This is a genomic window from Enterococcus sp. E5-37 (genome assembly GCF_035726925.1).
GTDB lineage: Bacteria > Bacillota > Bacilli > Lactobacillales > Enterococcaceae > Enterococcus_B > Enterococcus_B faecium.
Map to the genome: position 1 here is coordinate 115,343 of NZ_JAPMLG010000005.1, position 57,671 is coordinate 173,013.

56 protein-coding genes, 1 pseudogene and 1 riboswitch (2 of these 58 running past the window's edge) are annotated in these 57,671 nt (G+C 38.3%); of the genes and pseudogenes, 6 read left to right on the forward strand and 51 right to left on the reverse strand.

All coding sequences use genetic code 11. The features are described from left to right. Positions 1-1,054: the 5' portion of a DNA topoisomerase IV subunit B gene (gene parE, locus OS138_RS05790; protein WP_002306915.1), read on the reverse strand. The gene continues 992 nt to the left of window position 1, outside the view; the window shows 1,054 of its 2,046 coding nt (coding positions 1-1,054); the start codon lies at positions 1,052-1,054; the stop codon falls past the left edge of the window. A 165-nt stretch (positions 1,055-1,219) separates the two neighbouring features. Beyond that, positions 1,220-1,654 carry a CoA-binding protein gene (locus OS138_RS05795; RefSeq protein WP_002298106.1) on the reverse strand — a complete coding sequence of 145 codons (435 nt, stop codon included), beginning with the start codon at positions 1,652-1,654 and terminating at the stop codon, positions 1,220-1,222. A gap of 125 nt (positions 1,655-1,779) precedes the next feature. On the opposite strand from OS138_RS05795, the gene plsY reads away from it, so the two are divergent. Continuing rightward, the gene (gene plsY / locus OS138_RS05800) at positions 1,780-2,418 is read left to right on the forward strand and encodes a glycerol-3-phosphate 1-O-acyltransferase PlsY (RefSeq protein ID WP_325069821.1); all 639 of its coding nucleotides are present in this window, start codon (positions 1,780-1,782) and stop codon (positions 2,416-2,418) included. Positions 2,419-2,549: 131 nt separating this feature from the next. Here the strand turns inward: plsY and OS138_RS05805 are convergent, their stop codons facing one another. The 10 genes from OS138_RS05805 to ylqF all read right to left on the reverse strand — a co-directional run bounded on the left by OS138_RS05805 (position 2,550) and on the right by ylqF (position 13,496). Continuing rightward, complete coding sequence (locus tag OS138_RS05805; RefSeq protein WP_002296994.1) at positions 2,550-3,425, reverse strand: aldose 1-epimerase family protein; 876 nt, start codon at positions 3,423-3,425, stop codon at positions 2,550-2,552. 81 nt (positions 3,426-3,506) lie between these two features. Beyond that, a complete protein-coding gene (gene codY, locus OS138_RS05810; protein ID WP_002290223.1) occupies positions 3,507-4,298 on the reverse strand; it encodes a GTP-sensing pleiotropic transcriptional regulator CodY in 792 nt (263 codons plus the stop codon). 17 nt (positions 4,299-4,315) lie between these two features. After that, positions 4,316-5,716: an ATP-dependent protease ATPase subunit HslU gene (gene hslU / locus OS138_RS05815; RefSeq protein ID WP_002298110.1), complete on the reverse strand. Its 1,401-nt coding sequence runs from the start codon at positions 5,714-5,716 to the stop codon at positions 4,316-4,318. 13 nt (positions 5,717-5,729) lie between these two features. Continuing rightward, entirely contained in the window at positions 5,730-6,278 is a 549-nt protein-coding gene (hslV, locus tag OS138_RS05820) for an HslVU peptidase proteolytic subunit (protein WP_002288419.1), read from the reverse strand. 36 nt (positions 6,279-6,314) lie between these two features. Beyond that, a complete protein-coding gene (gene xerC, locus OS138_RS05825; RefSeq protein WP_325069822.1) occupies positions 6,315-7,220 on the reverse strand; it encodes a tyrosine recombinase XerC in 906 nt (301 codons plus the stop codon). A 197-nt stretch (positions 7,221-7,417) separates the two neighbouring features. Then, positions 7,418-8,794 (reverse strand): FADH(2)-oxidizing methylenetetrahydrofolate--tRNA-(uracil(54)-C(5))-methyltransferase TrmFO, encoded by a 1,377-nt coding sequence (gene trmFO / locus OS138_RS05830; RefSeq protein ID WP_016627889.1) that lies wholly within the window; start codon positions 8,792-8,794, stop codon positions 7,418-7,420. Beyond that, positions 8,763-10,841 (reverse strand): type I DNA topoisomerase, encoded by a 2,079-nt coding sequence (gene topA / locus OS138_RS05835; protein WP_002288411.1) that lies wholly within the window; start codon positions 10,839-10,841, stop codon positions 8,763-8,765. The genes trmFO and topA overlap by 32 nt, the downstream gene beginning before the upstream one ends. Positions 10,842-10,962: 121 nt before the next feature. After that, the gene (dprA, locus tag OS138_RS05840; protein ID WP_104857729.1) at positions 10,963-11,820 is read right to left on the reverse strand and encodes a DNA-processing protein DprA; all 858 of its coding nucleotides are present in this window, start codon (positions 11,818-11,820) and stop codon (positions 10,963-10,965) included. Between the two features lie 55 nt (positions 11,821-11,875). Next, a complete protein-coding gene (locus OS138_RS05845) occupies positions 11,876-12,643 on the reverse strand; it encodes a ribonuclease HII (RefSeq protein ID WP_002296990.1) in 768 nt (255 codons plus the stop codon). Continuing rightward, positions 12,636-13,496, reverse strand: coding sequence for a ribosome biogenesis GTPase YlqF (gene ylqF, locus OS138_RS05850; RefSeq protein WP_002296988.1), 861 nt, complete (start codon positions 13,494-13,496; stop codon positions 12,636-12,638). Before ylqF ends, OS138_RS05845 begins: the two co-directional genes overlap by 8 nt. Positions 13,497-13,755: 259 nt before the next feature. On the opposite strand from ylqF, the gene OS138_RS05855 reads away from it, so the two are divergent. Both OS138_RS05855 and OS138_RS05860 read left to right on the forward strand, forming a co-directional pair. Further along, on the forward strand, positions 13,756-14,154 hold the full coding sequence (locus OS138_RS05855) for a VOC family protein (RefSeq protein WP_325069824.1): 399 nt from the start codon (positions 13,756-13,758) through the stop codon (positions 14,152-14,154). 236 nt (positions 14,155-14,390) lie between these two features. Next, positions 14,391-14,932 (forward strand): annotated as a pseudogene (locus OS138_RS05860) (folate family ECF transporter S component). Positions 14,933-15,014: 82 nt separating this feature from the next. Here the strand turns inward: OS138_RS05860 and lepB are convergent. From lepB to OS138_RS05890, 6 genes are all read right to left on the reverse strand, one after another. Further along, on the reverse strand, positions 15,015-15,566 hold the full coding sequence (gene lepB / locus OS138_RS05865) for a signal peptidase I (RefSeq protein ID WP_002294418.1): 552 nt from the start codon (positions 15,564-15,566) through the stop codon (positions 15,015-15,017). Positions 15,567-15,717: 151 nt separating this feature from the next. Continuing rightward, positions 15,718-15,945, reverse strand: a complete 228-nt coding sequence (locus OS138_RS05870) for a YozE family protein (protein ID WP_325069825.1) — start codon at positions 15,943-15,945, stop codon at positions 15,718-15,720. Beyond that, positions 15,942-16,460: a peptide-methionine (S)-S-oxide reductase MsrA gene (gene msrA / locus OS138_RS05875; RefSeq protein ID WP_325069827.1), complete on the reverse strand. Its 519-nt coding sequence runs from the start codon at positions 16,458-16,460 to the stop codon at positions 15,942-15,944. The genes OS138_RS05870 and msrA overlap by 4 nt, the downstream gene beginning before the upstream one ends. A 19-nt stretch (positions 16,461-16,479) precedes the next feature. Next, positions 16,480-17,193, reverse strand: a complete 714-nt coding sequence (locus tag OS138_RS05880; protein WP_325069828.1) for a YpmS family protein — start codon at positions 17,191-17,193, stop codon at positions 16,480-16,482. A gap of 2 nt (positions 17,194-17,195) precedes the next feature. Continuing rightward, the gene (locus OS138_RS05885; RefSeq protein ID WP_002288395.1) at positions 17,196-18,092 is read right to left on the reverse strand and encodes an SGNH/GDSL hydrolase family protein; all 897 of its coding nucleotides are present in this window, start codon (positions 18,090-18,092) and stop codon (positions 17,196-17,198) included. 156 nt (positions 18,093-18,248) lie between these two features. Further along, positions 18,249-19,091: a DegV family protein gene (locus tag OS138_RS05890; protein WP_002298122.1), complete on the reverse strand. Its 843-nt coding sequence runs from the start codon at positions 19,089-19,091 to the stop codon at positions 18,249-18,251. Between the two features lie 131 nt (positions 19,092-19,222). On the opposite strand from OS138_RS05890, the gene trhA reads away from it, so the two are divergent. After that, positions 19,223-19,876 carry a PAQR family membrane homeostasis protein TrhA gene (trhA, locus tag OS138_RS05895; RefSeq protein ID WP_002288393.1) on the forward strand — a complete coding sequence of 218 codons (654 nt, stop codon included), beginning with the start codon at positions 19,223-19,225 and terminating at the stop codon, positions 19,874-19,876. A gap of 62 nt (positions 19,877-19,938) precedes the next feature. Here trhA and OS138_RS05900 read toward each other — a convergent pair whose 3' ends face one another. The 8 genes from OS138_RS05900 to OS138_RS05935 all read right to left on the reverse strand — a co-directional run bounded on the left by OS138_RS05900 (position 19,939) and on the right by OS138_RS05935 (position 28,478). Beyond that, positions 19,939-20,466, reverse strand: a complete 528-nt coding sequence (locus OS138_RS05900) for a dihydrofolate reductase (RefSeq protein ID WP_325069830.1) — start codon at positions 20,464-20,466, stop codon at positions 19,939-19,941. A gap of 19 nt (positions 20,467-20,485) precedes the next feature. Further along, a complete protein-coding gene (locus tag OS138_RS05905) occupies positions 20,486-21,433 on the reverse strand; it encodes a thymidylate synthase (RefSeq protein ID WP_002298126.1) in 948 nt (315 codons plus the stop codon). A gap of 11 nt (positions 21,434-21,444) precedes the next feature. Next, the gene (locus OS138_RS05910; RefSeq protein WP_325069854.1) at positions 21,445-23,328 is read right to left on the reverse strand and encodes an ABC-F family ATP-binding cassette domain-containing protein; all 1,884 of its coding nucleotides are present in this window, start codon (positions 23,326-23,328) and stop codon (positions 21,445-21,447) included. A gap of 167 nt (positions 23,329-23,495) precedes the next feature. Beyond that, positions 23,496-25,568: a cation:proton antiporter gene (locus tag OS138_RS05915; RefSeq protein ID WP_002319403.1), complete on the reverse strand. Its 2,073-nt coding sequence runs from the start codon at positions 25,566-25,568 to the stop codon at positions 23,496-23,498. 12 nt (positions 25,569-25,580) lie between these two features. Further along, positions 25,581-25,856: a hypothetical protein gene (locus OS138_RS05920; protein WP_002290188.1), complete on the reverse strand. Its 276-nt coding sequence runs from the start codon at positions 25,854-25,856 to the stop codon at positions 25,581-25,583. A gap of 360 nt (positions 25,857-26,216) precedes the next feature. Further along, positions 26,217-26,672 carry a hypothetical protein gene (locus OS138_RS05925; RefSeq protein ID WP_002290187.1) on the reverse strand — a complete coding sequence of 152 codons (456 nt, stop codon included), beginning with the start codon at positions 26,670-26,672 and terminating at the stop codon, positions 26,217-26,219. A 153-nt stretch (positions 26,673-26,825) separates the two neighbouring features. Next, the gene (locus tag OS138_RS05930; RefSeq protein ID WP_325069831.1) at positions 26,826-28,034 is read right to left on the reverse strand and encodes a CCA tRNA nucleotidyltransferase; all 1,209 of its coding nucleotides are present in this window, start codon (positions 28,032-28,034) and stop codon (positions 26,826-26,828) included. 111 nt (positions 28,035-28,145) lie between these two features. Then, a complete protein-coding gene (locus OS138_RS05935) occupies positions 28,146-28,478 on the reverse strand; it encodes a nucleotide pyrophosphohydrolase (protein ID WP_002290045.1) in 333 nt (110 codons plus the stop codon). A gap of 147 nt (positions 28,479-28,625) precedes the next feature. Here OS138_RS05935 and OS138_RS05940 point away from each other — a divergent pair, with 147 nt between their 5' ends. Next, positions 28,626-29,501: a YitT family protein gene (locus tag OS138_RS05940; RefSeq protein ID WP_002294412.1), complete on the forward strand. Its 876-nt coding sequence runs from the start codon at positions 28,626-28,628 to the stop codon at positions 29,499-29,501. Between the two features lie 81 nt (positions 29,502-29,582). Here the strand turns inward: OS138_RS05940 and OS138_RS05945 are convergent, their stop codons facing one another. The 10 genes from OS138_RS05945 to OS138_RS05990 form a co-directional block, all read right to left on the reverse strand. Then, the gene (locus OS138_RS05945) at positions 29,583-30,164 is read right to left on the reverse strand and encodes a ReoY family proteolytic degradation factor (RefSeq protein WP_002289878.1); all 582 of its coding nucleotides are present in this window, start codon (positions 30,162-30,164) and stop codon (positions 29,583-29,585) included. A gap of 5 nt (positions 30,165-30,169) precedes the next feature. Beyond that, on the reverse strand, positions 30,170-31,429 hold the full coding sequence (locus OS138_RS05950; protein ID WP_002298134.1) for a tetratricopeptide repeat protein: 1,260 nt from the start codon (positions 31,427-31,429) through the stop codon (positions 30,170-30,172). Between the two features lies 1 nt (position 31,430). Continuing rightward, a complete protein-coding gene (locus OS138_RS05955) occupies positions 31,431-32,477 on the reverse strand; it encodes a hypothetical protein (protein ID WP_325069832.1) in 1,047 nt (348 codons plus the stop codon). Between the two features lie 234 nt (positions 32,478-32,711). After that, positions 32,712-32,987 carry an HU family DNA-binding protein gene (locus OS138_RS05960; protein WP_002290178.1) on the reverse strand — a complete coding sequence of 92 codons (276 nt, stop codon included), beginning with the start codon at positions 32,985-32,987 and terminating at the stop codon, positions 32,712-32,714. A 242-nt stretch (positions 32,988-33,229) separates the two neighbouring features. Continuing rightward, positions 33,230-34,540, reverse strand: coding sequence for a ribosome biogenesis GTPase Der (gene der, locus OS138_RS05965; protein ID WP_325069833.1), 1,311 nt, complete (start codon positions 34,538-34,540; stop codon positions 33,230-33,232). A gap of 181 nt (positions 34,541-34,721) precedes the next feature. Further along, positions 34,722-35,951 (reverse strand): 30S ribosomal protein S1, encoded by a 1,230-nt coding sequence (gene rpsA / locus OS138_RS05970; RefSeq protein ID WP_002294406.1) that lies wholly within the window; start codon positions 35,949-35,951, stop codon positions 34,722-34,724. Positions 35,952-36,084: 133 nt separating this feature from the next. Next, positions 36,085-36,765, reverse strand: a complete 681-nt coding sequence (gene cmk / locus OS138_RS05975; RefSeq protein ID WP_002294405.1) for a (d)CMP kinase — start codon at positions 36,763-36,765, stop codon at positions 36,085-36,087. A gap of 48 nt (positions 36,766-36,813) precedes the next feature. Continuing rightward, the gene (locus tag OS138_RS05980) at positions 36,814-37,449 is read right to left on the reverse strand and encodes an SAG1386/EF1546 family surface-associated protein (RefSeq protein WP_002294404.1); all 636 of its coding nucleotides are present in this window, start codon (positions 37,447-37,449) and stop codon (positions 36,814-36,816) included. 65 nt (positions 37,450-37,514) lie between these two features. Further along, positions 37,515-38,918, reverse strand: a complete 1,404-nt coding sequence (locus OS138_RS05985) for a RecQ family ATP-dependent DNA helicase (protein WP_002311164.1) — start codon at positions 38,916-38,918, stop codon at positions 37,515-37,517. Then, the gene (locus OS138_RS05990; RefSeq protein ID WP_087626131.1) at positions 38,905-39,936 is read right to left on the reverse strand and encodes a helix-turn-helix domain-containing protein; all 1,032 of its coding nucleotides are present in this window, start codon (positions 39,934-39,936) and stop codon (positions 38,905-38,907) included. The genes OS138_RS05985 and OS138_RS05990 overlap by 14 nt, the downstream gene beginning before the upstream one ends. Positions 39,937-39,966: 30 nt before the next feature. On the opposite strand from OS138_RS05990, the gene OS138_RS05995 reads away from it, so the two are divergent. Further along, complete coding sequence (locus OS138_RS05995) at positions 39,967-40,188, forward strand: ferredoxin (protein ID WP_002309599.1); 222 nt, start codon at positions 39,967-39,969, stop codon at positions 40,186-40,188. Positions 40,189-40,351: 163 nt separating this feature from the next. Here the strand turns inward: OS138_RS05995 and OS138_RS06000 are convergent, their stop codons facing one another. The 15 genes from OS138_RS06000 to OS138_RS06070 all read right to left on the reverse strand — a co-directional run. After that, positions 40,352-41,089 carry a thioesterase gene (locus tag OS138_RS06000; protein ID WP_002294400.1) on the reverse strand — a complete coding sequence of 246 codons (738 nt, stop codon included), beginning with the start codon at positions 41,087-41,089 and terminating at the stop codon, positions 40,352-40,354. A gap of 153 nt (positions 41,090-41,242) precedes the next feature. Further along, complete coding sequence (locus OS138_RS06005; protein ID WP_325069835.1) at positions 41,243-42,583, reverse strand: M20 family metallopeptidase; 1,341 nt, start codon at positions 42,581-42,583, stop codon at positions 41,243-41,245. A gap of 236 nt (positions 42,584-42,819) precedes the next feature. Then, positions 42,820-44,343, reverse strand: coding sequence for a YfcC family protein (locus OS138_RS06010; RefSeq protein ID WP_002290168.1), 1,524 nt, complete (start codon positions 44,341-44,343; stop codon positions 42,820-42,822). Between the two features lie 377 nt (positions 44,344-44,720). Next, complete coding sequence (locus OS138_RS06015) at positions 44,721-45,332, reverse strand: ECF transporter S component (protein ID WP_002294393.1); 612 nt, start codon at positions 45,330-45,332, stop codon at positions 44,721-44,723. A 122-nt stretch (positions 45,333-45,454) separates the two neighbouring features. After that, positions 45,455-45,579, reverse strand: a riboswitch (FMN riboswitch). An 81-nt stretch (positions 45,580-45,660) separates the two neighbouring features. Then, entirely contained in the window at positions 45,661-46,377 is a 717-nt protein-coding gene (locus OS138_RS06020; RefSeq protein ID WP_325069836.1) for a pseudouridine synthase, read from the reverse strand. Between the two features lie 5 nt (positions 46,378-46,382). Then, positions 46,383-46,952, reverse strand: coding sequence for an SMC-Scp complex subunit ScpB (scpB, locus tag OS138_RS06025; RefSeq protein WP_002296975.1), 570 nt, complete (start codon positions 46,950-46,952; stop codon positions 46,383-46,385). Beyond that, positions 46,936-47,706, reverse strand: a complete 771-nt coding sequence (locus tag OS138_RS06030; protein ID WP_281666565.1) for a segregation/condensation protein A — start codon at positions 47,704-47,706, stop codon at positions 46,936-46,938. The genes scpB and OS138_RS06030 overlap by 17 nt, the downstream gene beginning before the upstream one ends. Further along, on the reverse strand, positions 47,703-48,074 hold the full coding sequence (locus OS138_RS06035) for a GNAT family N-acetyltransferase (protein ID WP_002298147.1): 372 nt from the start codon (positions 48,072-48,074) through the stop codon (positions 47,703-47,705). Before OS138_RS06035 ends, OS138_RS06030 begins: the two co-directional genes overlap by 4 nt. A gap of 18 nt (positions 48,075-48,092) precedes the next feature. Continuing rightward, complete coding sequence (xerD, locus tag OS138_RS06040) at positions 48,093-48,980, reverse strand: site-specific tyrosine recombinase XerD (protein ID WP_002294386.1); 888 nt, start codon at positions 48,978-48,980, stop codon at positions 48,093-48,095. 95 nt (positions 48,981-49,075) lie between these two features. Beyond that, on the reverse strand, positions 49,076-49,549 hold the full coding sequence (gene fur / locus OS138_RS06045) for a ferric iron uptake transcriptional regulator (protein WP_002294385.1): 474 nt from the start codon (positions 49,547-49,549) through the stop codon (positions 49,076-49,078). Between the two features lie 104 nt (positions 49,550-49,653). After that, complete coding sequence (locus OS138_RS06050) at positions 49,654-50,517, reverse strand: virulence factor B family protein (RefSeq protein WP_002290060.1); 864 nt, start codon at positions 50,515-50,517, stop codon at positions 49,654-49,656. Positions 50,518-50,924: 407 nt separating this feature from the next. Further along, the gene (locus OS138_RS06055; RefSeq protein WP_325069855.1) at positions 50,925-53,024 is read right to left on the reverse strand and encodes a cell division site-positioning protein MapZ family protein; all 2,100 of its coding nucleotides are present in this window, start codon (positions 53,022-53,024) and stop codon (positions 50,925-50,927) included. 218 nt (positions 53,025-53,242) lie between these two features. Next, positions 53,243-54,352 carry an RNA polymerase sigma factor RpoD gene (rpoD, locus tag OS138_RS06060; protein ID WP_002289498.1) on the reverse strand — a complete coding sequence of 370 codons (1,110 nt, stop codon included), beginning with the start codon at positions 54,350-54,352 and terminating at the stop codon, positions 53,243-53,245. Positions 54,353-54,375: 23 nt separating this feature from the next. Then, entirely contained in the window at positions 54,376-56,217 is a 1,842-nt protein-coding gene (gene dnaG / locus OS138_RS06065) for a DNA primase (RefSeq protein ID WP_325069837.1), read from the reverse strand. A gap of 181 nt (positions 56,218-56,398) precedes the next feature. After that, positions 56,399-57,671 carry the 3' portion of a cation-translocating P-type ATPase gene (locus tag OS138_RS06070; protein ID WP_325069838.1) on the reverse strand. The gene runs 1,043 nt beyond the window's last position, so only the last 1,273 of its 2,316 coding nucleotides appear in the window; the start codon falls outside the window, past its right edge — the gene reads right to left on this strand; the stop codon is at positions 56,399-56,401.

Consider the following 57,671-nt stretch of genomic DNA (forward strand, 5'->3'; position numbering starts at 1 on the left):
GAGCAACTGGCGTACCAAGTTTTTCTTTTGTTTGCCCTTCAAATTGCAGAAGATTTTCAGGTACACGGATAGAAAGTACAGCAGCTAACCCTTCTCTGAAATCACTACCTTCCAGATTCTTGTCCCGTTCTTTCAGCAAACCAACTTTTCTCGCATATTCATTATAAGATTTCGTCATCGCCGCTTTCATACCAGCTTCATGGGTTCCCCCATCTTTTGTCCGAACGTTATTGACAAAAGATAAAACATTTTCTGAATACCCGTCATTGTATTGATAAGCGACCTCTACTTCGATACCTTCTTTTTCTCCTGAAAAATAAACAACTGGTGTCAATGTATCTTTTTCTTCATTCAGATAATCAACAAATTCTTTGATTCCTTCTTCGTAATGAAAAATTTCCTTGACTGGTTCTTCTCCACGAAGATCAGAAAGAGAGATTTTAACGCCTTTTAGAAGAAAGGCAGATTCTCTTAACCGTTCGGCTAAAATTTCATATGAAAATTTTGTTGTACTGAATATTGTATCGTCTGGTAAAAAATGGACAGTCGTCCCGTTTGCTTTTTTTGTTTTTCCTATCTTTTTCAACGTACCGTCAGGTTTACCGCCGTTTTTAAATTTCTGCTGATACTCTACGCCATCTCTAACGATCGTTACAGTTAGCCATTTCGATAAGGCATTTACCACACTGGCTCCTACACCGTGCAGTCCACCAGAAGTTTTGTACCCTCCTTGACCAAACTTTCCGCCAGCATGTAGCACAGTAAAAATCACTTCAACTGTTGGTATTCCGGAAGCATGCATTCCTACAGGCATCCCACGTCCGCTATCTGCAACAGTTATACTATTGTCTTCATGGATGGTCACATCAATCTCACTGCCATAACCTGATAATGCTTCGTCAACTGCATTATCGACGATTTCATAGACTAAATGATGCAAGCCTCGGCTGTCAGTGGATCCAATGTACATCCCTGGTCTTTTTCTAACTGCCTCTAATCCTTCCAATACTTGGATGGACGAGTCATTGTATTCGTTGTTTACTTTTTTTGCCAAGGCAAACGCTCCTTCAATAATACTTTGCGGCAAAACCGCACCACGATTATCATACTAGAAAAGGTCGTGAAAAAAAAGAGGGTAGACGAGAAATCAATTTTAATTATCTCCTAACCGCTTTTTCGACATTCCCCTCTATCGATCATCTCTTCTTTGTGGTCATTTTTATTTTTGGTTTTCTTTCAACTTACCTAGTTCAATCTTAATACAACGATCCATCACGATATCTGTACGTCCTGCTTTTCTTAGCATCTCAGCTGCTTCTTTGTTTTCAATCCCTAGTTGTGCCCAGAACACTTTAGCATCAGTTTTCAAAAAATCATCTGCTACTTCAGGTAAAAATTCACTCCGTCTAAATACATCTACGATATCGATTGGATCATCGATTTCTGTCAAATTCGCATAGACTTTCTCGCCTAGAATTTCTTCACCAGCCAATAATGGATTCACTGGTATGATTTTATATCCATTGTCTTGCAATACCTGTGCAACCATGTAACTTGTTCGTTCTGGTTTATTGCTCAAGCCTACGACGGCAATATTTTTTGCTTCTTCCAAATAGTTGAAAATCGTTTCTTGTGTTGGGTTTTTTACAGACATTTCTGCCACCCCTTGCTTTTCTTTTATTCCATCTATTATACTTGTATCTTTCATTTTTTCAATTGTTCCTGTTACCTATTCATGCTAAAATAAAGGATAGTTTTCAACTTGAAAGAGGGTAAAAAATGAAATTGATCTTATTACTTATTTTAGCATATCTTTTAGGTTCTATTCCTTCCGGTGTCTGGATTGGCAAATTGTTTTTCAAAAAAGATATCCGACAACACGGGAGCGGTAATACTGGAACGACCAATACATTTCGTGTATTAGGCAAAAAAGCCGGGATTGTTGTCCTGCTTATGGATATTTTAAAAGGTACATTGGCTACTTGTTTGCCGATGATCTTCCACCTTTCTGGGATTAACCCTCTTTGGTTTGGGGTATGCGCCATTCTTGGCCATACATTTCCGATTTTTGCTGGGTTCAAAGGAGGAAAAGCTGTTGCGACAAGTGCAGGAATGCTTTTAGGATTTAATCCTGTATTTTTTGTTTATTCTTGTATCATCTTTATCGTTAGTTTATTTTGTACAAGTATGGTGAGTTTGAGCAGTATGATCAGTGCAGTATTGATCACTTTATCTACGATCGTCCTTCCTTATGTAGCTCCTGTGATTTTGGCTAAGCCCAATTGGTTACTGACGATCATTGCCTTTTTAGTTTCTTCCTTTATCTTTTATCGGCATAAAGACAATATCAAGCGTATCAGAAACCATACTGAAAGTCGAATCCCGTTTGGTTTGAATAGCAGCAAGAAAAAATCCTGATACTTTTTCATTCCAAAGAGATAAAACGGGAGTGTGACAAATCGATGTCACACTCCCTTATTACTTACAGGATAGCTTTTTTACACACCTTGGTAAATGGTGTTCCCTGCTAACTTCTCGGTCACAACCTCTTACTTCACTGTGATGGAATATTTTGTCTTGAAGATTTCATGGGCACCTAGTTGATTGATCCCTACTTTTTCCATCAAGTTTCCACTACTGTTCACCGTGTCAGCGATTCCGCACCACGGTTCGATACAAACGAAAGGCGCTTCTTTTGGATAAGGAGACCAGATCCCTACATAAGGCATATCTTTATAGCTTAAAGTTACGCTATGGGAAGATTTTTCACTTCGAATGGCGTACGCATTTAGACCCCTTGTTTCAAAAACCAAGGCATCTTGCTCAAAAAGTTCACGATTCAAAGCCAGATTCGTATTTGTCTGACCTAACGTCTTTTGATCCATATCGATGAATGGGCCTTTCAATGGTAGGCGTAATCTTGATTTCAATGGAGAAAATGCCAGATAGAAATCTTCAAATGACAATCCTTCTTCAAGAGGTACATTGAAAGCAGGATGTCCACCGATAGAAAAGAACATTTCTTTTTCACCGGTATTTGCCACTTGATAATGAACCGTGATGCCGTCTCCTCCTAATTCATAGCTGATCACTAATTCAAAATCAAATGGATACTTTTCTAATGTCTCCGGCGTACTCCTTAAGATGAAACTAGCCATTTCTTGTCCATGTTCAATGACTTCAAAATCCATATCCCGAGCAAATCCGTGTTGCCCCATTTGATATGTTTTCCCTTGATAAACATACTGATCATCTTTTAAACGTCCAACAAAAGGGAATAAAACCGGTGCATGTCTGCCCCAATACGCTGGATCACCTTGCCAGATATACTCTAAACCATGTTCTTTTGATTTCAGACTGATCAATTCCGCACCGTGTTCAGCGATTTCGGCGATCAGCTGGTCATTTTGAATAATAACAGTCATTGCCATTCCTCCAACTTCGACTTACTTTTTAAAATGGGAAGGCTGGAACAAACATTTCTATCTGCCCCAGTCCCCTTACTTCTAATAACTGTGTTTTGCTAACTCGTCTTTAAAACGGGAATTCAATACTTTTAAATAAGTTCCCTTCATGCCTAACGAACGAGATTCAATGATTCCAGCTGATTCCAATTTTCGTAAAGCATTGACGATCACAGAACGAGTGATGCCGATACTATCGGCAATATTAGAAGCAGTCAGACGACCTTCATCTCCATCCAATGCTTCAAAGATAGCTTGTACAGCCTTCAATTCGCTATAAGATAATGTGTTGATTGCCATTTGGACAGCCGTTGCACTCCGTACATCTGCTTCGATGCTTCGAGACTTCTGATAAAGGATCTGCATACCGACAACCGTAGCTCCATATTCTGCTAAGACTAGATCGTCATCTGCAAACGATTGTTCCATACGAGATAAGATAATCGTACCCAAACGTTCGCCAGCTCCAAAGATCGGAACGACAGTCGTCAGACCAAATGGATATTTCTCTCTTGACTCTACCGGAAATGCAGTAATATCACTAGTAATTGGGATATTAGCTTCAGTTTTCATCAACTGTGCCACTGTATCAGTATAAGATTCAGGAAATTGTTTCTCAACAAACATTGTTTTGATTCGTTCATTGTTCACATCGTGACGTTCATTATAACCTAGTAATACCCCGTCACTTCCTATGATATAGGTGTTGCTGTCAAGAATACCACCTAGTGTGACAGCCATTTTATCGTAAGGCAAATCTGCTTGCATGTCAAAAGTATTCTTTTGCTGCAAAAGTGTGTTTATCTTGCGGGTTTTCGTTAGCAAGTCTGTCATTGTCGTCCTCCGATTTTTTATAAAATATAGCGACTTAAATCTTCATTTGCCGCAATTGAGCCAAGTTTGTCATCCACATATGCTTCTGTGATCGTTATTTCTCCCATTTGCATATCTGGTGCTTCAAATAATAGATCTTCTAGTAGTTTTTCCAAAATGGTATGCAGTCTGCGTGCGCCGATATTATCTGTGTCACGGTTGACATCGAAAGCGATTTGAGCGATCCGTTCAATTGCTTCTTTTGTAAACGTAACTGACACATTTTCTGTACCAATCAATGCTACATATTGTTTTATTAAAGCATTATTCGGTTCAGTCAGAATTTTCACAAAATCTTCAGCTGTCAAATCATCTAATTCTACCCGTATTGGGAAACGCCCTTGGAGTTCTGGAATCAAATCACTCGGTTTAGATAAATGGAACGCTCCTGAAGCAATGAATAAGACATGATCTGTTTGGATGATCCCGTATTTTGTATTTACTTGTGAACCTTCGACAATTGGCAATATGTCTCTTTGAACGCCTTCTCTGGATACTTCTCCAGATTGCTGTGATTTAGAAGTGATCTTATCGATTTCATCGATAAAAATAATTCCACTTTCTTCCGCTAATTTGATTGCCTCACTATGGATATCAGCATCCTTGACTAATTTTGCTGATTCTTCCTTGATCAATAACTCTAAAGCTTCTTTGACTGTTACCGTCCGTTCCACTTTTTTCTTCGGTGTCAAAGCACCTAGAGTTTCATTTAGGTCGATCCCCATTTGCTCCAATCCATTGTTCATCATTGGTGCAGGTTTCTTTTGGTCTTCAACTTCAATGGTTACTTCACGACTATCCAGTAAACCCTTTTGTAGTTGTTCCAAGACTGTACGGCGATTGATTCGAATATCTTCTGTCACTTCTTCTTGCGGTTCAGCGGTATTTTGCTGACTAGCATTAAAAAGATTCATCATTTGTTCAAATTGATTAGTGGATTGTTTCTGTTCTTTTTTTATACCAGGTACCAAGATTTTTACCAAACGTTTTTCTGCATTTTTTTTAGCACTTGTGTATACACGGCTGTACTGCTCTTTTTCTACGATTTGGATCGCATTTTCTACTAAATCCCGAACCATTGATTCTACATCTCTTCCGACATAACCGACTTCAGTAAATTTTGTTGCTTCGACTTTGACAAATGGTGCATTGACGATTTTTGCCAAACGTCGTGCGATTTCTGTTTTACCGACCCCTGTAGGTCCGATCATCAGCATATTTTTTGGTGTAATATCTTGTTGCATTTTTTCATCTAACTGCAAACGGCGATAGCGGTTACGCAAAGCAACGGCAACAGATTTTTTTGCTGCGTGCTGTCCTACGATATATTCATCTAATTCACTTACGATTTGTCTTGGTGTTTGTTTTAATTCATACATATCTACTCACCTCTTACAGTTCTTCTACGATAATATTATGATTAGTAAAGATACAGATATCTGCGGCAATATTTAACGCATTTTCTGCAATTTCTTTCGCACTCATGTCGTTTTGAGCATAGTTTTTCATTGCTCGGGCTGCAGCCAACGCAAAATTCCCTCCTGATCCGATAGCTAAGATACCATCATCTGGTGTGATAACTTCTCCTGTACCTGAAACAAGAAGCATTTCTTTATCATTCATTACGATCAGCATCGCTTCAAGTTTTTGCATAGATTGCTGTGTCCGCCATTCTTGAGCTAATTCGACAGCTGCGCGTTGTAGATTCCCGTTATATTCGTTTAGTTTGCCTTCAAATTTTTCTTCTAAAGTAAACGCATCTGCAACACTTCCGGCGAAACCTACAACAACTTCTCCATTGTAGATACGTCGTACTTTCTTTGCAGTGCCTTTCATGACAACAGATTCACCCATTGTTACTTGGCCATCTCCAGCCATAGCAAATTTCCCGTCTTTTTCGACGGCACAGATAGTGGTTGAATGAAATGGTGATTCGACCATGTTTGTTTCCTCCTAAATTTGTTCTTTTCCTTATTTTTACGCTCTTGGATGGAAAGAACGATAGTTTTTTTGTAAACTTTCTTTTGTTACATGGGCATAGATCTGGGTAGTCGATAAATTGGCATGTCCTAGCAATTCTTGGACTGTCCGCAAATCTGCCCCATTATTTAATAAATGAGTAGCAAATGTATGGCGCAGCATGTGAGGATGGATATCACTATCCAAACTGCTTTTTTTGATCATTTGATTCAAGACATATTCAATTCCAGTAGGCGTGATTGGTTTTCCATGATGATTCACAAAAACGATATCATGCTCTTCGTGATATTTTGTCATCAATACCTGGCGGCCTTCCCTGAAATATTCTTGCAGAGCATCTTGAGCAAAAGAACCTAGAGGAGCATATCTCTCTTTGTTCCCTTTACCATGGATCAACATGACCTCTGAATCAAAATCAATGTCTGATACCGACAAACTGCTACACTCACTTAAACGGATGCCTGACCCGTAAAGGACTTCCAGCAAAGCGCGGTTCCTCAAATCCAAAGGACTATCTCCTGCTACGCTGTCAAAAAGTGCTTGCATTTCATTTTCATAAAAAAAACGTGGCAGTCTCAAATTTTTCTTTTTGAGATGAACGTAAGAAAATGGATTTTCTTTTATCACTTCTTCTTTGAGAAGATACTGATAAAACGAACGTAGGCTGGCTATCTTGCGACTGATAGAATTTCTGCTATAGCTAGGACGATGATCAGCTAATGCACTCAAATAGACACGAACCGTAAAATATTCCGCCTTCAGCAGATCAGCGTCTCCATATTCCTCCAAAAAATGTTTGAAATGGAGAATGTCTTCTTCATATGCTTCTTTCGTTTTTTCTGAATATCCTCTTTCGACAATCAAATAACGCAAAAATTTTTGTTCCCACGTGGCTTCTGTCATTTTCTCACCTTCCTTTTGTCCCAGAGAATAATTTAGCACAGCGTTTATAAAAAAACAAATAAATTGTCAGAATTTAACCAATATTTCTAAGTTTGTTCACAATTGGTGCAATTCCTCACATTTTGTTTGAGAAATTCTTAAGAAAAACGCAAGAAAAAGAGCGAGACTATCCGTCTCACCCTCTTCATGGAGTTTCCTTACTCATTTGGGACTGCAGTTTTTTCTAATTCTGTTTTTATTGCCTCATTAGCTTTTAAAGCTCGTTGTGCAATTGCTTCATATCTTGCTTTTTTGTCTCGAATGCGCTCTGGCAGTTCAGGAAACAGACCATAGTTGGCATTCATCGGTTGGAAATGTTTTCCTTCCGCATGAGTAATGTAGTAAGCCATGCTCCCAATAGCTGTTTCTTGTGGAAACTCGACTGGTTCCATTTCTTTTGCTAAGCGTGCGGCATTGATTCCAGCAAGTAGTCCGCTCGCTGCACTTTCAACATAGCCTTCTACACCAGTCATCTGACCTGCAAAGAACAGATCTTCGCGTTTCGTTGATTGGTAAGTCGGTTTCAGCAATTCTGGCGAATTCATAAAGCTGTTTCGGTGCATCACACCATAGCGAACGAATTCAGCATTTTCCAACCCAGGAATCATCCGGAAAACACGTTTTTGCTCGCCCCATTTCAAGTGAGTCTGAAAGCCCACGATGTTGTATAAAGAAGCTGCAGCATTGTCTTGACGCAGCTGGATAACAGCATAAGGACGTTTGCCAGTTTTAGGATCTTCCAATCCAACTGGTTTCATAGGTCCGAAAAGCATCGTTTTGAATCCTCGCTGTGCCATTACTTCAATTGGCATACATCCTTCAAAATATTTTTCTTTCTCAAAAGATTTAAGTTCTGCCACTTCGGCATTGATTAGTGCCTCATGGAAAGCTTTGAATTCCTCTTCTGTCATCGGACAGTTCAAGTAAGCAGCTTCTCCTTTGTCATAGCGGGACTTCAAATATACTTTATCCATATCGATCGTAGCTTTGTCTACGATTGGTGCAGCTGCATCATAGAAATAAAAACCATCTGAACCATTGAATGCTTTGATGCTTTCTGCTAATGGATGAGAAGTCAAAGGTCCTGTTGCTACTACGGTGATTCCTTCCGGTATTTCAGTAATTTCTTCGTTTATCACTGTTACTAATGGATGCTCTTTGACTTTTCGGGTAATTGTTTCAGAAAAAGAATCGCGGTCAACAGCTAAGGCACCACCAGCTGGCACTGCTGTTTCATCTGCCGAAGTGATTACTACTGAATTCAATCGGCGCATTTCTTCTTTCAATAACCCTACTGCATTAGCCAAACTGTTTCCTCTTAATGAATTAGAACATACTAGTTCAGCAAAATTACTTGTGTGATGCGCCTCAGTCGATTTGACTGGACGCATTTCATATAAACGGACAGGGACTCCTGCTTGTGCGATTTGCCAAGCAGCTTCACTTCCGGCAAGCCCTGCTCCAACAACATTTACCATTTTCAATGAAAGAACCTCTTTTCTATTATTTTTGGATGTCTTCTTCGTAATCTCCATTTACACAGACTACTTGTTTACCGCCTTTGACTTTCTTCTCGACCAGATATCCGTCACATTTTGGACAATTTCTGCCCACTGGTTTATCCCAAGAAGTGAATTCACATTCTGGGAAACGGGAACAACCATAGAATAGTCTGTTTTTCTTAGATTTTCGTTCAATGACTTGTCCTTCATGACATACTGGGCAAGTCACACCGATTTCTTTTACGATTGGTTTCGTATTCCGACAATCAGGAAAATTACTGCAAGCATAAAACTTCCCATATTTCCCTAATTTTATCACCATCGGATGTCCACAGACATCACAATCGAATCCTGCTGGTTCATCTTTGATTTGAATTTTTTCGATTTTTTCTTCCGCATTCGTCAGTTCTTTTTCAAACGGTTTATAGAAACGATCAACCACTTTGACCCACGCTTCCGTGCCTTCTTCAATTTTATCCAAATCTCCTTCCATTTCTGCTGTGAAATGGATATCGACGATTTGAGGGAAGAATTCACAAATCAGTGAATTGACAATTTCTCCTAGTTCAGTCGGCTCAAATCTTTTTTGTGTCAATTTTACATAGTAGCGTCTTTGGATCGTATCAAGTGTTGGTGCATAAGTGGAAGGTCGCCCTACCCCGTTTTCTTCTAATGCACGAATCAACGTAGCCTCACTAAAACGTGCTGGTGGTTGAGTAAAATGTTGTTTTGGTTCAATATCAACAGATTGGACTACATCGCCTTCTTCAAGTTCTGGAAGAATATTTTCTTTCTCTTCTTTGCCGTCATCTCTACCTTCCACATACACTTGCATGAATCCTTTGAATTTGATTTTTGAACCGTTCGCAATGAAGATGACACCATTTTGTTCTAATGTCACTTTCATTGTATCTAAAATAGCTGGTGTCATCTGACTAGCCACAAAACGTGACCAGATCAATGTATAAAGTTTCAATTGATCTTTATCTAAATATTGTTTGAGTTCATCTGGTGTACGAAGCACACTCGTTGGACGCACAGCTTCATGGGCATCTTGTGCGCCTTGAGCATTTTTGATCTTTCGGTGATCATGTCTAGAAAATTCTTTTCCATACGTATCTTCAATAAATGCTGCGGCCTCTGCTTTTGCTGTATCGGCAATCCGGGTAGAATCAGTACGCATGTATGTAATCAAGCCGACTGTTCCTTGTTTACCCAAAGTGATTCCTTCATATAATTGCTGTGCTACCATCATGGTTTTTCTTGTTCGAAAGTTTAACTTACGGGCAGCTTCTTGTTGCAGGCTACTTGTAGTGAAAGGATTCGCAGGGTTTCTTTTGCGCTCTTTCTTTTCTACTTTTTTAACTTCGAAGTCTGTTCCATCAATTCTAGCAGTGACTTCTTTTACACTTTGTGCATCTGGTAATTTCTTTTTCTTACCGTCGATTCCCCAGAAATTTGCTTTGAATTTCTTGCGAGCTTTTTTAAAATTACCGTCGATGCTCCAATATTCTTCTGGAACAAATTCTCGGATCTCTTTTTCACGGTCAATAATAATTTTTAAAGCGACAGATTGGACACGTCCTGCACTTAACCCTTTCTTGACCTTACGCCAGAGAATAGGACTGATCGAATAACCAACGATTCTGTCTAAGGTACGACGAGCTTGCTGTGCATCTACTAAATCTACATCGATCGTTCTTGGTTCCTTAAAGGCTGCTTTGACTGCGTCTTTTGTGATTTCATTGAAGACCACCCGATTTTTTTCTTTCAGATCCAACCCAAGTAGGTACGCTAAATGCCAAGCAATCGCTTCTCCCTCTCTATCCGGGTCACTTGCCAAGTAAACTTTTTGAGCTTTTTTTGCTGCGGCTTTCAGGCTTTTGATGACATCGCCTTTTCCGCGTATAGAAATATAATGGGGTTCATAATTGTTTTCAAAATCGATACCCATTTTACTTTTCGGTAAATCTCTTATATGGCCAACACTGGCCATTACTTTATAGTTTCGTCCAAGATATTTCTCAATTGTCTTGGCTTTTGCAGGTGATTCTACAATCACTAAATATTTATACGCCATTACTGAATGGACTCCTTTCCATTGTCGTGTTCCTACTATTAAAAGAGGATTCATACAAATCGTAGCTAATCATATCCATTCAGAAAACGTTTGTCAAGAAAAGCAAATGAAAAGTATGGTGTTATTCTTTAAATTCTGCCAAGATATCTTCACCCGAAACCGTGCAAACTGCACCGTCTTGGATCAAATGATGACATCCGGTAGAATGTTCTGTTAAAATATTTCCTGGAACAGAAAAAACTGTTCTTCCAAGATCCAATGCTTGCTGTGCTGTTATCAGAGAGCCGCTTTTTTTCTTGGCTTCAAAGACACATGTTCCTTTAGACAAAGCTGCGATAATCCGATTTCTCATTGGAAAACGATGCTTTTTCGGGCCGGATTGAGGAGGATATTCACTCAAAAGAAGATGATCATTTGCAATCACCTCTTGCAAGTCACGATTTTCAGCAGGATAGACTTGCTCTATCCCTGTTCCAATGACTGCGATTGTCCGTCCACCATGAGAGATTGCTGCTTGGTGACCGTATGTATCTATCCCTTTCGCGCAGCCACTGACGATCACATATCCAGCTTCTATCACTGGTTTTAGTAAATAATAAACTGTTTTTTTGGCTAAAGCAGAAGTGTGTCTTCCACCAACAACGCTTAACATGTTACAAGAAAGTAAAGATAGATCACCATTATAAAACAGTACAATTGGCGGATAGGTCAAGTGAAGCAGCTGAGGGGGATATTTGGGATCAAAGCAAGTGATAAACGACTGTTTCGATTGGATTTTGCCCCAGTTAGCGTGAATTTCCTGCCAACTTTTGCGAAACAGCTCCCGATGTGTGGTTATTTTACCTATCTTAATGATGTCTTCAAATCCGATTTCTTTATAAGGATACTGCATCATCCAGTTAGCAAGTGCCCATTTTCCTTGACTACTGATTCCTTTTGTATAAGCAAGTTTCAATAAATTTTCTTCTATTTGATACATCATAAAACCGCCTTTCGTCTCTCTTTCTAATAAGATACGTAAAAGCGGCTGTTTTTTATTGTAAATATTTTTTTACAGGTGCAAAACTTTTACGATGGATTGGCGTAATTCCTTGTCGTTCAAGTCCTTCTAAGTGTTCCTTTGTTCCATAACCTGCATTATGCGAGAAACCATATCCAGGATAAAGCACGTCATATTCTTTCATCAATTGGTCTCGATATACTTTAGCAATGATACTTGCAGCAGCAATCGACACAGATCGTGCATCCCCTTTGATTATTTTTTCCTGCTGAATAGGCAAATCCAAGGTCATCGCATCGATTAACAAATAGCTTGGTACAATGGACAATTTTTCTACTGCTTGGATCATCGCTAATTTACTTGCTTCATAAATATTCACATCATCGATTGTCTGCTGATCAACGATCCCGATCCCGATTGCCAGGGCTTTTTCTTGAACTTGTTGATAAAGAAGTTCTCGCTTTTTCTCTGATAATTGTTTGGAGTCATTCAGCCCTAATATGATCTCATTTTTCGGCAAGATAACTGCAGCTGCCACGACAGGTCCAGCTAATGGTCCTCTTCCTACTTCATCAATGCCGGCAATCCATTGGTGACCTTGTGCGTACCCTTGCTTTTCAAAGCAAAACATTTCTTCATATTTTTCCTTAATTAATGCTTCCTTTTTCAATCGTCGTTCAAAAGAAGCCAGTGCTTGCTGCACGCCTTTGCGTGGATCATTTCTTAATGATTCTAGTGTAGGATCATCTATTCTCTGTATGCTTTTCAATCGTTCTTTGATACTTTGGATGGATTCAGTCATCACTTTTTTGCTCCATTTCTTCGCAACGATCCAGTGTGTATCGCCCAAGTTTTCCTTGGCGAATATCATGCACGACTAATTCGCTGCCGCGATCATAGTCTTCTTTATACCCACGTTTTGCTGTAATATCCATCAGTAATTCCGGTGCCAATTTTTCTTCTTGCTCGATTGATAAACCATAACGATCGCTGATTCTTCCTGAATAATATCGGGCAAAAAAGTCTAATCCGTAAATCGCTAAATCATCTAAATGGACAAGCTGGTCTTTGATCGCGCCTGTCAGCGCTAGTTTTTTGCCGATTTCTTCATCTTCAAATTTGGGCCATAAAATCCCTGGTGTGTCTAACAATTCCAACTCATTACCTAAACGAAGCCACTGCTGACCTTTTGTTACGCCAGGCTTATTTCCTGTCTGTGCAATTTTCTTGCCTACTAGTCGATTCATCAACGTAGATTTCCCAACATTTGGAATACCTAAGACCATTGCCCGAATAGCGCGAGGCTTGATCCCCCGAGCAGCATCTCTTGCCCGTTTTTCTTTCAATGCTTCTTTAGCCGCAGGTACTAGACCTTTAATTCCTTTACTTTCTTGTGCCGTGATAGCTAATGCAAGATGGCCTTGTTTACGAAAATATTCTTGCCACAGCTTTGTCTGTTGTGGATCTGCCAGATCCGCTTTATTCAATAAAACAAGGCGAGGTTTTTGCTGAATGATCTGGTCTAGCATTGGATTACGAGAAGATAAAGGTAATCGTGCGTCTACCAATTCAAATACGATGTCCACATATTTCATTTTTTCAGAAACTTCTCGTCGGGCTTTTGCCATATGTCCCGGAAACCATTGGATGGTCATTGTTCTCTCCATTCCTTTCATACCGGAATATTCCCCGGCTTTACTTGTTTTTTTCTTTTTCAATATAAATTCACTTTTTTATTATAAAGAAATTCCATCTATTAGTTAAGTGAAAATGAACCAGTCCTCATTCTACCACATCTTCACTTTTTTGATGATGTAAATTTTTATTTTGGTTTCTATATATGAATCTAAATTTTTGACAGCGTTTCCTAAATAAGAGATGATAGACGAACAAAACAGAAAGGAGACGAAACAAATGAATAGTATGGTTTTTGTTAATTTTCCTGTTGCTGATGTCAATCGTTCCGTTGCTTTTTATGAAAAGCTGGGTTTTAAAAAAAATGAAGAATTTTCTACTGAAGAAGCTAGTTCAATGGTATGGGATGACACTTTTTGGGTAATGCTTCTCTCTCATGATTTTTATAAAAAATTTATAAAAGATAAAGAAATAGCTGATAATAAAAAAACAAGTGGTGCTTTGATTTCGTTTAGTGTTGAAAACGCGGATGAAGTAAAAAAATTTGCTCAAATTGCAAAAGAAAATGGTGGTACTTTCCACGAAGTAGATATGGGAATGCCTGAAGAAGAAATGTTTTCATTAGAAGTCCAAGATCTAGACGGAAATACATTAGAACCCGTATGGATGAAGATGTAAGCAGATAACTAATCTGACGTTTTTTATAACAAAAAAACAAAGGCGGATGATACGATAAGTATTCTCCGCCTCTATTTTTTTCATTCGTACAATCTCTTTTTTACAGTTTATAAAAGCAGTCTTCTCACCCTTTTTTTAATTGTTAAATGCCAGTGTATGTAAATCACCAATGTGTCATGACACATTGGTGATTTTATGGTATCCTTTTATTATTAACTGACAAAGGAGAGAATATTTTGAACACTTTGATTGCAAAAGACGTTTTTAGATTGCCCGAAATGAATGCAAGATTGTTGTCGACCTCTGCTCTTTTATTAGCCCTTGATGTCATCTTATACAAGATAGCGATTGGTCCTGCTTATTTTCAAATCACATTCGGATTTTTAAGTATGGCGCTTATGGGTTATCTATATGGACCGATCTGGGCTGGTTTGCTTGAAATGTTGTCGAACACTTTAAATTTCACGATATTTGGTTCAGGAACGTTTCAAGCTGCTTTTCTTATCACGGCTTTCCTTGGGGATTTATTAATGGCTTATTTTTATATCATAAAAAGATAAACCTGCCTTCCGTCATCGCTGCCCAATTATTGATTATGATCCCAGTCAGCCTTTTTATCAATTCTTGGCTGATGTCTGTTTTGTTTGGTGCAGATTTCAAAGTGATTTTTCTAGGTAGAGTCATCAGGAATATGATCCAAATCCCTATTCAAATAATGGTTGTTTATTCATTTATCAAAACTTTAGAGGCTAGAAAAGTGTTTAAACGAGCTGTTTGATTTTACGTACTAAGGTAGTAAACTGATTTTGGATTAAACAATAAAGCGTGCAGTCTGTTGAGACTGCACGCTTTATTGTTTCTCACTGGATCCATTTTATTTCATCAAGTGGATAATAGACAAATCTTGCTTTACCTAGAATATCAGTTTTATTGATCGTGCCAAACGAACGACTATCTTTTGAAACTCTTCGATTATCTCCAAGTACAAAATAATTATCTTCCGGAAGCTTGGATTGTCCCGTTAGCTCTTGTAGTGTAAAGTCCGTCGTATAGGATGCATTTGCATGATCTGATTTCAGGTTTTTAGTTAGATAAGGTTCCTTAACTACTTTCCCATTGATCTTCAATTGATCATTTTGGTAGCTGACATTTTCTCCTGGAAGACCGATTACTCGTTTGATATAAATCGTGCCATCTGCTAATTGAAAAACAACAATATCAAATCGTCTGATCTCCGAAAATTTTTCCATCACAACCATATCACCTTGCTTCAACACGTTTTCCATTGAATTGCCTTCCACTGGTACCGGGATGAATAAAAATCCCCGCAACATGAACGCAAGGAATACAGAAACAAGTAAGTATTTGAATACAAGCCAGAAGCGATTAATATAGCGTTGTTTTTTTGTCAATCTCTATCAATCCATCCCTCGTTTTTTCATTCTTTCTTTATTATAAGAAAAATATCAAAAAAATGCGACTAGATAGCTGAAATAAAAATAATTCTTTCAATTAGGCTATTGGACAAAAAACTTTTTTGATCATAAAGTACAAAACTATCTCTTATATGTCATGATTATTTTCTAAATATTTTTCCCATGCTTCGTCAAAGATATCCATGGATGGCAAATAGTCGACATTCAGTTCCAGATAATTAGAAATTTCTTCGTAGCTAGAGCTGTGCTTAGGAAATTGGATGTCTTTACCGGCTTCTGTAGCGAAAACAGATAAAGCATCATGTATGCCAGCGCCTCGCAGTGTCATTAAATAATGAAAAAAGCTTCGATTCACCCTTCGTTCCTCCAATTTTCTTCGATAAAGGCAGCCCGGCGTGCATGGTTTCTTTTAAAATTTTCAGGATGCTTTTTATAATACTCTTGATGGTCTTCTTCTGCTAGATAAAATGGTTGGGCTGGTTCGATTTTTGTAACGATTGGCTGTTCGAAACGTCCACTTTCAGCTAACTGTTTCTTACTTTTTTCAGCAATGATCCGCTGTTCTTCTGTCAAATAAAAGATCACCGGGCGATAATTGTCACCGCGATCCTCAAATTGTCCGAAAGCGTCAGTTGGATCAGTTTGCTGCCAGTAAAGTTCTACTAATTGTTCATATGAAATCAATGTTGGATCATAGATAATCTCCACTGCTTCTGTATGTCCAGTCGTTTGGCTTTTTACTTGTTCATAAGTCGGATCTGGTACATGCCCTCCAGTATATCCTGACATCACTGTATGGATAGCAGGAAGCGTGTCGAAAGGCTGGATCATACACCAGAAGCAGCCTCCTGCAAATATTGCTCGTTCCATTATGTTTCCCCCTCTAATACTACTCCTCCGATGATTTTTTATTTTCTTTTGTCTTGCTTTCAGTACTGCTGGTGCTAGTTTTGTTGGTATTTGAGTTGTTTGAAGCATCAGAGGTATCTTTTGGCAAATATAGACTAAACCGAATGTCATCATTTACTAAGTCGATTTTATCTGCTTTAATATACATCCCGTTTTGCATTCGGAATTGATCCAACCTAAGCATGATAGTCAGATCATCTGTATTGACTTCGATCCAATCTGGTAATTTATAGTTTCTCTTGATCATATTCATCACATCTTTGATTGGCAAACTCAATGTTCCGATAGAAAGACTTCTAGCTTTTAGTTGGACATTTCCGTTTTCCATCACATACGGATCAAAATATAAATAGAAATCGATAGGAAAACCTAGTACTTCGAAAGTACCATTGAGTAGTGCTTCATTTTCCAAATAAAATTTATATTCAATATCACTATCTTTTTGATACTCACTAAGGAAAAAGCTGATGATTTGATTGACTTTTTCTTTATTTGAATTGATCGTTAAGACAGGATCTCCTTGTCTTTCCGTAAGAGCTGGTATTTCTGGGAGTTCTGGTTCCCGATTAGCAAAAATACGGCTGCCTAAAAATACGGTCGAACCAAGTACTACCCCAAGAAGGATAAGGAAGGCGAATTTCCAGTAATTTGTTTTCTTTGTTTTGTTTGAAGATACGTCAGATCTTGTTTTCATGTTTATTGATCATCCTCCTTCTCTAGCCATTGGTTTTGTGTCTCGATCAGCTGATCTCTCACTGCATTTGCCATCAATTGATAACCTAAATTATTTGGATGGAAATGATCTTCTTCATAGAGCACATTATTTTTGATGCCATTTAGATTTTCTGTCGTGCTAGTTGTTTGATCTGTTCCTTCTTCTGTGACACCTACTTCCTGATTCAATCCTTGATAAAGCAAATCATTGATTGGGATAAAGTAGCAGTTCGGCATTTTTTTCGTCACCGTCTCTGTTCCTTTGTTCCAATTATTTACAATTGTCTGCATGTCAGTGATCTCAGGAAAGTTCAAATAAAATGGATTGTAGATACCTAAAATATAAATAGGTGCGGTTTTATTGAGGGAACGAAATTCTTCCAATAGTTCTGTGACATTTTCCTGATAGTTTTTCAGTGGTTTTTTAAAGGAATTGACCGTTAACCCGAATAAATTATTTTGGATAACTTTCATCAAATCATTACCGCCAACAGTCAGTGTGATAAAATCAGCTGTTTTGATATTGTTTCGAATTTCTTCTTTTGTTTTTACTCGCTTTAAGATCTGGTCACTTCGTTCACCATTTACACCATAGTTTTCTGTTTCAACCGCAGTCAAATTATAACGGTCTTTTAGATCATTTGCGACAAGGGGAACGAAGCCTCCTTGTTTGGTTTGATCTCCTACTCCTTCAGTCAGCGAATCCCCGATAGCTATGTAGTGAAGTTTTTCTTTTTTATTTGGATCTTCTCTCACAGTAGTTACTGGTTTCATTAGAGGGCCAGCTTTCGGTATGGAAGCAGCTAGACCAGCATAGATGATGATCGCAATTAATAATGGGAACAAAACGAGGATCAAATGTCGTTTCGTTAATTTCATCTTTTCACCTCTTGTATTCGATTGGTCTAATGTTATCAAAAATTTTATCAAAAAGGTAGTCTTTATGAAAAAAGAAAATAATTATTTTCCTATTTTTACAAAGAAAAAGAGAATAAGCTAAAAGCCTTGCAGGCTGAGGGCTTATCCTCTTTTCGACTAATCTACATAATACATGATTGCAAACGCGTCTTTACCAGTATGCGTAGCGATAACCGGATTCGTATGCAGTACAGGGATATGCATGTCCGGGAATAATTCTTGCAAACCCTCTTTGAATTCTTGCGCCAATTCTTTTGCATCCGCATGTGAAATACCGATTTGTCGCACATTTGGCAATTCTTTCAGTTCATTTTTCAAATTATTAAACCATTTATCGAACGTTTTCTTTCCTCGCCCCTTAGTTACAGGGATTAATTCAGAATGGGCGAAATTCATCACCACGCGTATGTTCAAAACACTAGACAGCAAACCAGTTGTTCGGCTGATTCTTCCACCTTTTACCAAGTTATCTAGTGTGGATATTCCGATGTATAATTTTGTATTGTCTTGTACTTTTTTGACTTCTTCAAGGATTTCCTCTACTGTTTTACCTTCTTTTGCTAATTCAGCTGCTCGAATTACCTGAAAAGATAATCCTTGGTCAGTGGTATCACTGTCGATAACCGTTACTTTCGTTTTTGTTAGATTACTGGCTTGTCTTGCTGCTTCTACTGTTCCACTCAAGCCTTTTGTCATATGGATCGAAATCACTTCACTGCCGTCTTCTCCTAGCTCATCATACATCGAGATGAATTCTCCAATCGGTGGTTGGCTTGTTTTGGGCAGATTTTTTGCTTTCGCCATCATTTCCATAAATCTTTCGCCGTCTAGTTGGTCATCATCGGGATATACTGTTCCGTCGATCATGATGGATAGCGGCATGACACGAATGCCTAAAGCATCGCGTACATTTTTTTCCATCGTACATGAAGAATCTGTTACGATTTTTACATTTGTCATTATTTTCTCTCTCTCTTTCTTTAACAAGATGCCTTATTCATGTTAAACTACATGTAAGACAATTTCTATTTTTAGTATAACAGACAAATAATGATTTTTCATTAATTACACCTAGTAAAGGAGCCGTTTTCATGGAAAAAACGAAATTTAATCGAACGTATGAAATATTAAATGAAGTGTTTAATGCAGTCACCCATGGAATTGGGACTGGATTGAGTATCGCGGGACTAGTGGTTCTTTTAGTAAAAGGTGCCCACTTGCATTCCTCCCTCCATATTGTCTCTTATGCTATCTATGGATCGATGATGATTCTTTTATTTTTAACGTCTACTTTGTTTCATTCATTGATTTTTACAAAAGCAAAAAAGGTGTTCCAAGTATTCGATCATAGTTCGATTTTTCTTTTGATTGCAGGAAGTTATACTCCTTTTTGTTTGCTGAGTATCCGAGGATGGCTAGGTTGGACTTTATTTGTATTAATCTGGTTGTTTGCGATTCTTGGCATTATATATAAAGCGTTGACGTTGCATAAACGGGAGAGAGTATCAAAAGTATCTACGATCATCTATATTTTTATGGGGTGGCTCTGTGTCGTGGCTGCTGTTCCTCTTTATCACTCTCTTGGAATGACTGGTGTTATTTTGATGGTAGCAGGCGGGCTTTCTTACACGATAGGCGCATTCTTTTATAGCTTGAATTCTATCCGCTATATGCATGTTGTTTGGCATTTGTTTGTTATGTTAGGTGCAGGTTTTATGTACTTCTCTGTTTTATTCTTTACTTAATAAAAAAAATAAAGCTATGGATGGGACAGCTCTAAATAACAGCTAGTCTATCCATAGCTTTTTTATATCGTCAATTCGCCTGTCCCGTTTTTTAAAGGATTCTCATTACGCTGATACGTTTCAAATTGATGCGGATAACGATTTTTTTCATCTATTTCTCCTTGACTAGTATTGATCAGTGACCAATCAGACCAGTCAACAGGTGGAAAATAAGCATCTCCATCGAATACATGATGGATGACTGTACGGTATAATATCGTACAAAATGGCAGAAATTCTTGATAAACAGCTGACCCTCCAGCGATGAAAAAGATACCATCTGTTTCTTTTTCCAGAGCAAGCACGTCTTCCACACTATGCATGACATGCACGCCTTCTGCTTTATAGGAAGAATCTCTCGTCAAAACAATCGTCTGACGATTCGGCAACGGACGGCTACCCATCCCTTCGAAAGTTTTTCGTCCCATCACTAGTGTATTTGCTTCTGTCATTTGTTTGAAGAATTTCAGATCATTTGGCAAACGCCAAGGAAGACGGTCTTCTTTTCCAATCAATCCGTTTTCATCCTGTGCCCAAATTGCAGCTAACATTTTCTCATCCTTTCTGATTCTAAACAGCGATAGGAGCTTTGATCGCCGGATGTGGGTCATATCCTTCTAATTGGATATCTTCCATCTCAAAATCAAATACTGACTGCTTTTCCTGATTCAAAACTAAAGTCGGAAATGCGCGTATTTCTCGGCTCAATTGTTCTTTCATTTGTTCGATATGATTGATATAAAGATGAGCGTCTCCTAATGTGTGAACAAATTCGCCAACCGCTAAACCTGTTTCATGTGCAATTAGGTGAGTCAGCAACGCATAACTTGCAATGTTGAACGGAACGCCTAGAAACACATCCCCACTGCGTTGATACAATTGGCAGCTTAGCCGTCCCTCTTGAACATAAAATTGAAACATCGTATGACAAGGAGGCAAAGCCATGCTAGGAACATCTTCCGGATTCCATGCAGAAACGATCAATCTTCTAGAATCAGGCGTCTTTTTGATTGCTTCGATCACTTCTTTGATTTGATCGATAAAGCCACCGTCTTTTGTTTCCCAGTGACGCCATTGATAGCCGTAGATGTGTCCAAGATCGCCGTATGTTTCAGCAAAGGAATCATCGGTTAGGATCTTCTCGCAAAAAAGCTTGCTCTGCTTTTTATATTCTTCATTGAATTCAGGATCTGTCAAACATCTATGGCCAAAATCAGTCATATCTGGTCCATTATAGTCTGGACTTTTGATGTAGCGTTCAAATGCCCATTCATCCCAAATATGGTTTTTATTTTGTAATAGATAGCGGATATTCGTATCTCCTTTTAAAAACCAAAGCAATTCGCTTTTGATCAATCCAAAAGGTACTCGTTTCGTTGTTAACAAAGGAAACCCTTTTTGCAGATCAAACCGCATTTGGTATCCGAATAAGCTTAATGTGCCTGTGCCTGTTCTGTCTTCTTTACGATGCCCTTCTTCCAACAATTTTCTTCCTAAGTCAAGATACGCTTGTTCCATCCTTTTTCCTCCTAATCTTCTACCCATTCACTCAAGTATTCCCACCGTGCCATTTTTTCTTCAAGTTGTGCTTCTGTTTCAGATACGTCGTTTTGCAATTCTTGTAATCGAGTGAAATTATCTCCTTGATGATTCATCTCTTCTTGGAGCAATGAGATTTTTTCTTCAAGTTCTGCAATCTCATCTTCAATCGTTTCCCATTCTTTTTGTTCCATGTAAGATAATTTCTTCTTTTCAGCAGGTTCCTTGCTCTGTATTTTTGGTTTCGCTTTTTCAGCAGGCTGCTGGGTCTCTTTTTGCTTCAGTAAATAACCGGACATGTTTCCGTAATAAAGTTCTTGTTTTCCGTTTCCTTGGAATACTAATAACTTATCTGCTACCTTGTCCAAGAAATAACGGTCATGGGAAACAGTGATCACAGCACCTGGAAAACTTCTAAAATAATCTTCCAAAATCGTCAATGTTGCTATGTCCAAATCATTGGTCGGTTCATCCAATAATAAAACATTAGGTTGCTGGATCAGCAGTTTCAACAAAAATAACCGGCGTTTTTCTCCGCCTGAAAGTTTGCCTATCAGTGTCCCATGCATAAATCTTGGAAATAAAAATCGTTCAAGTAATTCTGCTACTCCGATTTGACTGCCATCCGCTGTTTTTGCTTCTTCAGCAGCTTCTTGTAAGTAAGCAATCATCCGTTTATCTGGTGCCATTTCTTCATTTTCTTGTGTATAATACGCAAGATGAACCGTTTCACCGATAGACATTGTACCGCTATCCAGGGGAATTCTGCCAGCTAGAATATTAAGCAATGTCGATTTTCCCGCACCATTTTTACCAGTAATACCTAGTCTTTCCCGAGATTGAATCAGTAAATCTAAATGTTCTAGCAGTGTTTGGTCATTTATACGGTAACTGCCATCTTTGATTTCCAGTACTTTTTTCCCTAAACGTTGTGTCGCTAGGTTCATCTCTAAATCATCTTCTTGATTTACTTGGTACAAGTTCTCCTTTAGATCTTCGAAACGGTTGATCCGTGCTTGCTGCTTGGTGCCACGTGCCTGTACGCCAGCCCTCATCCAAGCTAATTCCTGTTTATAAAGCCGCTTGCGCTTTTCTTCTTGTTCTACTTCTACACGATCACGTTCTGCTTTTTCTAAGACGTAAGCTTCATAATTTCCTTTGTACTCGTATAATTTTCCAAATGAAAGTTCGAAGATTCGGTTTGCTACTCTATCTAGAAAATAACGATCGTGGGTAACCATCAATAGGGCGCCACGGTATTGTTTCAAATAGTTTTCCAACCACTCGATCGCTTCATAATCTAAATGGTTTGTTGGTTCGTCTAGTAATAGTAAATCGGGTTCATCAATCAACACTTGCGCCAGACTAACTCGTTTTTTCTGACCACCTGATAAAGTACTGATTTTTTTATCTAATTCACTGATTCCTAATTTTTGCAAAATAATCTTTGCGTTGGTATCTGTAGTCCAAGCATCTTCTTTATTCATTTGTTCTTCTGCTTTAGCATAACGTTTTTGCACATCAGGGTCTTCTCCGTTTTCCCCTAGTTCGATCAATGCTTCCTCATATGCTCGAACAGTTTGGATCAAGGGGCTGTTTCCTTGAAAGACTGCTTGGAGAACAGTTAATTCATCGGAAAATTCAGCTGCTTGAGAAAGATAACCAATACGGTAATCAGTTGGATAAAACACTGTTTGCCGATCACCGTCGCCGCTATCGATACCGGCAATAATATTTAAGAGACTTGTTTTACCCGTCCCGTTCGTCCCAATCAACCCGATACGGTCTTTTTCGTGGACCAAAAAAGAAATCTGGTCAAACAAATCTTTTTCACCATAAGTTTTTTTGAGGTCAGTTACTTTTAATTCTTTCAACATGTTCCCTCCTTATCTTGGATATTGTATCATAAAAATAGTGAACTTCAGGAAAATTTTTTTGGTATTTGTTCTTTTTGTGTTCTCAAAAAAAGAACAGGACCGATTCGATCCTGTTCTGATATGTTTTGTTTTTTATAAAACTTGAAAATTTTTACCTTTTTATTTTAATGGACTCGTTTTTTTGACTTTGCTCGAAAAGCAAATCGGAAAGAAAAGTTATCAGATGGTTTGTTCATCGTATAAGATTCTAACAAATTGATATTCCTGCGATAGCTGTTCGCAGAAAACGTCGTGATTTTCTCAGCAACTTCATATTCATCAATGATTTTTCTTTCAAGATAATAACCTCTTAGCATTTTTTTCGTAAACAGACTATCTTGCTGGATCATCCACGAAGAAATCAAATTCCCCGAGTTCATTTTTATTCCTTCAAGTTTGCGTTGCTGGATAAAAAATTGAACCATCGTTTCATCATAAATATCAGTCAAGTTATCTAAACTTTCAATAATCAACTGAGTATTTTTTTGATATGTCTCTCTGATTTCTTGGATATCTTCATCACTAATAAATGTCTGACGATCAGCATATCTTCTTTGCCAAAACATTTTCGGATGGAGAACGATTCGCATTAACCTACGGACAACAATGAACCAAAAGCCGATAAAAGACAAAATCTGGCTTGTGATAGAATGTTCGAATCGAGAAAGAAAACGGGAGTAAAAACGATAACCATTAGAAGAAAGCTTGCCCGAACGATAACTTTCATCCAATCCATCCCGTTCGATCGACAAAATCAGTGCTTGTATTTCTTGTACTTCTTGCTTTTCATCATCGGTTAAATCTTCCAAGTACAGATCACGTATCCGTTCTTGATAATTTTCTATCACTGCTTCAGTGGCTAAAAATTCTTTTGTATTACGATCAATTTCCTTTATTTCTTTTCGCAAAACTTCAACGACCTCTTCTAAAATCATCAAAGCATTCAAATCCGTGCTTTTCGCTTCCTCTGTTTCCGTCAGCATAGGCAAGACAATGATCCCTATGACCAAAGTCACTAAGATAACACCCGCCGTCAGGAACAAAAGCAAAGACCGCTGGTAAAACATCATATTATTGATTGAAAATGGCAAAATAAAAATCGTAGCCAAACTGACTGTTCCCTTTACACCGCCAAATGTTAAGATCAAGATCTCGTTCAACTGTTTTTTGAACTTTTTGCTGCCATCTTTGAATACATAAAAAAGACTGATAGAAATGAATCTGATCACAAAAAGCATGACAGAGATCAATACGATAATCGCTAATAAAAGACCGTTTGGATATAAACCGTCTCCCCATACTGGCGAGAACACTTGCGTCAATTCGATTCCTAAAAATATAAATACTAATGCATTCAGTGTAAAAGCAATAGTTGTCCATGTACTGTGGGACAAGCTCGACAATTCTGCATCAAACACAGAGATTTTCCTAAAACCAGAAGCTTGGAGAATACCTGCTGCCACTGCAGCAATGATTCCAGATACATCAAATGCCTCTGCCAATACATAGGCTAGAAAAGGAAGCAAAAGTTCGATCAGCAGATACCCTGTGACATCTTGTGCTGATGCTTTTTCGATCAAATGAATTATTTTTTGTTTGAACCAGACAAGCAAAAAGCCGATCAAAGCTCCCCCAATACTAGAAACTACTAGACTCATCCCCGCGTTTACTGCTGAAAAAGATCCGGTGATCAGCGCACCAAGAGCAAACTGGAAGGCAGTAACACCTGATGCATCATTCAAAAGACCTTCTCCTTCCAAAATATGCATCGCCTTTTTAGGGATATTCACTCGTCCAGAAAGAGAACTGACTGCTACCGCATCTGTCGGACCTAACGCTGCTCCAAAAGCAAAGCAGGCAGCAAGTGGGACACTTGGCAATAGGAATGATAATGTCGCACCTACCCCGACAAGGGTCAAAATGACTCCTCCAAATGCCAAAAACAAAATTGTCCCGAAATTTTTGAGAATCGAAGAAATATCTGCTTTTTCTCCTTCTCTAAATAACAATGGTGCAATAATCATAACTAAGAACAATTCAGGTTCAAAATCGATTGATTGTCCCCACTCTGTCAGACCTAATACCACTCCAAGGAAAATTTGGATCAGTGGAGCTGGAATCATTGGCAAAATGCGGCTAGCTATGTTCGATAAGGTGATCGTTACTGCAAATACAATAACTAACTCAGCAAATTCCATCGTCCATCCCCTTTATTTTTTATTTTGTGTAAGCATTTTTAAAAATTGTTCTTTTTTCTTTAAAATTTTGGTTTCGACTACTTCAACCTGTGTTTGGTTTCCCTCTAATTCACACTGTACACGTTTTGACTCCAAACGAAGCAGATCATGTTTCAGACGTTCCAACTGACGATACATCAATATATTTCTTTTACGCAACTTACAAAGTATTTGACGGCGGTCATCCATCGAAAGGGCGCCATAGCGATCATGCAACAGTTTTTTTTGTTGTTCAAAACTCTCTCTCATTTTCCAGATCTCCTATACACAAACTTCCATCATTATAGCAAAGTTCTTTTTGGATGAAAAATATTTCATTGTTTCATCGTTTATTGCTAGTTAGAAATTTCCATAAATTTTTCAACGCTCATTCTATTCCAAATAGTATCAGATATCAAGTAAAACTTAAGAAAGATAAAAGTTTCTGACAAAAGGATGTTTACTTTTCCATTCCTGCCTTTCTTGTTCTTTTATCACAACAAAAAAATGGGGCTGCGACAAAAATCTTGTCACAGTCCCTTATTCTGAATAAACGGTGTGCAAGAGACAGCCTATCAGTAGTAATAAGACACATCTCTTTCACAGCCTCATTTTTGCGTAAAAATCGATTTATTCGAAAAATTCCCCGTATACATCTTCTACACGTTGATCTGGATTGATCACGATATACAAGTTACCTGTTTTTTCGCTGATTTTTGTTGATTGATATTGATTGTCTAATCCTTCTGTTCCTTTATCTAGATATGGGAAGTACACAAGATCAGGTGTGCCATTTCGGTAAAGGATTTCCATTCGCTCGATATCTTCGTATTTCAATGCGCGATTAAACATGCCCATTTCCAGTCCGCCTAGGTTGATATCATGTGTCGCAACTGCGTCCCCTTCATGGAAGATTTCGATTTTAAATCCAGCACACGGATGGATTTCAACAAATTCACTGCCATTGATTCGTCCAAAACTTGTTGTGATTTGTTTAATCCAAAGATCACCGATATGACGGCGGTTGATCGTCCAGGTTTCTCCATTTCTAAAATAAAATTTTAGCGCTGTCATTTCTTTACTCATTAAAAAGACTCCTTTATGATGTAATTTATTCTTGTACTACCTCAGTTTAGCACAAATTTATGTAAGTGGTCACATCTTATGTTTTTTCTTCTAATGACGTATCTGCCCACTTTAAGTAGCCAACAAAGCTGAGCAGATACAGTCTAGTGTTTTTTAAATCAATTTTTCTTTCGATAAAAAATCCAAAACCTGTTTTTTATCATTTTTTATTCTTTGTTCTACGACGGCTTTTTCAGCTAATTGCAAAGCTTCACTAACCCACTTACCAGGTTTTTTTCCAGTTTCTTCTAGCAAGATTTTACCATCTACTGCTAATTCGCTTAATGACTTGATAGGTAAACGATCATAGGATTCTCCTACGGCATCCATCTGAGGTGTTTCGTCAAAATAGATCATCAATTCTTCTACTTGCAGTGCATGTTTTTTGCCTAAGAAGTACAATTCGAATGGTTCCAAAGCTCCAGTCTCTCGTTGTCGTAGTCCTTGGACAAGTGCTTGAACGTCTTTAATCATTTGGTTAGAACACTTCCACGATTTCAAAAAGGAACGAATCTCATTTTCTTTTAGATCCAGTTGGCTGATCAATAATGTCCATGCTTGGCTCTCTTCTTTCAATGTGACGGATGGTAATTCAGCAAAACGTAAAAGTGCTTCGCCTTGTTCTTTCAAACCGGGACAGCAAATGTAGCACTCTGTTTCAATAAATGCATGGATTCCCGCGGCTCGTTCATTTCCCAAGAGCATCTTGATGAATTCCACATTTATACGTTCTACAGATATTTTACCTAATAGCTCGTGGTTTTCTTTGATGGCGTAGAAGGTTTCTTCCTCTAATTTGAACCCTAGTTGACTGACAAAACGCAACCCGCGCATCATTCGTAAGGCATCTTCATGGAACCGCTCATGAGGATTGCCTACAGCTCGCAAGATCTGTTCTTCTAGATCTTGCAGACCATCGAACAAATCGATGATTTCTCCATCTTCTTTCAAAGCAAACGCATTGATCGTAAAATCTCTTCTTTTCAAATCTTCTGCCAACGAACGAACGAATTCGACATGATCTGGTCTGCGGTAGTCCTGATAAGTTGATTCCGTCCGAAATGTGGTGATCTCATATTGTTCATCATTTTCTAATACCAACACAGTTCCATGTTCGATCCCAATATCTATCGTTTTTGGAAAAAGCTGTTTGATTTCTTCTGGAAATGCGCTTGTTGCGATATCCACATCATGGATTGGCTGGTTCAGCAAGATATCACGAACACTTCCACCTACAAAATAAGCTTCATATCCTGCATTCTCTAATTTTTTCAGAACTGGAATTGCCTTTTGGTATTCCAGAGGTAATTGTTTTAATTTCATTTTTCCAACCTTTCCTGCGTGTTTCTTGTCCTGAGATAAAGACTCAGTTGCATGGTGACTGTTTGACAAGTCCGTTTCAGAGTCTTCAAGGCCAGGACCACTTCATCTTGTTTACTCGTCCTTACGCTCAAAGCGATTATGGTCTCTTTGATTGAATTTTTCCATGTTTTTTTCAAAAACTTCAGTTAAGTCGATATTCAATGAATTAGCCATGATCATCGTAACGAATAAAACATCACCAAGTTCTTCTGCTACCGAGTTAACTGGTTCAGAAGCCTTTTTGCTTTTTTCTCCATAAGTGTGGTTGACTTCTCTTGCCAATTCACCTACTTCTTCAGTTAATCGAGCCATCTGAGCTAATGGAGAGAAATACCCCACCTTGAATTGCTGGATATATTCATCCACTTCCTGCTGCATACTGTATAAAGAACGCTTTTTATCCATCTTTTTCCCTCCAAAACTATCTTACCAAAACTTTAACGCAAATCCTAGATAAGAGCAATTGAGAAAATCGAATTTCCATGCTACATTTAGGAAGGAATTTCTAAATGGAAATTCTGTGAAAATACATAATTGAAAGCTGGAATTCATATGGTCAAACGAAAAACAGTAAAAGAAGTTCTTTTTATCATTATAGGAACAAGTATTTATGCATTTGGTCTTGTTTACTTGAACATCGCTAATCATTTAGCAGAAGGGGGAGTCTCAGGGATCACCTTGATCTTAAGAGCTTTATTTGGTATTGATCCAGCTTATACGACTTTATTAATCAACATCCCATTGATTTTACTAGGAGGAAAGATCCTCGGTAAACGTTCCTTGGCCTATACTGTTCTAGGTACACTTTCTTTGTCATTCTTTTTATGGATATGGCAAAGGGTTCCACTAGAAATCAATTTACAGCATGATCTACTGATCGTTTCTCTACTTGCGGGTTTAGTTGCAGGTGTAGGAAGCGGAATCGTCTACCGCATGGGTGGAACAACAGGCGGCAGCGATATTATCGCTCGGATTTTAGAACAAAATTACGGCATCACTATGGGGCGTTCCCTATTGGCATTTGATATCATCGTCTTACTTGCTTCATTAACCTATATCGACTTGAAACGTATGATGTATACGTTGATTGTTTCGTATGTTTTCAGTCGTGTGATTGATTCGATCTTAGATGGCGGATATTCTGCAAAAGGTCTACTTGTCGTCTCCAACAAAAGCGAAGAGATTGCACCACTACTGATGACCGGTCTGCAAAGAGGTGTGACTTTCCTTTCTGGAGAAGGCGCATTCTCTGGTAATTCAAAAAAAATCATCTATATGGTCGTTAGCTCTAGTGAATTAACTGAAGCTAAGAGGATCGTCCATGAGATTGACGAAAAAGCTTTCCTTTCAATCATCAATGTGCATGAAGTGGAAGGGCAAGGCTTTACTTATTTGAAGCCACAGACAAGATTACTGAAAAAACTATAAGAAAAAAGACAAAGATAGGCTATGAGGAAAGATTCCACATCCAGCTGACCTTTGTCTTTTTTAGTACTATACTATTTTTAACTAATTGTTATGTTCACTTACCCGGTTACTTTTCTTTTGTGTCTGCAAAAGGATCTTTCGGTTAACTTCATCAGATAATTTCAAAAAAGCATCCCTATCTCCATCTTCTAGTGCTTGATCGATTTGAGCATAAAGCATTTTTAGTTTTGCCTCTTCTTCTTTTTCTTGAAAATATCGTTCGATTAATTCAGTATCTTCTTCACTGACTGAAGAATCCCAAGAAGAAAATGGATTGTCTTCTAAGATAGATAGATATTCTCTTGTCTGCCAAGCATTTTCGAATATACATTCCACATATAAAGGCTTTTTCCAATTCAAACGGATTTCATGAAAAATCTGGTCTGTATCCGTAAATTCTTTTCCCTGCAAAAACAATTTCATGGGTTCCCCTTCAACAGATAGATCACTGATCTGCAGTCCTCGATCCGCAAAATTCGCCCCTTCAACAAAGTGGACATTGCTTAAAATCGCTTCATGATTGGCAAGATAATTCAAGATCCAAAAAACTTCTCTTCGGCTAAAAGATACATGATTGACCATCCACGTTAAAAAATTCTTCTTTTCCCGTACATCAATTAGCATTTTTCTCACCTCTCTGTTAGGTCATCTAATAATGACAGTGCCTCCATATCTCCTGGTTCAAGTGTTAAATAATAAGTCAATAGTTCTTGCGCTCTTTTCAGCTGCCCTTCTTCTCTTAAGAAAAAGGCATACTCTTTCAAGAAATCTGGTTCATGTGATAGTTCATGATAAGCCTGTTCATAGTGTACAGCTGCAACGGTAAAGTCTTCTAATTCATTATAAGCATGGGCTAGGTTCCATTCTGCATAAGGATTAGCAGTTTCTTCCATCTGATTGATCACTTGTATCACATCTTCATATCTTTCATCATCCAAGTAAAGATTGCTTAAAGTAAGTAATGTTTCATCTTGTTTGTCTCCTACTTCTAAAGCTTTCAGTAAAAGTTCTTCTGCTCGCTGTCTATCATGCAGTCGGAAAGCATTTTCCGAGGCCAGATGATAAAGTTCGACTTGGTAAGGATTTTCTTTGATTCCTTCTTCTAACACTGTTTGTGCTTCTTCAATCATTTCTTCTTCTTGAAGAGCTTGTCCTAGATATAGATATAACGATTGATAATGCGGATTAACTTCTCGAAGTTCTTCCAGATAGTTGATTGCCTGCTGATTTTCTTTCAATTGAAGATTCGTAAAAGCTAGCTGGAACAGTCGATCATCTGTCCTTTCTTCTTTCAATGCTTCTTCTAAAGGTGCGATAGCTGCTTCGAATTCTCCTTGCATACTTAAGGATTGTCCTAAACGTTCCTGCATCGAGATTCCTGAAATTTCATTTATCCCGCTTGCCAACAATGTTTCATAAACCACTGCTGCCTCTTTGAAACGATCAACTGAAAAATACAATTCAGCTAGCGCAAACTGGATCAATGGTTCATCAGGAAGCAACCCAGCTGCTTCTTTCAATTTTGCTTCACTCACTTCAGGAATTCCGATAACTTGGTACAAATCAGCTATCGCCAATAAGCTTTGCGGATAGTAATCACTTTGCTTATCCACTTTTTCCAGGTATTCAAAAGCTAAGTCGATCTCATTATCTTCGATTGCAATTTCTGCTAACGGGATGTTCAGTCCGTCATTTTCTGGGTATTGGTTGATCAGTTGTTCAAAAATCTGTTTTGCTTCGATCAAAAAGCCAATAGCCAGCAATTCTTCGCCTAGTTCAGCTAATATATCTGCTGGGTCTTCTTTTAATGCTTTTTCTAAAAAGATTTGTGCTTGTGACAAGTCTTCATCTGATAAAGCTTGCAACATTTTTTCGCTATTTGTATTCATTTCAATTCCCTCTTATCTCACTGACGATTTGTTGAAATACCGTCATTGTTCTCAATAATTCTTTTTCGTTTGGACGTTGGTATCCGTCTATTATACCTATTTTTTCTAAAACAAGTATTTTTTTGCTTTTTTCTGCCAAAAAAAGAACTTTTTCCAAATACTCCATCTTTGAAATCTGTTCCAGCCAGTGGATTGGATAGCCAAGCAAGTCCAGCCACACAAAAAAGTTTTTTAGTTGGAAATCAAAAGGATATGCTTGGAGATTCCACACGAAATGAAACATCATTCCTAAAAATTTTTTCATACTAGCAGAAAGTAGATGGCCATTTTCGGTCAGATAAAAAGCTTGTTCAAACAGTTTACCATAATTTGACAGGTTTTCTGCCTCTAATTGATAAAAATAGATCATTTCTTCGATCATCCCGGCAAACGGCCGAGTCGTTAATTGCTTTTTATTTGGATAGTTTTTATACAGATTTTGCAAAAAACGATGATCACAAATCATTCCGCAACAGATAAAAGTCAAAAAGTCAATCTGCTTTCCGTCCACTTGCCGCTCGCTGATCGTTTGATCATAAACGATGCGTTCTGGCAGATTGATGGTTTGCAGCACTACACGATTTGGTAGCTGCAAAATCGTCCGCTGCGGTGTTAATGCTCGGCTTAGAGAACGGATCGATACAGGGATCATCCATAGTGATAAATCAAGGGTTGTATGTTTTTGAAAAAAACCTGCCAGATCCATGATCCCTTCATTTCCAAATCCGATGACAAACATGGATTGATTTTCGGGATAGCGTTTGACGAAATCAAGCAGGTTCTTTAATTCTGTTAAATGATTGCATTGAGTGTTGGCACAAATATACCAGTCATTGTTTGCTTGATTTGCAAATAACGGGTTGATCTTATCTGCAAACAAATCATAATAGCGCTGATTCGTTAAAAATAAGATTGGCTGATCAATGGAAAGTTCTCTTAGCTGGCTGACTAGCGTTTCTCCGTAAAACACTTTCGTCAACGCATCTTCTACTTGATAATCAAGTTCCATACGCATCCCTCCTCTTCTTATTTTCATTTTACCATTAGTAAGCAAATTCTAGAAAAGATAAGAGCAAAGCTCACCACATAACTTGGAAATAAATAAAAATTAAATAAAATACATGTGTTTTCTATGTATGACATACGGATTCGAAATCTCTGTCTCTTATTTATTCCTTTTCTGCTAGGAAATAAAAAGAAAAGCACTTGTAACCCTAGAGCCACAAGCGCTTTTTCAACTGTCTTATTTAACAGCGTCTTTTAATGCTTTACCTGGTTTGAATGCAGGTACTTTGCTAGCTGGAATTTCGATTTCTTCACCAGTTTGTGGGTTGCGACCTTTGCGAGCTGCGCGTTCGCGAACTTCAAAGTTACCAAAACCGATTAATTGAACTTTTTCGCCGTTAGCTAAAGCATCTTGAATAGTTGAAAATACAGCATCTACTGCTGCAGTTGCATCTTTTTTAGTTAAATCAGTAGCTGAAGCAACTTTTTCGATTAATTCTGCTTTGTTTGCCATGGATAGATTCACCTCCTCCACAAGAGATATGATAGAAATATCATTTAGTTAAAACTTTCTGAGTGGTCCAGAAGTTTAAAAAGAAATATTGATTAACTTCAATATTCTGTTATCACGATATCATATGAACCGCTTAATAGCAAGGTTTTTACCAATTTTCACATGCTTTTTTTAGTCATAGAAACGTAACAAACGAAACTGTCTTTTTCTTTTGAAAAAAAAACGTCGATATGGTAAAATGCCTATTTTCTCCTACGAGGGATAATCCGGATGGACGTTCCTTCAAAAGTAAATGCTTTTCTGATTTGATTTTCTAAGAAACGTTCATAAGAAAAATGCATCAATTCCTCTTCATTGACAAAAACGACAAATGTAGGTGGTTTGACAGCGACTTGTGTAGCATAAAAAATCTTCAGGCGTTTTCCTTTATCTGTTGGTGTTGGATTGATTGCTACAGCATCCATAATGATATCATTCAACACAGCCGAAGAGATACGAAGATTCTGGTTCATACTTACTTGTTCGATCATTTCAGGCAGACGTTCCAACCGTTGTTTAGTCACTGCAGAAACAAAAACGATTGGAGCGTAATCAAGATACCGGAATTCATCACGAATCTCTTGTTCGAAATCACGCATTGTATTGGTTTCTTTCTTTACAAGATCCCATTTATTCACGACGATAATAATTCCACGACCAGCTTCATGGGCGTAACCCGCTACTCGCTTGTCTTGTTCCCGAATCCCTTCTTCAGCATTCAGTACCATCAAAACGATATCAGAACGGTCAATGGCACGCATTGCACGCATCACGCTATATTTTTCAGTATTTTCGTATACTTTTCCGCGTTTACGCATACCAGCTGTATCGATCATTAAGAATTTCTGACCACTTTCAGAAACGAAGTGGGTGTCGATTGCGTCTCGGGTCGTTCCTTCAATATCCGAAACAATTACACGTTCTTCTCCTAAAATCGCATTGATCAAAGAGGATTTACCAACATTTGGGCGACCAATCAAACTAAACTTAATCGTGTCGTCGTCCTCTTCTTCAGTCTCTTCAGAGAAATACTTCACTGCTTCATCTAAAATATCACCAATCCCTAGTCCATGGCTTCCTGAAACAGGATAAGGATCGCCTAGCCCTAAGGAATAAAATTCATAGATATCGTTTCTCATTTCTGGATTATCTACTTTATTGACTGCTAAAATCACTGGTTTATTACTTCTGTATAAAATTTTCGCAACCATCTCATCTGCGTCTGTCATGCCTTCGCGTCCGCTGACTACACAAATGATTACATCTGCTTCTTCAATCGCGATTTCTGCTTGATGCTTGATCTGATCCATAAAAGGTTCATCGCCAAGATCAATTCCGCCTGTGTCGATCACGCTGAATTCTCGACCTAACCATTCACCTTTTGCATAAATACGATCACGAGTTACTCCAGGAGTATCTTCGACAATCGAGATACGCTCACCAGCGATGCGGTTAAAAATCGTAGACTTACCGACGTTCGGGCGGCCAACGATTGCAATTGTTGGATTTGCCATATTATTTCCTCCTCACAAGTTTCCAATCTCACTTAGTTTAACGAATGCATTGCCAACTTTCAAGCATAGATTGTCAATTAAACGAAGTATTTTTATTCCTTATTGAAATACTAATCGCTTTTCAAAAGAAAAACTGAGACAAAAGCAGCTGCTTTCATCTCAGTCACAGATACAAAATCAATTATTTTTCAGAATCATCGGTTGCTTTTTCTTCTACTTCTTCTTTCAACGCATCACCTAAAATGTCTCCCATAGTAAATCCAGTATTTTCTTCTGGTAATTCATAAGACTCAACATTTTTTGGTTCTTCTTCTGAAGCTGGTTTTTCTTCTAAAGCTTTGATACTCAATGCAATACGATGTTCTTCTGGATGGATCTCTAATACTTTCACTTTCACTTCGTCACCTTCATGAAGCACTTCATGTGGTGTCGCAATATGTTTATGTGAAATTTGAGAGATATGGACTAGCCCTTCTACTCCAGGGAACACTTCAACAAAGGCACCGAAGCTTGTCAAACGTTTAACTGTTCCGTCTAATACTGTGCCAACTGGAGCTTTTGTATCGATTTCTGACCAAGGTCCAGGCTGTGTGTCTTTGATTGACAAGGAAACACGTTCTTGTTCAGGATTGATAGACAACACTTTGACATTTACATCATCATTGACAGCCAATACATCACTTGGTTTTGCTACATGACTATGTGAAATCTCTGAGACATGGACTAGACCGTCAATTCCGCCTAGGTCGACAAATGCGCCAAAATCAGTAAGACGTGCAACACGTCCACTGAGAACATCTCCCTCATGAATCGTTGAAAGAATTTCTTTTTTCTTTTCTTCTCTTTCGTTTTCCACTACCGCTTTATGCGATAAGATCAAACGATTTTCTGATGGTTCGATTTCGATGATTTTAAAGCTCAATGTTTTGCCTTTATAGTCTGAAAAGTCTGCAACAAAATGATCTTCCACCATTGATGCAGGGACAAAACCACGTACACCGACGTCAACGACTAAACCGCCTTTGACAACATTTGTAACAGGTGCTTCGATCACCTTGCCCTCTTGGAAATCTCTTTCGATATCTTCCCAAACTTTTTTAGCATCTAAACGGCGTTTTGAAAGTAGGTAGCTGCCGTTTTCTTTATCTTTGCCGATCGTACTGATAACGACTAAGTCTAATACATCACCGACTTTTACTACTTCGCTGATATCTTCTACCGGCAAAGTTGATAATTCTTTTGCCGGAACGACTCCTTCAACTCCAGCCCCTTCGATTCCGACAATCACTTGTTTGTCTTCAATGACTAAAACTTCGCCCTTAACAACATCGCCAACTTTTACTTCTTGTACGCTTTTCATTGCGTCTTCCATTGACTGGTTGTTCTCTTGATTTTGATCAAATTCTGTCATAACACTTGTCCTCCTAACCAACATTCTGCCGTAAGTACGGTACTGTTTTTAGTTTAATTGATTATTCAAAAAAAATAAAGCGATTTCGTTCGTTTTCCTTGAAAAAACAATTGTTTTTCATTTTTTTCTTAATTTAAAAAAGAAGATAACCTTTTTTCAAAACAACAGCTTTTATTGCTGCAACGACTTCTGGAATCGATTTGCCAGTCGTATCGATACGAACAGCATCCTCTGCTTGCTTCAGCGGAGAGACGTCCCTTGTTGAATCATAATGGTCTCTTTCCTGTATCTCTTTCGTCAGTGTTTCAAGATCAGTCGGAATTCCTTTTTCTTGGTTCTCTTTGAAACGTCTTTCTGCACGCTCACTTACGCTTGCTACTAAAAAGATTTTCACTTCTGCATTCGGTAATACAGCTGTCCCGATGTCTCTTCCGTCCATGACAACGCCACCGCGTTCCCCTATTTTTCGTTGGATAGCAACTAATTCTTCTCTGACTTTTCCATGTGCAGAGACTTCAGAAACAGCTTTTGTGACATCTGGTTGACGGATTTCTAATGTCACATCTTTTGATGCTATGAATACATGCTGTCCATCTTCTTGTTGTGAAAAAGAGATAGGATACTTTTTGATCAGCGAAACTAGCCCTTCTTCATCTGAAAAAGATACATTGTTCGTAATAGCTAAATAAGTTACTGCGCGATACATGGCACCGGTATCTGTATAAATATAATTCAATTCTTTTGCTAATATCTTGGCAACGGTACTTTTCCCAGATGAAGCAGGCCCGTCGATTGCAATACTGATTTGTGTCATGATATAACTCCTTTTTCTCAAAAAAAAAGCCGCAAAGCGCGGCTATTATTATTTAATTCTTAATTCTTGACCAGGGTAAAGCATAAAGTTGTTTGGATCTAAGCCATTCAATTCAAACAATTGATCAGTGGTGATTCCTGCACGCTCAGCCACTTGTTTTGGACCTTCGCCTGCTTGAACAGTCGTTGTTGAACCGGCTGCAGCTGATGAAGAAGGTGTTGTTTCTGCTGCATTGCTGCTTGAATCCCCTGCTTGATAAGTTGCCTCACTTGAGGAAGTCGGTGTTGTCTCTGCTGCAATACTGCTTTCTGACGTTACACCTGTATCTTGAGACACAGTAGATTCTTCCGCGATTGTACTAGATTCTACTGTTGAAGTCTCAGTTGACTCCTCTTTTGTTGTACTTGTAGAACTTTCAACTACTGATGTCGAAGTTTCAGAAGAAGTTGCTGCTGTTGCATTGTTGCTTGATCCATTTCTGATCCAGAAATAAGCACCTGCTGGAATAGCGATACATAAGACCAGTAAAATCAAAAATAGCGAAAGAAATAATGTATTTCCTTTCTTTTGTTGTCTCTGAGAACTTCTTGATGAAACTTCATCATCTGTATCGTAGATTGGTTGTTCCCATGGTTCTTGTGTTTCGTTATTTTCTGTAGATTGATGTCTATCTTTTCTGCTCACTGTTTTACCTCCTAAACTCTATCGTGTGTATTATACCATAGGAAAAAGTGTCTTGTCCTAAAAAATCAATGTTCCATGTTTTTTTTAAATAAATTTAGTAAAATCGTTTCCCAATGAAGTTGTTCAGTCTTAGAAAAAAGCTTCCTCTTTGGCAGAAGTTCTGCTTTTGCTCCATCAATATCACAACAATTCTGCGGCTTTTCGGAGAGTTTTTCGCCAAAATAAGCTAAGATGAATTTTCTGCGGCAGTTTTCTTCATTAATATAGCGAAGCATCTGCTGCAGGCGGAATTCTTTTTCTTTTTCCTGACGTTTGAGCCGTTCCACCCAATTTTCTGGTTTTTCAGACTGCTGGATCAGCTCCATCCATTTTTTTTGCAGCTCATCAAAGGGAGCTTGCTCTGTGGCATATTCCAAATAAAGCTCAAAACTTTGTCGCTGTTCTCTAGAAAGTTGATTAAAGAAATAATGGATACGTTCATCCCCACTTTGATAAAAAAGAATTGCTGCACTTTCTTCCTGATCTCTGCCTGCTCGACCGATTTCTTGTACATAGTTTTCTAGACTGTCTGGCAAATCATAATGGACCACATAACGGATATCAGATTTATCGATCCCCATACCAAATGCATTCGTAGCAATGAGAAACTGCAGCTGATTTTTTACAAACTGCTGTTGAAGTTGTCTTCTTTGAGCTGCATCAAGACCACCGTGATAGTATCCAACTGTAAAACGTTCCCTGAATAAATGATACAATCGTTCGACTTCTTTTTTTGTTGCACAATAAATGATTGCCGCTCCTTGTGCTCTTTCCATGAAGTGTTCAAGTTCTTGTTCTTTTTGCTGCGTTTTCCGAACAAAAAGCGAGATGTTTTGCCGATTGACTGATTGTCTGATCTCTTTTGGTGGTCGATCAAATAGTACATGACGTATATCTCTTGCTACTAAATCTGTTGCTGTCGCCGTTAGTGCCAGCGTGACCGGGTTTCCTAAAAGCTTTCGGATTTTTCCTAACTGTTGATATTCTGGACGGAAATCAACGCCCCATTGAGACACGCAATGAGCCTCATCTACTACATATAACGCAATATTTTGTTTTTTCAGATGCTCTAAAAGAGAAGGATTAGTCAACATTTCGGGACTCAAAAACAAAAATTTATATTGCGATAGATGACGGAGGACGTATCTTCTTTCAGATTGCGAAAGTAAACTATTGAAAGCAGCTACTCGTTTCTCCCCTCGTTTTTGTAATTGCGTCACTTGATCTTCCATTAGAGAAAGCAGTGGTGACACGATGATGACCAGACCTTCCATTAAATACCCCGTCAATTGATAGCAAAGGCTTTTTCCCGTTCCTGTAGGCAAAATAGCGAGAGTATCTTCTCCATCAAGCAACGCCTGAATAATTTCTTCTTGGCCGGGTCGAAATGAATCAAATCCAAAATATTTTTTTAATTCATTTATTAACATTCTGTATCGCTTCCTTTCTCAATAGATAGATTTGATACAAACGAAATTCTCCATAATCTAATTGTCCATCTACATTCCATTCGCTAAAGCGCCACTCTCGCACGGAATCCTTATTTGGTTCCAAATGTCCGATTGTTTCTGCAGAGAGAATCCGCTCGTATGGAAAATCATCAAAAAACAAGGCCCACTCAATAAGATGATCTGTTACTGTTCCTCTTTTTAAATGACGGATTGCCATGATCTGGTCAATTGTCTGACCATTCATAAACATCTGCTTGGTGATCATCATGCTTTGATTGAAATTTTGCTGTAATAATGAATCGATCAAAGCGTGCCAAAGCGAATCTGGCCGTTTTTCGATTTGTGCTAACAAAAGGTGGATACATCTGCTTTGTTGCAGATAAACCGCTGACTCATCATTGTTTTTTGCCAGCTGATAAGGAAGCAGACCTGTTCGCTCATTTCCAGATAATTGGTTAGCTAAAAAATCTGCTGCTTCTTCTGGTATCTCCGAAAACAGCTGCACCAAACTCTCATACGCAGTATCAATCAAAATTTCACGTGGCAATTGGCTTTCACTAAGCCATTTTTTTAGTTGAAAAGTATAAAAAGGACTTGTCTCTGCTGGAAGATAGTCTTGAATACCCGTTGCCAGATTAGAAATTACTTGAACAGCAAATTTAATGAGCCGCCAACTAGTTTCCCCAGTTCTGCCATAGCGGTCAAAACGCAAACCAGTATGTTCTATTTGATGTTCGGACAACATATCAGCCCCTGTAGGCGTTAGCTTTGCTTCATTTTCATTTATTTCGATCCAACCTTGCTGCGCAATTTTTTGCAAAATTTGATAAAACTTATCCTGATTCAATTCTGGAAAACTGTTATGGATAAACAAAAGTTCGTGAGTAAATCCATAAATAAGTACTGAAGTCGTTCGTTTTCCCACAAGGAGTTGGTAAAGAGAACTAATCCGCAGCTTGTGTCCTGATGAAAATAGCGATAAAATAAAAACAATCATATTATTCTCCTTAAGTTAGGATGGTTAGAAATGTCACTACTATGTAAACTTGTACCTGAACGCTGTATTGCATGCGGTCTTTGTCAAATCGAAGCGCCAGATATTTTCGATTATGATGAAGAAGGAATCGTTTTATTTGCCCAAGAACCAGAGGCTCATCAACAGTTCGTCATGCCGGAAGAAGAAGCGTATGTAAGAAAAGCGTATCAAAAATGTCCAGTTCGGGCGATTTTATTAGAAAACAAAATTTAAGTCAAACTAAGCTTTAAAAATGAACACTAGATTTTCTAAACTTGAAAATAAGCCGGGATCTGTTTCTCTTGTTCCGTGAAATCCCGACTTATTTTGAAAGATTCATTTGCTATCTATAGTTATTTGACTAGTTTTTTCACGGACCCTATAGGACCCATTTATATTATTTCAACTTTTTCAGCCAGTTTTCCAATGTATTGACGATCACAGTTTGCTGGTCTGCGTTAGAAATTTCTGCCTCTCCATCTCCTTTTTGCTCACCATAGCTGCCAAAACCTCCATGATTTCCGCCATTGATTGATACATACTCTGTTCTTTCCGGTAAATACTGCTTAGCTTCTTGATAAGCTTCCTGATTCAATACTTTATCTTTTGTCGCCGTGATCGATAAAACAGGAACAGCTGATTCTGTCAATGTTCCTTTTTTGTCGGGATAACTTGCCATGAAGAATACCCCTTTTAAATGTTTGTCTGAATGATTCTTATTGACATAACGACTTGCCATTACGCCACCTAATGAATGGCCACCGATTACATAATCGGAATTTGGAAAATCTTCTTTGACCTTATCCGCTTTGTTTCCGCCCATCACTGCTAGATCAAGTGGCATTTTGACAATAGCGACTGAAAAGCCGTTTTTTGCTAAATCTTGCGCCCAAATACTATAACTTTCTGGCTCTACGAGAGCACCAGGATAAAAAATAAGTAATGGAGACTTTCCATGATTCTTTTTCTCTCCTTCAAAAAATAAGTAATCTTCTTTGTTTTTTCCTTCTTTTACCAACACTTGCGCTTCTGACGATGGTTCGTACGTATTTTGCTGTATATAGTAATAACCGGCTCCACCGAGTAATCCTAAAATGATGACTAAGCCAATTAGTATTCGTCTAAATATTTTCACTTTCTCCCACCTTTTCTATCTGAGTGACCCCTTTTTCTTAATCAAGTATGATTATACCTTAAAAAAAATAAGAGAGAAATGCAAACTTTCCAGCATCAAATAAAAAAAGACGGAATATCCATTTGAATATCCGCCCTTTTTGTATGTTTATTTTTATTTAGCACATAAACGATACACAGCTTCTGCATAAATTTCCATTGCTTTATACATACTACTTAATTCCCATCGTTCATTCGCCTGGTGCATAAAGTCAGGAGTATCAGGGAACATCGCACCGAATGCCACACACTGGTTCATCGTACGAGCAAAAGTAGCGCCGCCTGATACAAACGGTTCAGTCATGTCTCCAGTAATATCGCGATATGTCCCCAATAGATTTTTCACTAACTCACTGTCTAGTGGCACGTATAATGAATCAAGGAAGTCAAATTCTTCATAAGTCAACCCATATTTTTCTGCTGTTTTAGTTAATTTAGCTACTAAATCATCTTTCTTGAATGTAACAGGGATTCTCATATCTACACCGATTTTTGTTTGTTCTGGTGTGATTTCCAAACTTGCAAAGTTCATCGTTAGCTCGCCGGATTGTTCATCTTCTGTTTTGCCCACGACAGCTTCACCAGTTGCATTTTCTTGAACTAATTTTCCTAAGAAATTGATTGGGCCAAAATCGAATACTTCTGAAAGAGCAATTGCCAGACGAGAAATAGCATTCACTCCTTGTGCTGCATCTTTCGCGTGGATACTTTTACCAAGAACGACGATGCCTTCACCTTGTTCTTCGAAATCGAATTCGTGTTTTTTCAATGCTTCTTTTACTTCAGAAAGCTTTTCTCCAGAGTAAGGAGCTGCATCAGGAACAACATTCAACGCTCCTCCAGCTTTTACAGAAAACTCGTTCGTTCCTGGTCCTGTCAAGTAAGCTTGCAATAAGCCTTTTTCTGCATAAATTAAAGGAAATTCAGCATCTGGCGCAAATCCTTGCGTAATTCCTTCTTCTTTTTCGTTATATTTTTCTAAACAACGCCATAAATTTTCTTCATCTGTACCAAAGATAAAACGAATACGTGTCTTGAATTCCACGCCAGCATCAATCAAAGCTTTGACGGCATACATTGCCGCAATAGAAGGACCTTTGTCATCTTGGGATCCGCGACCAACTAACCAGCCGTCTTTTATAGTTGGATCGAATGGTTTTGTTTCCCAATTATTTTCGTCCCCTGCTGGAACAACGTCCATATGACACAAGATACCGAATAATTCATCTCCAGAGCCAATCTCTGAATAACCGTAATAGCCTTCTGGATCTTTAAATGTTCTAAATCCTAGATTTTCACTGATTTCCAATACTTTATCCAAAGCTTCAATCACTTTTTTACCGAAGGGATGTCCTTGTCCTGAATCTGCTTCATCTAGTACGGAAGGAATTCGGATCAATTCGCTCAATGATTCTAATGCTTGTTCATGATGTTGTTCTGTCACAAATTTTTTCATGCTATTATCCTCCTAATATGTTAAAAAGGGTCATGTCAAATTCCTCCGACACAACCTCTTCTTCTCAAATAATGACGTTTTAAGCCTGCTCCATCAGCAAGCAGAATGTTCTTAACAAATGATGAAAGAAAAAACACTCACTGAATGGAGCTATTGACTTGTCCACGTGCTTATCGATAGCCGTTTATCGGTTTCTTCATTCTTATGATAGACCTTGTACCTGTATTTGTCTAGGTTTAGAACATTGCTGCTACACCTAGGATCACACAGATGGCTACAAATAATATCGCAATTAATTTACCGGTAAATTTCCACCACACTGAAACATCGAAACGAGCAATTGCTACAGCACCCATTACGATAGCAGATGTTGGTGTAATTAAGTTTACTAAACCAGATGCAGATTGATAAGCAGTGATTACTAAATCCTTACCGACGCCGGCAAATTCACCCATAGGTCCCATGATTCCCATTGTTGCAGCAGCTAAGCCGGAAGTTGAAGGAATCAAGAATGACATAGGGATATAGAAAATAAATGTAATAATGATGAATACACTTGAAGATAATGAACTTAATCCTTGTTCGCCCCAATGTAAGATGGTGTCTGTGATTAATCCATTGTTCATAACCACTTGGATACCACGAGCAACAGCTACTACGATTGCTACACCGATCAAATCAGAAGCACCAGCTAAAAATTCAGAGACAAATTCAGACTCTTTCATGCCATAAGTGATTGCTACTACGATGGACATTACTAAGAATAACATAGTAATTTCTGGGAAGTACCAGTCACCTAATGGAAGCATGCTTTTACCTAGAACCGTACCTAGTACCGGAAGGTTTGTTAACCAGTTTGTCAATGATTCAAAAATCGTGAAATTCGCATTCAAGGTTGTCCAAGGAATCAAACTGATGATCATGATACCAAAAGTAATAAAGAACAATACATTAACATGTTTTTGTTTTTTCGTGATTACTTCTTGACGACCGATTGCTTCAATATCGAAATGCTTCATATCTTCTTTACGTTGGTTGTATACTAATGATTTTGTTGGATCTTTTTCGATCTTTGATGCATAACGATACACATATACAATAGAAATAGCTAACAAAATAACGAACATCAAGAATCGAAGACCAATACCTTCACCCATCGAAATCCCAACAGCTTGTGAAGCTACGCCTGTTGCAAAAGGATTTACCGTTGAAGCTAGACAGCCTACTTGAGACCCTACTAATACGATTGCTACAGCTACTACTGTATCAAAGCCTACAGCCATCATGACTGGGATCAGTAAAGCATAGAATGGAATCGTTTCTTCTGCCATTCCGTAAGTAGAGCCGCCTAATGCAAATAACAGCATCAATACTGGAATAAGCATTTTTTCTTTTCCTTTGAATTTCTTCACAACTGAAGCAATCCCGGCATCTAGTGCCCCTGTTTTGTTGATAATACCTAAAAATCCACCAACAACCAAAATGAAGAAAGAGATTGGGATTGCAGCAGGTGTTTCTTTAGTTAGCTCCCCCGCTGGTACACCTAGCATCCCATTGATTGGCGCCATGAAAATATCCCACAGCCCTTGAGGATTTTGTTGTACTCGTTCATATGATCCAGCGACGATGTTGCCTGCATCGTCTACACTATAGTGCCCAGCTGGTATAAACCAAGTAAGTACAGCGATTACTGCAATAATAATAAATAAGACCGTATACGCTGAAGGCATTTGAAATTTTTTCTTTTTTGTTTGTTCCATCTTCTTCTTCCTTTCTTTTCCGTTAGAGACAACAATTTTGGCTCTAATGTTATTTTATCAAAAAGAGTATCAGAACAAAAATAATAACACGCATTTTGTAAAACTTTTGTTCAAAAAGTTCGTTTTTCCCTATTCCCTCCTCTTTTTTCAGGTTTTTAAAGCTTTCTTCTTTTTCATTGTAGCGTTTCCTTTTTTTTATAAACAAACATTTTCGTCTTTTAAAAGGAGAAGAATTTCACATTTGTAAAGAATTGATTGATTTTTATGCATAAATCAAAAAAATACTCAAAACAAACAAATAAAACGTTTACATTATTGCATGTCTTGTATTTTTTTCCAAAAAAAAAGACCAAGAAATTTCTTGATCTTTTTGATATTTATTTGACTGCTGTATGACGTTGTTCGAACTGATGTTGTTTTCGACTTAACCATGGAAGAAGTTGCGCATGCAGCACTAAAAAGACAGCGCTCACGATGAATCCTTTGATCAAGTTGAAAGGAACGATCCCAATCAGTACATAGTTTGCTAAAGACATGCCCAGCATCTGTGTTGCGTTCAGTCCTAAAAACATTAAGTAAAGAGGCGTAATAACGAAATAATTTGCGATACTCATAAAAATAGTTAGAGCGATGGTTCCTGTAATGACACCTAAAAATTTGTTTCTTCCTTTATGCTGTTTCTTTACACTAAAGAAATAATAAATCGGGAATGTAAAGATCGTTGTTGATAAGAAACTAGCAGTGTCTCCTACCAAATTATCTGGAGAAAAACCTGTAGTCAGCAGATGTAATACTGAACGCAAGAACGCTGTTGCAACTCCGGCCGCTGGACCGAATAAGAACATGCTGATCAATACCGGGATATCACTAAAATCGATCTTCAAAAAACTAAAAGCTGGCATGATCGGAAAAGCAAAATACTGTAAAACTAATGCGATTGCAGCAAACATCGCTACTGCAACCATTTTCTGTACACGGGTGTTCTTCATTTGAAATCCTCCTGTTAGGACTCCTCTTCAGCGAACTTTTTGACGTTTCTCTCCAAATGAAAAAACTCTATTTTCCAGGGAAAATAGAGTTAGAGTTATTTGATCAAGCGTCGTCAAATAAGCTCTATCTTCTTTATCCAGACTATACTGTCGGTATCGGAATTTCACCGATTCAGCTATTTTTTGCAAAATAGGTCGTGGACTATAACCACCGGTCGGGAATTTCACCCTGCCCCTGAAGACGAACCTTATATAATTTTTGTTTACATATTCATTATACATATCTATTCAAAAAACGCAACATCTAACACTTATAAAAAGTAAGCGTTCATTTTGAGTGATTCAGCAAACTGCTGACTTCTTTTTTGTTCAGTTCACGGTAATCCCCAGGACGTAGGCCTTGTAAAGTCAGATCTCCGTATTTTTCACGTTTTAGTTTTTGCACAGGAAGGCCAACTGCTTGAAGCATATTTTTCACTTGATGATTACGTCCTTCGTGAATCGTCAATTCCACGATACTGTGGTTTGTCTTAGGATCCACTGATAAAATTTGGAATTTAGCTGGAGATGTTTTTCGTCCTTCGATCTTTATTCCTTTTTTCAAAGGTGCAAGCATCGATTTTGTAGCGATCCCTTTTACCTTTGCAACGTAAACTTTATCCACTTCATGTTTTGGATGTGTCAGGCGCTGAGCAAAATCTCCATCATTTGTCAGTAGCAAGATCCCCGAAGTATCGTAATCTAGTCGACCTACAGGATAGATACGTTCTTTTACCATCGGCAAAAGATCCGTAACAACTTTTCTTCCTTTGTCATCTGCTACAGCAGAAATAACTCCTTTAGGTTTGTACAATAAATAATAACCGTATTCTTCTTGATAAATTGGGACTTCATCCACTTCCACAGTGTCATGTTTCCCAACTTTTATCCCTAATTCCCTTACAACTTGTCCGTTTACTTTTACACGTCCTGCAAGGATGAATTCTTCTGCTTTTCGACGAGAAGTGATGCCAGCGTGGGCAATTACTTTCTGCAATCTCTCCATTACAATTATTCTCCTTTATTCATTCCATCAAAGAATAGATCTGGTGACACGTCTTCTTCAAGTGAAATTTCCATTTCTTGTGTATCAGGCAGTTCTTCTAATGATTTCAAACCAAAATAATCTAAGAAGTAGCCAGTTGTTCCATATAATATCGGCCGACCTGGCCCTTCTACTCTACCTTTTTCTTCAATCAGTTTATGGGCAGCTAGACGCTGTACCGCTCCTGAAACCTGAACTCCTCGAATCTGCTCGATTTCAGCTCTTGTGATTGGCTGTTTATAAGCGATGATTGCTAAGGTTTCGACAGCGGCTTGAGATAATGTGTTTGATGTCCCTTGCGCATATCGCTTAAGTAAGGGAGCCAGCTCTTTTTTAGTCGTTAATACATAATGGCTTTCCGTTTCAAAAATATGCAAAGCTGAGTGCGAGTTTTGAGTGTAAGATTCTTTTAATTCTTTCACTAAACTTGTGACTTCTGCTTCGCTGAGATTTAACAGTCCGCTTAATTCTTCATTACTGATCCCTTCCTCGCCAACAATAAAAAGAAGGGCTTCAAGTTCACTTAATTTCGTCATGTTCGGTATCTCCTACTGCTGGATAAAGCATAATTGATTCATAGTTTTCTTTTTGTTGCGCAATGATCTGCCCTTTTTTCATCAATTCTAGCAAAGCCATAAAAGTAGTGACAACTTCACTTTTAGAAGGTGACTCAAAAAAAGAATCGAAAGTACAGCCATGCGCATTTCTTTTTATACGCTCTTCGATAAATACCATTCGTTCTTCGATCGTTGTGTCATCGGGCGTGATCGTTTTTTCCACTTTTTGAGAAAATTTCTTACGTTCTAAGATTTTCTGCATGGCACGGATCAAATCGATTTTTTTGACTTGTCCTCGCTTCAACGGCTTTTCAACATCCGCTAACCCATCGATGTTCATAGGTTCTTTTGTGTAATAAAGACTTCGTTCCTCTGCTTTTTCTGTCAGTCTTTCAGCTGCATATTTATATTTACGGTATTCTAAAAGCTGAGTGACCAATTCTTCTCGAGGATCTTCTTCCCATAATTCTTCATCGTCTGTGACGAATTCTTGGACAGGAAGCAACGTCTTACTTTTGATTGCCATCAATGTAGCAGCCATCACTAGGTATTCTCCTGCAACAGCTAGCTCTAGTGTTTTCATTGTATGGATATAATTCATATATTGCTCCGTGATCGTAGCGATCGGTATATCATATATATCGATTTCCATTTGCTGAATCAGATGAAGCAGCAGATCGAGAGGACCCTCGAATACATCTAATTTAATATTGATCTCCGTCAACTCATTCACTCTTTCTTCTTTTTCTTTGCTAGCCATTTTCCAATGTAAGGCTCTGTGATTTCAGTTGCACGGATGGAGACATCCGGGTACTTTTCCTGTAATTCATCTAACATTTGAAAGCCCATATTCTCACCGCGATAAGACGGATTCAAAGAAATGTCATGGATGATCAGCTGATCGTTCGTTGCCCAGTAAACACCAATAATCCCTTGAATGTTGGTTGAACCTTCTGGCGTAAAGAAAAAAAGTTCATAATCGTCTTCAGATTCGTACGTATCAATCTCCTTCAACAAAGAAGTTTTACCTGTCAGTTTCTTATGGAAACTCAATAGTCCCATAGCAATTTTACGGTTTTCTTTCCGGTAATGTGTTAACATCTTCTCACCTTCCTATGACTAAGCCCTTGGAAAATGCTGCTTATAAACATCCGTCATTCTTTTCTTCGTGATATGTGTATAAATCTGAGTCGTAGAGATATCCGCGTGACCTAACAATTCCTGTACTGTCCGCAAATCAGCTCCATTTTCTAGCAGATGTGTGGCAAAGCTATGCCGCAGCGTATGTGGTGTTACTTCTTTGTAAATCCCAGCCTCTCGTACTAGCTGCTTCAGATTTTTCCAGATTCCTTGCCGAGAAAGACCTTTCCCATGATTATTGACAAATACATGCATTTCAGATGCGTCCTTTACAAGTAATGGACGTGCTTCGTCTAAGTAGCGTTCCAGCCATTGGATCGCATAATCACCTAAAGGAATGATCCGCTCTTTATCTCCTTTTCCAACTGTCTGCACCAGTCCAAGAGAAAGATGAAGATCTCCCAATTTCAATCCAATCAATTCACTGACGCGCATCCCAGTAGCATACATGACTTCCAAGATTGCACGATCTCTTATCCCTAACGTTTTTGTCGTATCAGGTGCTTCAATCAGCTTTTCTACTTCTGTCAGAGTCAATGTACTTGGTAATTTCTGTGCTTTCTTCGGCGTATCAATATGTTGCATCGGATCATGATCAGTGATACGCTCTTGCCGTAAAAACTGATGGAATCTTCTGAGACTTGAGATCATCCGAGTAACAGTTGCTGTCGCTTTTTTTTCTTCATGCAACTTCTCCAGAAAACGGATGACTAAAAAGCGATCGACATCCTGCCATGAAGCAATTTTCTGCTCCTGTAGAAAATGCAAGTACTGTTCCAAATCACGTTCATAGCTTTGTCGTGTATTGGCGGACAATCCCCGTTCAATATTCAAGTAGTGGAGATAATCGTTGATTTGCTCTTTCATAATAATCCCCCTCATGCCTCTCTATCATATCAGATACCGCTTCATTCTGATAGTCTTTTTCCATAATCTGAGCAAAGAAAAAGCCGTCTAGACACTCAGACGGACTGGTTTCTTTTTTCTTTTTCATAGCATTCCTGACAGATTCCATGGAACGTTAGCCGATGATCTTTTACTAAAAAATGATAACGTTCTTCTACTACTTGCTCCACTTCAAGTAAAAGATCCTCTTCTACTTCCTCGATCGTGCCGCAGTTCAAGCATAGTAAATGATGATGGAAATGTTTGGCGCCTTCTTTTCTCAAATCATAACGGGCTAATCCATCATTAAAACTTACTTTATCGACAATTTTCAATTCTGTCAAGATTTCAAGGGTTCGATAAACAGTAGCAAGTCCAATTTCCGGACTCTTTTTTTTCACTAAAAAGAAGATTTCTTCTGCAGATAAATGCTCTTTCTCATTTTCCAAAAGCACAAGCAGAGTAGCTTCTCTTTGCGGTGTCAGCTTAAACCCCGCTTCATGTAGCTGCTGTTTTGTTTTTTTCATCGCCGAAATAGCATTCATGACCATTTACTCAACCCCAACAATTTATAATAATTACAAATAAAAAAAGATATAACACTATGTTAATTAAAATTATTATAAGCTAGTTAAGAAAAACATGCAAGGGATTCTCAATTAGATTTTTTGACTAGTTTTGTCACACCGTTTTCTTGTGTAATCAATCCTTGTTTCAAAAGATTACCTAATGCGCGCTTAAATGCTCCTTTGCTGATACCAAAAGCTTTCATGATTTCTTCTGGATCCGATTTATCTGTAAAGTTGATTTGCTGATCTGCAGAACGTTCTAAAATGGTTAAAATCATTTGTGCATCATCTGATATAGCTTCATATGCTCTTGGCTTCAATGAAAGATTCAGTACACCGTCTGGTCGGACACCAATCACTCGACCTTTTATCTGCTCGCCTAGACGAGGTTCATTATATCGTTCAGAAGGATGGATAAACCCAAGATAGAAATCTTCCGTTAAAACGTACGTACCTGTTAATTTCAAGCGGTATGCTGTTCCTATCACATCTTTGTTTTTCATTTCTTCTGTTCCATATTTGCTTAAAGATTTGAATATTTTTTCATCTGCTAAACTGCCCCAAATACGGTCTTTTGCATCAACTCTAAGGGAAATCATCAAGCGATCCCCTTTTTTAGGCCATAGCTCTGTCATTGTCGGCAATTCATCAAGAGATACGACAAAGTCTTTATCTGGAAGACCGATATCGACAAACGCACCTAAATCTTTTCGTGTAGCAGTAACGATTCCAAAAGCGTAATGACCGATACGGCTTTTAGGAATTTGTGTAGTGATCCGATTTTCATGTTTTTGATTTTGGTAACCGAATCCTTCAACTGCTTCACCGATTTTGTGTTCACCTTCTGATTTGCTTAAGCCAAAGGTTTGTCCGTTTTTTTGGACAAAGTAGTTTTTTTCATTTTCATCAATAATAATACCTGTAAATATAGTTGCTAATAAATCGTTCATTTTTTTCTCCCTCTATAGTGAAAGGTTTTCTTAATACATTTCTTTGCTATCATAACATAATGTTTTCTGATTGAATAGCTGACCCTTGCTTAAGGGAAATGAAAAAGGGAGTATGACAAAAATTGTGTCACATTCCGCTTTTTCGAGCAAGCGGTATTCAATCAGTTAGTCTTCGGTACTAGATCAAAAAGCGGGAAAATATGAGAAGCTGATTTTCCTGTTTTTTTCTCTAATACTCAGAATAAAATGCTGATTTTACAATCTCTTTCTTAAACGGTGTTCTCTTGCCAACTCTGACTCACAATTCACAATAGTCAGTCATAAACTATGAGAAGCTGTTTTTTGAAATTGTTCCTTGTGACTCAGAATTAAACGGCAGGCTCACAACCTCTTTCATTTGCCTAAAATTAATTGCTCCCATTTCCTCCGAACCATCCAGTTTTACAGTTGATCGTTACGATATAAAATGGCAAAGCACTTTCTCCAATACCTTTCATCAATGCAGATTTTGTTGAAGTGGCATATAGATTATAATAGCCTTCCCCATTTTCGATTCTGGCTTTTTCTAATCTGTAACCTCCTTCAACGATATATCCACGTTGGATACATGTAGCAATTACTTTGCTTTGGACACCTGGTGCCCAAGTCCACGCAGGATTAGACGCATCGGCAATATCACTTGCTCTGGCTGATTTGATTGGCTGATTCGCTGAGTTTGAAGAGGGAGGAGTCGCTGAAGCAGCTTCTTGCTGTGCTGCTTGTGCGACCGCAGCTTGTTGAGCGGCTTGAGTGGCAGCTGCTGCTTGAGCCGCTTGTTTTGCTTGTTCTTCAGCTGCTTTTTTCGCTTCTTCTGCTTTTTTCTTTTCCTCTTCTTCTTTTTTCTCTTTATCAGTGAGCATCTTATCTACTTGTTTCAATTGTTCATTCAACTGAGCAGATAGATCTGTATTTTTCACCTTTTCTACTGTTTCTTTTGCCGTCTTGTATTGGTCGCGTGTTGCTGAATCCACTACTTTTCCGTCTTTAAAGACTATAGCTGTTTTTTCTTTAGCTGTTTGCAATTCAGCATATTGATTTTTAGCTTCTGTTTGTGCTTGTTGAATTAATTTTCCAAAATCTGTGTTATCCGTTTCGATTGCTTGGATCTCTTTATCTGCTTTCAACTTGATGTCATCTGCTAGATGATCATCGACGATGGCAGGTGCTATGAACCACTCATTCACTTTTTGGATATCTCGGATCTTAGATTGGATATCTTGGTAAGTTGTTTCTAACTCTGAATATCCTTTTTCATTCTTAAGACTGGATAAATCATTTTTTAGTTTTGATAAATCTTGATGGATCATGCCTGAACGAATGAATTGATGGTGATCATCCGTATAAAATGAAGCAAGTGCCCCACGAAGCTCTTCCATTTGTTGCTGTCTTTTTGCTTCCGCAGCTACTTCGGCTTCTACTTTTTGATGATGGTCATAATAAGCCCAGCTTCCTCCACCGAGTAGAAGTACTGCTGCTAAAACGAGATAAGGTACTTTTTTTGATTTTTTCTTTTGCGCTTTATCTGGATCTGTTTTTTCTAAGTTTGATTCTTGATGTGTTTTTTCAGCATCTGGCACGATTGTTATTGATTTCGCTTCTGCTTCAAACAGCTTAGGCTGGTTCTCTTCTTTTTCTATTTTTGCTTCAAGAGCAGTACCCTCTTTGCTTACAGATTGATTTTCAGCATCGGCTTCATTATTTATTCCATCCGACTCTGTTGCCTTCTTGTCTGCTTTTTCGAGCATTTCTTTTTTATCTGCTTCCGGCAGTTTATTCGTTTTTTCCTCTTCTAATTGTTTTTCAGTAAATACTTCAGTTTTTTCTGGGATATCCGTTTTTACGTCTTTTATTTTTACTGTTTCTTTACCTGTGGCGTTTTCTCTATCAGAGTCTTTTTCAGTTTCTTGTTCCTTTTCTGGCTCTACTTTGTTTTCCTGTGCAATTTTTTCACTGATCATTTTGAGCAGCTCTTTCGCGTGCTCTTCTTTTGTATCTTCACGATGTGCTTTGATATAAGCGGATAGTATCGAATTTTCTTCCTCATTATCGACGATTTCTTTCAGTTCAGCTACTCTTCTTTTTTGTTTTGATTCAAGCGTTTCTTCTTGATTCTTTCCTGATTCTTCCGAAGTCTCATGAACAGTTGCTTTCTTCTGTTCATTTTTCTCTATATTAGTTACTTGATCGTGAGCAGGTGGTTCTTCGTCTTCTGGTTCTGCTTTTTCGAATAATTCCATTACAGATTCTAGAGGTAAATCTTTCAATTCCGACCATTCGATTGGATCGTTTAATTCTGTATCAGGAAAGACTGCATCTTCAGTTGATTCATCCTGCATAGTTGCATCTGTATTTGTTTCTTCAATTGATTCTTTTATTTGCTGATCTTCTGCAGTTATTTGATGACCGCAGTCTGGACAGATAGTATTCTGCTCCATTTTTTTCGATCCGCAATTTGGACATTTTTTCATCACTTAGCGATCGGCTCCTTTACTAGGTTTACGCTACCATTTAATCTATCATATTCTATACGTCACGCCAATAGCTTATTTTTAGGATTTACTTAAAAATAATGAATGAATTTCCTTCCTATAGAAAAAAAGCTTGAGACTGCGTAGTCTCAAGCTTTTTTTCTTTTAAAATAAACCAAACAGTTTTACTGATTTCTCTTCTGGTCAATAGTCCACGCTTATTCTAAGAAATCTTTTAATTGTTTTGAACGAGAAGGATGGCGCAATTTTCTTAATGCTTTAGCCTCGATCTGACGAATACGTTCCCGAGTAACACCAAATACTTTCCCTACTTCTTCCAATGTTCTCGTCCGGCCATCATCTAAACCAAAACGTAAGCGAAGGACATTTTCCTCCCGGTCAGTCAATGTATCTAGTACATCTTCCAATTGTTCTTTTAGTAACTCATAAGCTGCGTGTTCTGCTGGACTTGTTGCTTCCTGGTCTTCTATGAAATCACCTAAGTGAGAGTCATCTTCTTCACCGATTGGCGTTTCAAGGGAAACAGGTTCTTGCGCGATTTTCAAGATTTCTCGGACTTTTTCTGTTGGAAGATCCATTTCCGCACCGATTTCTTCTGGCGTAGGTTCTCTTCCAAGGTCTTGCAGCAATTGACGTTGGATACGTATCAATTTATTAATTGTTTCAACCATATGAACTGGAATACGGATCGTACGTGCTTGGTCAGCGATTGCTCGAGTGATGGCTTGACGAATCCACCATGTAGCATAGGTTGAAAACTTAAATCCTTTGCGGTAGTCAAATTTTTCAACTGCCTTCATCAGTCCCATGTTTCCTTCTTGGATCAAGTCAAGGAACTGCATGCCTCGTCCTACATAACGTTTAGCGATACTTACTACTAAACGAAGGTTTGCTTCTGCCAGACGCTGTTTCGCTTCTTGGTCGCCTTCTTCGATTTTCAATGCTAACGCTACTTCTTCTTCCGCAGTTAAAAGGGAGACACGGCCAATTTCTTTCAGATACATACGAACCGGGTCATTGATTTTTACACCGGTTGGCGCAGATAGATCTTCTGTTTTTGCTTGTTCAGCTTTTTTCTCAGCACTCTTCAAGCTGTGAATTGATGGATCACCATTTTCATCCACCACACTGATACCTGCGTCTTCAATCTTTTGGATCAATTTGTCCATTTCATCTGCATTCAAAGTGAATGGTGTAGCAAGCTGATTGGATAAATCATCATATACAACTTGTCGTTTGGGTTTGTTTTCTTTGATGAAAGCTGCTACTGCTGCTTCATACGTTTTTTTATCTGTTCCATTTGCCATAAAAGAAGGCCCCCCTTGAGTAGCTATTTGGCTTGTTTTAACTGTTTCGTTAAATTGATGATTTCAATCGTCAATTCAAGCTCAAGCTGTTTGTTTCCAGTACGTCTGGCTTCTTGCTGCATTTGTTTTTTTAATGTTATTTCATCAGCTAAGCCAGATTTGCTGATCACATCTAGCAAGTCTTGGATTTCCCGTGGCGAACTTTCTTCTGCCACCGGTAAATATTCGATCTCCACCACCAACCGCCTTAAATTTTCATCTTGCAAAAAGTCTAAAAACTCTGCAAGGTTGAATTCATAATTTTGTGAGACATATGCATCGAATAAAAAATAAACTTCTGCATATGCATCATGAATAAACTGAAATTCTCGTTCTTTTAAAATATTACGGACAGAAACTTCTTTAAATGCACGATATAATAGAATCTGCTCTGCCTTTTCTACTTGCGTCAATGGTCTCTTTTTTCGTGCAGTTTCTTGTCTCGTAACCTGAGTGTGTTGACTTTCCTGAGGTTCTTGACGATTTTGCTGATTTGTTCTTCGGAGCTCACGCAATTGTTTTTGTATCGTCTCTCTGCCGATCTGAAACTCTGTGGACAGCTGCGATAAATACATATCTTGTTCGATTGGTGAAACAACTCGGCTAAGTTCAACTAGTAATTCTTCAAGGTATTCGATTTTGTCTTTTTCATTATCTAAATTTTTCCCTTGTTTTAAATAACGTGATTTAAAAGTAAAGACTGTTTCGCGCCCATGAGCCACTAATTCTTGGAAAGATGCTTCTCCATACTTACGGAGATATTCATCAGGATCAAGCTTTTCTGGAACGACTACGACAGAAAGTGCTAAGCGACTGTTTTGCCGAAGCAATTCAATGCCTCGATTGGTTGCTTCAAAACCTGCGTTGTCTCCGTCATAGCAAAAGACCAATTCTTTCGTCAGCTTTTCCATTTGTTGGATCTGTTGAGCTGTTAGACTTGTCCCCATAGAAGCTAATCCAGTTTTGATACCAGCCTGCCATGCAGCAATCACATCCATAAAGCCTTCGAACAACAAGATTTCTCCGTTTTTCCGGATATCGCTTCTTGCTTTATCAAGATTAAATAAAACTTGTCTTTTATTGAACAGTTCTGTTTCTGGACTATTCAAGTATTTGGGCTGATCTTTTTCCTGCCCTTTTTCAGGTGCAAGCCAGCGTCCTGAAAAACCGATCGTCTGGCCTTGAGAATTACGAAGTGGAAACATCACTCTTTGATAAAAACGATCAGACATACGGCCATCATCATGCGTGACAAACAATCCAGAGCGTTCTAACAATTCATTTGAAATTGATTCATTCTTGAATACTTGCTGAAGAAAAGAACGCTCATTAGGTGCAAAACCTATGTTGAATTCTTCAATTAATTCTAAAGACAACCCACGATTTTGCAAATATTCTAAAGCTGGCTGTCCAGCTTTTGTATGCAATAGCATGTGATGATAGATTTCCGCTGCTTTTTCATGAGCAGCAATCAGTTTCCCCGTAGCAGATTCAGGATTTTGGACAGCTATAGTACGCTGACGCCATTGATCTTCTAACGGTATCTGTTCGAAGTCTGCCACTTTTACCACTGCTTCTGGAAAACTTAGACCTTCTAGTTCTTGAAGAAAAGTAAACACGTTTCCGCCCTTACCACAACCAAAGCAATGAAAAATCTGCTTGTCTTCTGCAACAGAAAAAGACGGTGTACGTTCTTCATGAAAAGGACACAGCCCCAAGTAATTTTTACCAGACTTTTTCAACTGGACATATTGTCCAATCACCTCAACGATATTCGTTTGACTGCGTACTGTTTCGATAACCTCTTGAGGAATCCGTTGAGCCATTTTTCCACCCCCTGCTCTATTGATATCTTTTGGGTTTAACAGAAGATATTTCAGGAGAATAACCGGTAAAAAATCGCACTAACTGAAATCAGTGCGATTTTAAAGGACACAATTATACATGTTTGATTGTATCATATTTCATTGCTTTTTCAAGTATAACACATTTCTATCTCATTAAGCATCAATTTGCTACTCTTTTCAGTAACTGATTTTGAATATCAGCCTTCCAGTACAATACTCGAAGAACAATATTTACGAGCATGAATACAAAGAAGTATCCTACGCTCTCTCCCAACCCTAAGTTTACTTCCAAAATTCCATGGAACAGCATTGCAGCTACATATATCCCTACGATCGTCGTTACTGCTAGGAAGATGCGCAATGGGTTGAAGGGATAACAAGCTTTTACAACTGCCATGCAACTGATCCCAATCAGCAAGTAATACATCAAAGTAGTAGTTTCAGCATTTCCCCATGCGAATGTTTTTCCAAATAGATACACCGCAATGATATTCACTACTACAAGCAAGGCATTTGGTAAAGCATTAATAAGTGCTGTAGGCAAATAACGGTAAGTGATTTTTCTTTTATCTTGTTCAAAAGATAAAAAGAAGGAAGGATACCCTTCAATCGCTAAATCAATCAGCGTGATTTGGATAGGGATAAACGGAAATCCAATTGCTGTAACGGCACATATAATCGATAAAATAAATGAATAAATCGTTTTGATAAAAAAGATGCCTGAGACTTTCGTCACATTGTTGACCACTCGGCGTCCTTCAAACAGGACTTCTGGCAATGTAGTAAAATCAGAGTCCAACAATACCAGATTCGCAATCTGACGTGTTGCTCCATCACCTTCTGCCATAGCAATGCTGCAATCTGCTTCTCTTAACGCCAAAACATCATTCACACCGTCGCCTGTCATTGCAACCGTTCTGCCGCTTTCTTTCAATTCATTTACCAGCAATTTCTTTTGCTGAGGACTCACTCGTCCAAAAACCGTATAGCGATGAGCAGCTTCTCGCACTTCCATTTCTTCAGTAATTTGAGAAAGATCGACATACGCATCATAATTCGGTAATCCTGCACGTCTAGCGATATTGGAGACAGTAAAAGGATTGTCTCCAGAAATCACTTTCAGATCCACACCTTCCTCATGAAGATAAGCTAGTGTTTCTTGAGCGTTTTTTCGGATTGGATCATCGATTTCAAACAGAGCAACCGGCTCAACAAATGCTGGTTTTTCTTCGTTCAATTGCTGATTTGGAGCGATCCCCAACATAAGTACGCGATAGCCATTCGCTTGGGCTGTTTTTAGACTGTCCGGAAGCCGATCTTCTTCCACCAAACGTTCAGGCGCTCCTACGTACACGACTCCCAGTTCTGGAAATTCCATCGCGCCCCATTTGCGATCAGAAGAAAATGCGACTTTGTTTGTTACATCATACCGA

What these genes read in the sequence shown, in the direction of transcription:
- OS138_RS05795 (WP_002298106.1), bottom strand. Translation starts at nt 1,654, where the DNA reads ATGTCTGTAAAAAACCCAACACAAGAAACGATTTTCAACTATTTGGAA.
- plsY (WP_325069821.1), top strand. Translation starts at nt 1,780, where the DNA reads ATGAAATTGATCTTATTACTTATTTTAGCATATCTTTTAGGTTCTATT.
- OS138_RS05805 (WP_002296994.1), bottom strand. Translation starts at nt 3,425, where the DNA reads ATGACTGTTATTATTCAAAATGACCAGCTGATCGCCGAAATCGCTGAA.
- codY (WP_002290223.1), bottom strand. Translation starts at nt 4,298, where the DNA reads ATGACAGACTTGCTAACGAAAACCCGCAAGATAAACACACTTTTGCAG.
- hslU (WP_002298110.1), bottom strand. Translation starts at nt 5,716, where the DNA reads ATGTATGAATTAAAACAAACACCAAGACAAATCGTAAGTGAATTAGAT.
- hslV (WP_002288419.1), bottom strand. Translation starts at nt 6,278, where the DNA reads ATGGTCGAATCACCATTTCATTCAACCACTATCTGTGCCGTCGAAAAA.
- xerC (WP_325069822.1), bottom strand. Translation starts at nt 7,220, where the DNA reads ATGACAGAAGCCACGTGGGAACAAAAATTTTTGCGTTATTTGATTGTC.
- trmFO (WP_016627889.1), bottom strand. Translation starts at nt 8,794, where the DNA reads ATGGAGATTACGAAGAAGACATCCAAAAATAATAGAAAAGAGGTTCTT.
- topA (WP_002288411.1), bottom strand. Translation starts at nt 10,841, where the DNA reads ATGGCGTATAAATATTTAGTGATTGTAGAATCACCTGCAAAAGCCAAG.
- dprA (WP_104857729.1), bottom strand. Translation starts at nt 11,820, where the DNA reads ATGTATCAAATAGAAGAAAATTTATTGAAACTTGCTTATACAAAAGGA.
- OS138_RS05845 (WP_002296990.1), bottom strand. Translation starts at nt 12,643, where the DNA reads ATGACTGAATCCATCCAAAGTATCAAAGAACGATTGAAAAGCATACAG.
- ylqF (WP_002296988.1), bottom strand. Translation starts at nt 13,496, where the DNA reads ATGACCATCCAATGGTTTCCGGGACATATGGCAAAAGCCCGACGAGAA.
- OS138_RS05855 (WP_325069824.1), top strand. Translation starts at nt 13,756, where the DNA reads ATGAATAGTATGGTTTTTGTTAATTTTCCTGTTGCTGATGTCAATCGT.
- msrA (WP_325069827.1), bottom strand. Translation starts at nt 16,460, where the DNA reads ATGGAACGAGCAATATTTGCAGGAGGCTGCTTCTGGTGTATGATCCAG.
- OS138_RS05880 (WP_325069828.1), bottom strand. Translation starts at nt 17,193, where the DNA reads ATGAAAACAAGATCTGACGTATCTTCAAACAAAACAAAGAAAACAAAT.
- OS138_RS05885 (WP_002288395.1), bottom strand. Translation starts at nt 18,092, where the DNA reads ATGAAATTAACGAAACGACATTTGATCCTCGTTTTGTTCCCATTATTA.
- OS138_RS05890 (WP_002298122.1), bottom strand. Translation starts at nt 19,091, where the DNA reads ATGACAAATGTAAAAATCGTAACAGATTCTTCATGTACGATGGAAAAA.
- trhA (WP_002288393.1), top strand. Translation starts at nt 19,223, where the DNA reads ATGGAAAAAACGAAATTTAATCGAACGTATGAAATATTAAATGAAGTG.
- OS138_RS05900 (WP_325069830.1), bottom strand. Translation starts at nt 20,466, where the DNA reads ATGTTAGCTGCAATTTGGGCACAGGATGAAAACGGATTGATTGGAAAA.
- OS138_RS05905 (WP_002298126.1), bottom strand. Translation starts at nt 21,433, where the DNA reads ATGGAACAAGCGTATCTTGACTTAGGAAGAAAATTGTTGGAAGAAGGG.
- OS138_RS05915 (WP_002319403.1), bottom strand. Translation starts at nt 25,568, where the DNA reads ATGGAATTTGCTGAGTTAGTTATTGTATTTGCAGTAACGATCACCTTA.
- OS138_RS05920 (WP_002290188.1), bottom strand. Translation starts at nt 25,856, where the DNA reads ATGAGAGAGAGTTTTGAACAACAAAAAAAACTGTTGCATGATCGCTAT.
- OS138_RS05925 (WP_002290187.1), bottom strand. Translation starts at nt 26,672, where the DNA reads ATGAGTAAAGAAATGACAGCGCTAAAATTTTATTTTAGAAATGGAGAA.
- OS138_RS05930 (WP_325069831.1), bottom strand. Translation starts at nt 28,034, where the DNA reads ATGAAATTAAAACAATTACCTCTGGAATACCAAAAGGCAATTCCAGTT.
- OS138_RS05935 (WP_002290045.1), bottom strand. Translation starts at nt 28,478, where the DNA reads ATGGATAAAAAGCGTTCTTTATACAGTATGCAGCAGGAAGTGGATGAA.
- OS138_RS05940 (WP_002294412.1), top strand. Translation starts at nt 28,626, where the DNA reads ATGGTCAAACGAAAAACAGTAAAAGAAGTTCTTTTTATCATTATAGGA.
- OS138_RS05945 (WP_002289878.1), bottom strand. Translation starts at nt 30,164, where the DNA reads ATGCTAATTGATGTACGGGAAAAGAAGAATTTTTTAACGTGGATGGTC.
- OS138_RS05950 (WP_002298134.1), bottom strand. Translation starts at nt 31,429, where the DNA reads ATGAATACAAATAGCGAAAAAATGTTGCAAGCTTTATCAGATGAAGAC.
- OS138_RS05955 (WP_325069832.1), bottom strand. Translation starts at nt 32,477, where the DNA reads ATGGAACTTGATTATCAAGTAGAAGATGCGTTGACGAAAGTGTTTTAC.
- OS138_RS05960 (WP_002290178.1), bottom strand. Translation starts at nt 32,987, where the DNA reads ATGGCAAACAAAGCAGAATTAATCGAAAAAGTTGCTTCAGCTACTGAT.
- der (WP_325069833.1), bottom strand. Translation starts at nt 34,540, where the DNA reads ATGGCAAATCCAACAATTGCAATCGTTGGCCGCCCGAACGTCGGTAAG.
- rpsA (WP_002294406.1), bottom strand. Translation starts at nt 35,951, where the DNA reads ATGACAGAATTTGATCAAAATCAAGAGAACAACCAGTCAATGGAAGAC.
- cmk (WP_002294405.1), bottom strand. Translation starts at nt 36,765, where the DNA reads ATGACACAAATCAGTATTGCAATCGACGGGCCTGCTTCATCTGGGAAA.
- OS138_RS05985 (WP_002311164.1), bottom strand. Translation starts at nt 38,918, where the DNA reads ATGTTAATAAATGAATTAAAAAAATATTTTGGATTTGATTCATTTCGA.
- OS138_RS05990 (WP_087626131.1), bottom strand. Translation starts at nt 39,936, where the DNA reads ATGATTGTTTTTATTTTATCGCTATTTTCATCAGGACACAAGCTGCGG.
- OS138_RS05995 (WP_002309599.1), top strand. Translation starts at nt 39,967, where the DNA reads ATGTCACTACTATGTAAACTTGTACCTGAACGCTGTATTGCATGCGGT.
- OS138_RS06005 (WP_325069835.1), bottom strand. Translation starts at nt 42,583, where the DNA reads ATGAAAAAATTTGTGACAGAACAACATCATGAACAAGCATTAGAATCA.
- OS138_RS06010 (WP_002290168.1), bottom strand. Translation starts at nt 44,343, where the DNA reads ATGGAACAAACAAAAAAGAAAAAATTTCAAATGCCTTCAGCGTATACG.
- OS138_RS06015 (WP_002294393.1), bottom strand. Translation starts at nt 45,332, where the DNA reads ATGAAGAACACCCGTGTACAGAAAATGGTTGCAGTAGCGATGTTTGCT.
- OS138_RS06020 (WP_325069836.1), bottom strand. Translation starts at nt 46,377, where the DNA reads ATGGAGAGATTGCAGAAAGTAATTGCCCACGCTGGCATCACTTCTCGT.
- scpB (WP_002296975.1), bottom strand. Translation starts at nt 46,952, where the DNA reads ATGACGAAATTAAGTGAACTTGAAGCCCTTCTTTTTATTGTTGGCGAG.
- OS138_RS06035 (WP_002298147.1), bottom strand. Translation starts at nt 48,074, where the DNA reads ATGTTAACACATTACCGGAAAGAAAACCGTAAAATTGCTATGGGACTA.
- xerD (WP_002294386.1), bottom strand. Translation starts at nt 48,980, where the DNA reads ATGAAAGAGCAAATCAACGATTATCTCCACTACTTGAATATTGAACGG.
- fur (WP_002294385.1), bottom strand. Translation starts at nt 49,549, where the DNA reads ATGGTCATGAATGCTATTTCGGCGATGAAAAAAACAAAACAGCAGCTA.
- OS138_RS06050 (WP_002290060.1), bottom strand. Translation starts at nt 50,517, where the DNA reads ATGAACGATTTATTAGCAACTATATTTACAGGTATTATTATTGATGAA.
- OS138_RS06055 (WP_325069855.1), bottom strand. Translation starts at nt 53,024, where the DNA reads ATGAAAAAATGTCCAAATTGCGGATCGAAAAAAATGGAGCAGAATACT.
- rpoD (WP_002289498.1), bottom strand. Translation starts at nt 54,352, where the DNA reads ATGGCAAATGGAACAGATAAAAAAACGTATGAAGCAGCAGTAGCAGCT.
- dnaG (WP_325069837.1), bottom strand. Translation starts at nt 56,217, where the DNA reads ATGGCTCAACGGATTCCTCAAGAGGTTATCGAAACAGTACGCAGTCAA.